This window comes from Oscillatoria salina IIICB1 (assembly GCF_020144665.1).
Taxonomy (GTDB): domain Bacteria; phylum Cyanobacteriota; class Cyanobacteriia; order Cyanobacteriales; family SIO1D9; genus IIICB1.
Genome location: NZ_JAAHBQ010000006.1, coordinates 1 through 57671, shown reverse-complemented (window position 1 = coordinate 57671; position 57671 = coordinate 1). Strand labels below are relative to the sequence as shown.

General features: G+C 40.8%; 53 protein-coding genes, 1 pseudogene and 1 riboswitch (1 of these 55 running past the window's edge). Of the genes and pseudogenes, 33 read left to right on the top strand and 21 right to left on the bottom strand.

What is annotated here, in order from left to right:
- From G3T18_RS02155 to G3T18_RS02140, 4 genes are all read left to right on the top strand, one after another.
- Positions 1–1146, top strand: the 3' portion of a protein-coding gene (locus G3T18_RS02155) for an L-lactate MFS transporter (protein ID WP_224408875.1). The gene continues 78 nt to the left of window position 1, outside the view; only the last 1146 of its 1224 coding nucleotides appear in the window; its start codon lies beyond the left edge, outside the window; its stop codon occupies positions 1144–1146.
- A gap of 321 nt (positions 1147–1467) precedes the next feature.
- The gene (locus G3T18_RS02150; protein ID WP_224408874.1) at positions 1468–1620 is read left to right on the top strand and encodes a hypothetical protein; all 153 of its coding nucleotides are present in this window, start codon (positions 1468–1470) and stop codon (positions 1618–1620) included.
- Between the two features lie 270 nt (positions 1621–1890).
- Positions 1891–2574, top strand: a complete 684-nt coding sequence (locus G3T18_RS02145; RefSeq protein WP_224408873.1) for a Crp/Fnr family transcriptional regulator — start codon at positions 1891–1893, stop codon at positions 2572–2574.
- A gap of 140 nt (positions 2575–2714) precedes the next feature.
- On the top strand, positions 2715–4490 hold the full coding sequence (locus G3T18_RS02140; protein WP_224408872.1) for a M61 family metallopeptidase: 1776 nt from the start codon (positions 2715–2717) through the stop codon (positions 4488–4490).
- 31 nt (positions 4491–4521) lie between these two features.
- Here the strand turns inward: G3T18_RS02140 and G3T18_RS02135 are convergent, their stop codons facing one another.
- Together G3T18_RS02135 and G3T18_RS02130 are read right to left on the bottom strand one after the other, a co-directional pair.
- Positions 4522–5208 (bottom strand): TIGR04283 family arsenosugar biosynthesis glycosyltransferase, encoded by a 687-nt coding sequence (locus G3T18_RS02135; RefSeq protein ID WP_224408871.1) that lies wholly within the window; start codon positions 5206–5208, stop codon positions 4522–4524.
- A gap of 45 nt (positions 5209–5253) precedes the next feature.
- Positions 5254–6465: a cation:proton antiporter gene (locus tag G3T18_RS02130; RefSeq protein ID WP_224408870.1), complete on the bottom strand. Its 1212-nt coding sequence runs from the start codon at positions 6463–6465 to the stop codon at positions 5254–5256.
- A 327-nt stretch (positions 6466–6792) separates the two neighbouring features.
- Here G3T18_RS02130 and G3T18_RS02125 point away from each other — a divergent pair, with 327 nt between their 5' ends.
- The 3 genes and pseudogenes from G3T18_RS02125 to G3T18_RS02115 all read left to right on the top strand — a co-directional run bounded on the left by G3T18_RS02125 (position 6793) and on the right by G3T18_RS02115 (position 10083).
- Positions 6793–7158: a late competence development ComFB family protein gene (locus G3T18_RS02125; protein WP_224408869.1), complete on the top strand. Its 366-nt coding sequence runs from the start codon at positions 6793–6795 to the stop codon at positions 7156–7158.
- A gap of 60 nt (positions 7159–7218) precedes the next feature.
- Positions 7219–8120 (top strand): annotated as a pseudogene (locus G3T18_RS02120) (glycosyltransferase family 2 protein).
- Positions 8121–8310: 190 nt separating this feature from the next.
- Positions 8311–10083, top strand: a complete 1773-nt coding sequence (locus tag G3T18_RS02115; RefSeq protein ID WP_224408868.1) for a CHAT domain-containing tetratricopeptide repeat protein — start codon at positions 8311–8313, stop codon at positions 10081–10083.
- Between the two features lie 16 nt (positions 10084–10099).
- Here the strand turns inward: G3T18_RS02115 and G3T18_RS02110 are convergent, their stop codons facing one another.
- Together G3T18_RS02110 and G3T18_RS02105 are read right to left on the bottom strand one after the other, a co-directional pair.
- Complete coding sequence (locus G3T18_RS02110; protein ID WP_224408867.1) at positions 10100–10267, bottom strand: hypothetical protein; 168 nt, start codon at positions 10265–10267, stop codon at positions 10100–10102.
- 224 nt (positions 10268–10491) lie between these two features.
- Positions 10492–10683, bottom strand: a complete 192-nt coding sequence (locus G3T18_RS02105) for a hypothetical protein (protein ID WP_224408866.1) — start codon at positions 10681–10683, stop codon at positions 10492–10494.
- A gap of 238 nt (positions 10684–10921) precedes the next feature.
- Between G3T18_RS02105 and G3T18_RS02100 the strand changes: the two genes are divergently transcribed.
- Complete coding sequence (locus G3T18_RS02100; protein ID WP_224408865.1) at positions 10922–11434, top strand: hypothetical protein; 513 nt, start codon at positions 10922–10924, stop codon at positions 11432–11434.
- A gap of 137 nt (positions 11435–11571) precedes the next feature.
- Positions 11572–12399 (top strand): intradiol ring-cleavage dioxygenase, encoded by an 828-nt coding sequence (locus G3T18_RS02095; protein WP_224408864.1) that lies wholly within the window; start codon positions 11572–11574, stop codon positions 12397–12399.
- A gap of 464 nt (positions 12400–12863) precedes the next feature.
- On the opposite strand, the gene G3T18_RS02090 is transcribed toward G3T18_RS02095, so the two are convergent.
- Together G3T18_RS02090 and G3T18_RS02085 are read right to left on the bottom strand one after the other, a co-directional pair.
- On the bottom strand, positions 12864–14174 hold the full coding sequence (locus tag G3T18_RS02090; RefSeq protein WP_224408863.1) for a hypothetical protein: 1311 nt from the start codon (positions 14172–14174) through the stop codon (positions 12864–12866).
- A gap of 99 nt (positions 14175–14273) precedes the next feature.
- Positions 14274–14675 (bottom strand): lysozyme inhibitor LprI family protein, encoded by a 402-nt coding sequence (locus tag G3T18_RS02085; RefSeq protein WP_224408862.1) that lies wholly within the window; start codon positions 14673–14675, stop codon positions 14274–14276.
- Between the two features lie 165 nt (positions 14676–14840).
- Between G3T18_RS02085 and G3T18_RS02080 the strand changes: the two genes are divergently transcribed.
- The 13 genes from G3T18_RS02080 (at position 14841) to G3T18_RS02020 (ending at position 28787) form a co-directional block, all read left to right on the top strand.
- The gene (locus G3T18_RS02080; RefSeq protein ID WP_224408894.1) at positions 14841–15785 is read left to right on the top strand and encodes a glycosyltransferase family 2 protein; all 945 of its coding nucleotides are present in this window, start codon (positions 14841–14843) and stop codon (positions 15783–15785) included.
- A 282-nt stretch (positions 15786–16067) separates the two neighbouring features.
- Positions 16068–16871 (top strand): 30S ribosomal protein S2, encoded by an 804-nt coding sequence (rpsB, locus tag G3T18_RS02075; RefSeq protein WP_224408861.1) that lies wholly within the window; start codon positions 16068–16070, stop codon positions 16869–16871.
- A complete protein-coding gene (locus tag G3T18_RS02070; protein ID WP_224408860.1) occupies positions 16852–16989 on the top strand; it encodes a hypothetical protein in 138 nt (45 codons plus the stop codon). The genes rpsB and G3T18_RS02070 overlap by 20 nt, the downstream gene beginning before the upstream one ends.
- A gap of 45 nt (positions 16990–17034) precedes the next feature.
- Complete coding sequence (gene tsf, locus G3T18_RS02065; protein ID WP_224408859.1) at positions 17035–17694, top strand: translation elongation factor Ts; 660 nt, start codon at positions 17035–17037, stop codon at positions 17692–17694.
- A 104-nt stretch (positions 17695–17798) separates the two neighbouring features.
- Complete coding sequence (locus G3T18_RS02060) at positions 17799–18659, top strand: hypothetical protein (RefSeq protein WP_224408858.1); 861 nt, start codon at positions 17799–17801, stop codon at positions 18657–18659.
- Between the two features lie 213 nt (positions 18660–18872).
- Positions 18873–21332, top strand: a complete 2460-nt coding sequence (gene recG / locus G3T18_RS02055) for an ATP-dependent DNA helicase RecG (protein ID WP_224408857.1) — start codon at positions 18873–18875, stop codon at positions 21330–21332.
- A 314-nt stretch (positions 21333–21646) separates the two neighbouring features.
- On the top strand, positions 21647–22549 hold the full coding sequence (locus tag G3T18_RS02050) for an EboA family metabolite traffic protein (RefSeq protein WP_224408856.1): 903 nt from the start codon (positions 21647–21649) through the stop codon (positions 22547–22549).
- Positions 22550–22583: 34 nt separating this feature from the next.
- Positions 22584–23507, top strand: a complete 924-nt coding sequence (locus G3T18_RS02045; protein WP_224408855.1) for a TatD family hydrolase — start codon at positions 22584–22586, stop codon at positions 23505–23507.
- 130 nt (positions 23508–23637) lie between these two features.
- Positions 23638–24570 carry a UbiA-like protein EboC gene (eboC, locus tag G3T18_RS02040; protein WP_224408854.1) on the top strand — a complete coding sequence of 311 codons (933 nt, stop codon included), beginning with the start codon at positions 23638–23640 and terminating at the stop codon, positions 24568–24570.
- A gap of 21 nt (positions 24571–24591) precedes the next feature.
- Entirely contained in the window at positions 24592–25806 is a 1215-nt protein-coding gene (locus G3T18_RS02035) for a 3-dehydroquinate synthase (RefSeq protein WP_224408853.1), read from the top strand.
- Between the two features lie 7 nt (positions 25807–25813).
- Positions 25814–27040, top strand: coding sequence for a metabolite traffic protein EboE (gene eboE, locus G3T18_RS02030; protein WP_224408852.1), 1227 nt, complete (start codon positions 25814–25816; stop codon positions 27038–27040).
- 16 nt (positions 27041–27056) lie between these two features.
- The gene (locus G3T18_RS02025; protein WP_224408851.1) at positions 27057–28448 is read left to right on the top strand and encodes an alkaline phosphatase family protein; all 1392 of its coding nucleotides are present in this window, start codon (positions 27057–27059) and stop codon (positions 28446–28448) included.
- 6 nt (positions 28449–28454) lie between these two features.
- Positions 28455–28787: a GxxExxY protein gene (locus tag G3T18_RS02020; RefSeq protein WP_224408850.1), complete on the top strand. Its 333-nt coding sequence runs from the start codon at positions 28455–28457 to the stop codon at positions 28785–28787.
- On the opposite strand, the gene G3T18_RS02015 is transcribed toward G3T18_RS02020, so the two are convergent.
- From G3T18_RS02015 to glgP, 3 genes are all read right to left on the bottom strand, one after another.
- Positions 28788–29483, bottom strand: a complete 696-nt coding sequence (locus G3T18_RS02015; RefSeq protein WP_224408849.1) for a 2,3-bisphosphoglycerate-dependent phosphoglycerate mutase — start codon at positions 29481–29483, stop codon at positions 28788–28790.
- A 149-nt stretch (positions 29484–29632) separates the two neighbouring features.
- Positions 29633–30631: a type I glyceraldehyde-3-phosphate dehydrogenase gene (gene gap / locus G3T18_RS02010; RefSeq protein ID WP_224408848.1), complete on the bottom strand. Its 999-nt coding sequence runs from the start codon at positions 30629–30631 to the stop codon at positions 29633–29635.
- A 104-nt stretch (positions 30632–30735) separates the two neighbouring features.
- Entirely contained in the window at positions 30736–32934 is a 2199-nt protein-coding gene (gene glgP / locus G3T18_RS02005) for an alpha-glucan family phosphorylase (protein ID WP_224408847.1), read from the bottom strand.
- A gap of 368 nt (positions 32935–33302) precedes the next feature.
- Here glgP and pstC point away from each other — a divergent pair, with 368 nt between their 5' ends.
- The 3 genes from pstC to pstB all read left to right on the top strand — a co-directional run bounded on the left by pstC (position 33303) and on the right by pstB (position 36223).
- Positions 33303–34253 (top strand): phosphate ABC transporter permease subunit PstC, encoded by a 951-nt coding sequence (gene pstC, locus G3T18_RS02000; protein WP_224408846.1) that lies wholly within the window; start codon positions 33303–33305, stop codon positions 34251–34253.
- 27 nt (positions 34254–34280) lie between these two features.
- Positions 34281–35165, top strand: a complete 885-nt coding sequence (pstA, locus tag G3T18_RS01995; protein WP_224408845.1) for a phosphate ABC transporter permease PstA — start codon at positions 34281–34283, stop codon at positions 35163–35165.
- A 167-nt stretch (positions 35166–35332) separates the two neighbouring features.
- Complete coding sequence (gene pstB / locus G3T18_RS01990; RefSeq protein ID WP_397333903.1) at positions 35333–36223, top strand: phosphate ABC transporter ATP-binding protein PstB; 891 nt, start codon at positions 35333–35335, stop codon at positions 36221–36223.
- A gap of 143 nt (positions 36224–36366) precedes the next feature.
- On the opposite strand, the gene G3T18_RS01985 is transcribed toward pstB, so the two are convergent.
- The 10 genes from G3T18_RS01985 to G3T18_RS01945 all read right to left on the bottom strand — a co-directional run bounded on the left by G3T18_RS01985 (position 36367) and on the right by G3T18_RS01945 (position 44607).
- Positions 36367–36609, bottom strand: coding sequence for a hypothetical protein (locus tag G3T18_RS01985; protein ID WP_224408843.1), 243 nt, complete (start codon positions 36607–36609; stop codon positions 36367–36369).
- Positions 36610–36724: 115 nt separating this feature from the next.
- Positions 36725–36859, bottom strand: a complete 135-nt coding sequence (locus tag G3T18_RS25410) for a hypothetical protein (protein WP_263480240.1) — start codon at positions 36857–36859, stop codon at positions 36725–36727.
- A 30-nt stretch (positions 36860–36889) separates the two neighbouring features.
- Positions 36890–37174, bottom strand: coding sequence for a hypothetical protein (locus tag G3T18_RS01980; RefSeq protein ID WP_224408842.1), 285 nt, complete (start codon positions 37172–37174; stop codon positions 36890–36892).
- Between the two features lie 33 nt (positions 37175–37207).
- A riboswitch (Glutamine riboswitch) is annotated at positions 37208–37276 on the bottom strand.
- Positions 37277–37343: 67 nt separating this feature from the next.
- Complete coding sequence (locus tag G3T18_RS01975; protein ID WP_224408841.1) at positions 37344–38711, bottom strand: 8-oxoguanine deaminase; 1368 nt, start codon at positions 38709–38711, stop codon at positions 37344–37346.
- 371 nt (positions 38712–39082) lie between these two features.
- Entirely contained in the window at positions 39083–39586 is a 504-nt protein-coding gene (gene uraD / locus G3T18_RS01970; protein WP_224408840.1) for a 2-oxo-4-hydroxy-4-carboxy-5-ureidoimidazoline decarboxylase, read from the bottom strand.
- Positions 39583–40602 carry an aromatic ring-hydroxylating dioxygenase subunit alpha gene (locus tag G3T18_RS01965; protein WP_224408839.1) on the bottom strand — a complete coding sequence of 340 codons (1020 nt, stop codon included), beginning with the start codon at positions 40600–40602 and terminating at the stop codon, positions 39583–39585. Before G3T18_RS01965 ends, uraD begins: the two co-directional genes overlap by 4 nt.
- Positions 40603–40767: 165 nt before the next feature.
- Positions 40768–41280, bottom strand: coding sequence for a DUF1993 domain-containing protein (locus G3T18_RS01960; RefSeq protein WP_224408838.1), 513 nt, complete (start codon positions 41278–41280; stop codon positions 40768–40770).
- A gap of 385 nt (positions 41281–41665) precedes the next feature.
- Positions 41666–42028, bottom strand: a complete 363-nt coding sequence (uraH, locus tag G3T18_RS01955) for a hydroxyisourate hydrolase (protein ID WP_224408837.1) — start codon at positions 42026–42028, stop codon at positions 41666–41668.
- Positions 42029–43192: an FAD-dependent urate hydroxylase HpxO gene (gene hpxO / locus G3T18_RS01950; protein WP_224408836.1), complete on the bottom strand. Its 1164-nt coding sequence runs from the start codon at positions 43190–43192 to the stop codon at positions 42029–42031.
- Positions 43193–43206: 14 nt separating this feature from the next.
- Positions 43207–44607: a uracil-xanthine permease family protein gene (locus G3T18_RS01945; RefSeq protein WP_224408835.1), complete on the bottom strand. Its 1401-nt coding sequence runs from the start codon at positions 44605–44607 to the stop codon at positions 43207–43209.
- A gap of 263 nt (positions 44608–44870) precedes the next feature.
- Here G3T18_RS01945 and G3T18_RS01940 point away from each other — a divergent pair, with 263 nt between their 5' ends.
- Positions 44871–46712 carry an iron uptake porin gene (locus G3T18_RS01940; RefSeq protein WP_224408834.1) on the top strand — a complete coding sequence of 614 codons (1842 nt, stop codon included), beginning with the start codon at positions 44871–44873 and terminating at the stop codon, positions 46710–46712.
- Positions 46713–46816: 104 nt separating this feature from the next.
- Here the strand turns inward: G3T18_RS01940 and ahcY are convergent, their stop codons facing one another.
- Positions 46817–48097, bottom strand: coding sequence for an adenosylhomocysteinase (gene ahcY / locus G3T18_RS01935; protein WP_224408833.1), 1281 nt, complete (start codon positions 48095–48097; stop codon positions 46817–46819).
- Between the two features lie 12 nt (positions 48098–48109).
- On the opposite strand from ahcY, the gene G3T18_RS01930 reads away from it, so the two are divergent.
- The 6 genes from G3T18_RS01930 to G3T18_RS01905 all read left to right on the top strand — a co-directional run bounded on the left by G3T18_RS01930 (position 48110) and on the right by G3T18_RS01905 (position 54746).
- On the top strand, positions 48110–48295 hold the full coding sequence (locus G3T18_RS01930; protein WP_224408832.1) for a hypothetical protein: 186 nt from the start codon (positions 48110–48112) through the stop codon (positions 48293–48295).
- Between the two features lie 108 nt (positions 48296–48403).
- On the top strand, positions 48404–50083 hold the full coding sequence (locus G3T18_RS01925; RefSeq protein ID WP_224408831.1) for a mechanosensitive ion channel family protein: 1680 nt from the start codon (positions 48404–48406) through the stop codon (positions 50081–50083).
- 30 nt (positions 50084–50113) lie between these two features.
- On the top strand, positions 50114–50395 hold the full coding sequence (locus tag G3T18_RS01920; RefSeq protein ID WP_224408830.1) for a hypothetical protein: 282 nt from the start codon (positions 50114–50116) through the stop codon (positions 50393–50395).
- 258 nt (positions 50396–50653) lie between these two features.
- The gene (modA, locus tag G3T18_RS01915; protein ID WP_224408829.1) at positions 50654–51466 is read left to right on the top strand and encodes a molybdate ABC transporter substrate-binding protein; all 813 of its coding nucleotides are present in this window, start codon (positions 50654–50656) and stop codon (positions 51464–51466) included.
- A 235-nt stretch (positions 51467–51701) separates the two neighbouring features.
- Positions 51702–53573, top strand: a complete 1872-nt coding sequence (modB, locus tag G3T18_RS01910; RefSeq protein WP_224408828.1) for a molybdate ABC transporter permease subunit — start codon at positions 51702–51704, stop codon at positions 53571–53573.
- A 39-nt stretch (positions 53574–53612) separates the two neighbouring features.
- Complete coding sequence (locus tag G3T18_RS01905; RefSeq protein ID WP_224408827.1) at positions 53613–54746, top strand: substrate-binding domain-containing protein; 1134 nt, start codon at positions 53613–53615, stop codon at positions 54744–54746.
- Between the two features lie 132 nt (positions 54747–54878).
- Here G3T18_RS01905 and G3T18_RS01900 read toward each other — a convergent pair whose 3' ends face one another.
- Positions 54879–56168 (bottom strand): aspartate aminotransferase family protein, encoded by a 1290-nt coding sequence (locus tag G3T18_RS01900; protein ID WP_397333902.1) that lies wholly within the window; start codon positions 56166–56168, stop codon positions 54879–54881.
- A 243-nt stretch (positions 56169–56411) separates the two neighbouring features.
- On the opposite strand from G3T18_RS01900, the gene G3T18_RS01895 reads away from it, so the two are divergent.
- The coding region (locus tag G3T18_RS01895; protein WP_224408826.1) for a hypothetical protein at positions 56412–57671 on the top strand (1260 nt) is incomplete at its 3' end.

Here is a 57671-nt window from a genome sequence, read left to right as displayed (position 1 = left end):
GTTGTCTTACTGTGTTTAGGAACAGTTTATTCTTGGAGTATTTTTCGCAAACCTCTAGAAGACTTATTTGGCATCAGTGCAACTCAAAGTTTGTTACCATTCACATTTTTGTTAGTCCTTTATGCCCTGTTGATGCCGATTACGGGATTTTATCTTAAGCGGATTGGTGTGGGCAAAATTACCGCGATTGGTGGGATAGTCACGGGAGTTGGCTATATTCTTTCCAGCTTAACTACAAATATCTTTTTTTTAACGATTACCTATGGAATCATTGCAGGTGCGGGAGTTGGGATTGCTTATGGTGTTCCTCTGGCAGTTTCAGCCCAATGGTTTCCCGATCGCCCTGGACTTGCTGTAGGATTAACTGCGGTGGGGTTTGGACTTTCTCCGTTGGTGACTGCACCTTTGGCGAGAGTTTTGATTGCTACTTATGGAGTTCTACCTACTTTTACGATTCTGGGGATTAGTTTAACGGCGATTATTCTGGTGATTTCTACTACTCTTAAATTACCTCCTCCCGGCTGGACTCCTCCGGGTTGGACTCCCAAAGTTAGTAATCAAAAATCCGGAAATCAGCAAAAACCAATCTGGGAATCTCCTTTGTTTTATGCTCTCTGGTTTTGCTACACTATCGGCACCTTTGTGGGGCTATCAGCGATCGGTATTTCTAGCCCCGTAGCTGAGGAAATTATCCAATTAGATGCTACCACCGCCGCGATAACAGTTTCGCTCTTTGCCGTATTTAATGGTATCGGTCGTCCTTTGTTTGGTTGGTTGACCGATCGCCTTCAGCCGAAGGGAGCAGCAACTATCTCCTATATCTTAATTCTCATTGCTTCGATTTTGATGCTCAATGCTACAGAGGGGCAAACTTTGACCTATTTAGTTGCCTTTTCTCTATTTTGGCTTTGTTTAGGGGGTTGGTTGGCGATCGCACCTACAGCCACTTTAAAACTTTTTGACCCACACGATTATGCGAAAAATTATGGCATTGTCTTCACCGCCTATGGTACAGGAGCTTTTTTAGGTACTATCGCTACCGGACAACTCCGAGATTTGTTTGGCAGCTATACAGTTGCTTTCTATCCCACCGCGATTTTCGCGATCGCTGGCATCATTATTGCCCAATTAAAGCTAAAATCTTAATTATCCCTCGATTTGATTGTTTAGCATTAAATTCACAGAACTACTGCTAACTGCTAACTGCTAACTGTTCACTGCTAACTGCTAACTGATAACTGCTAACTGTTAACTGAAAACCCCAACCCCCAACATTGAGAAACTTTAACTAATACCAAGAAATTATAAGTTGAACAAACTCTTGCAAACATCTTCAAAAATATATTGCAAAACCAGAAAAATAAATCTCTTCGATTTATTTTTAGAGATAATGAAAGTGTGCAGTTAATTTAAAGACAACTTTTAAATTGACTGCATTCAATATCTTAATCAACGGAGGTTAATTTTATGGGTATCTCCAAATTTTTCAACACAATCGGTAACTACATTTCCGAAGCAGTTGCTCGCATTTTTGGACCGAATGACGATCGCTATCCAGCGACGGGCGTTCAACCATTTTCTGGCGACCCAGTTCAGAAAAAGCAAGAGTCAGATTGGTAATTTTACTAAAATATTTCTTTTTTCGTCTAACCCTGGTCAGTTGATAAGATTTAAGTGGAGGAAGAGCTAGTCCTCCACTAATTTTTGTGGTCAGTTGCTTGGAGTTGTCAAGAATCCTGTGGTCTAATGGAAGCATGGGAACCTCTAACCCGCTAGCATATACTGGTGAACGTCTCAAAAGCTGTTCGAGTTGGTTTCAGAAGTTTCTGAGTGCTAACTAGGAGCAAGTGAGCGTCACTAACTTTGTATTTTCTCGCGATTTAACCTTTGATGGAGACTAAAGCTTTTAGCGAGCTTTTCCCGCTATTTAACACCGCCAACCCAGAAACCCTTGACTGGCTGCTTTCTGTGGCTGTAGAACATGAATACCCAGAAGACCGGGCTGTGGTAATGGAAGATTCTTGGGGCAACGCGGTGTATTTCATTATCTCTGGTTGGGTGAAAGTCCGACGCTTGTCTAAGGAAAAGCCTGTCACGCTGGCACTTATGGGTCGGGGTGATTTTTTTGGGGAAATGGCGATTCTCGATGAGTCGCCGCGATCGAATGATGTGGTAGCCCTCTCGGACGTGAAGCTACTCAGTGTTTCCGCCCAGCGCTTTATCCAAACTTTGTTTAAAGATCCTCAGCTACATCACCGAATGTTACAGTTAATGGTGCGGCGTCTGCGGCAAACTAATGCCCGTTTCCAACTGCGAAATCAACCGCCCGCCGTGAAGTTGGCTAATACCCTGGTTTACCTAGCAGAAAGCTATGGCGAAGCGACGGAAAAGGGGACGCAAATATTAAATATTCCCCATCAAGATTTAGCTGATGTTTCTGGGATTGGTGTTGAAGAAACGAAAAAAATTATGGAGAAACTACAAAGTAAAGGCTGGGTTGACATAGATCCTTCACGTCGAACTTTGTGTTTGATTAATCTCAAACAGTTAACTCATTTGGCTGGGCGAGTATAGTTAGGTTTTTACTCCTAACCAAAGGCAAAAAATAAGCCCTTTGGTTTCAAGTTTAATAGACAAGTTAATAGCAATTTTCAGTTGGTGCATCGGCGCTTTTGGGATTGTTAAAAGAATAGATAACTACGCTGAAACTGCAAATGACTAAAGCTACAGCTATTCACAAACCTTTGACCGTAAAAACTACTCCGATTATTCATTATGAAGTGGCGATGTCTGTGCCGGAATCGCATTTATTTGAGGTGACGTTACAGGTGACAAACTGGCAAGCAGCTGTATTGGATTTGAAAATGCCTGTTTGGACTCCGGGATCTTATTTGGTGCGCGAGTATGCGAAACAAATACAGGATTTTCGGGCGCAGACAAGTGATGAGAAGAAAATTTTATTTAGCCGAAAACTGAGCAAAAATCATTGGCAAATTGAGACGGAAAGTGTTGCGGAAATTAAGGTGAAATACCGGGTTTTTGCCAATGATTTGACGGTACGGACGAATCATTTGGATGCTACCCACGGCTATTTTAATGGGGCGGCTTTGTTCTTTTTTATTCCTGGTTGGGAGCAAGAATCGATAACTGTTCGGATTGTACCGCCAAAGTCTGATTGGCTAGTTAGCACGGCTTTACCGGAAATTAAGGATAAAGTCAATAGTTTTTGGGCAGAAGATTTTGATACTTTGGTTGATAGTCCTTTTGAGATTGGGACTCACCAAGTTTATGATTTTGAAGTGTTAGGTAAACCTCATCAATTAGCAATTTGGGGTAAGGGTAATGCAAATCCTACTAAAATAATTGCTGATACGAGGAAAATTATTGAAGCGGAAGCGAAGATTTATGGTGGTTTGCCTTATGAAAGTTATTTGTTTTTATTGCATTTATCGGGTAGTGGATTTGGTGGGTTAGAACATAAAAATTCGACTTCTTTGAATTATCCTCGTTTTGGTTTTCGGGCTAAGGATAAATATGACCGTTTTATGCAGTTGGTGGCACATGAGTTTTTTCACTTGTGGAATGTGAAAAGGATTCGCCCGAAGGCCTTGGAAAAGTTTGATTACGAAGGGGAAAATTATACGACTTCGTTGTGGTTTTGTGAGGGAACGACAAGTTATTACGATCTGTTGATTCCTTTGCGAGCAAAAGTTTACGATCCGGATGGTTTTTTAGAAGCATTGAGTAAAGATTTGACGAAGTATTTGACGACACCAGGGCGCAAAGTGCAGCCGTTAAGTGAGTCGAGTTTTGATGCTTGGATTAAGTTGTATCGGCGGGATGCAAATAGCGATAATTCGCAGATTTCTTATTATTTGAAAGGACAAATGGTGTCGTTGTTGTTGGATTTGCTGATTCGGAAACGGCATCAAAATCAGCGATCGCTGGATGATGTGATGAAGATTATGTGGCAGCGTTTTGGTAAGGATGAGGTGGGTTTTACTCCCGAAGAGTTACTAGAAGTGCTAGAATCAGTAGCCGAGACAGATTTAAGCTCCTTTAGCGATCGCTACATTGATGGTTTGGATGAGTTACCTTTTGATGAGTATCTGCAACCTTTTGGTTTGAAAATTAAACAGATTGAAGATAGCGAACCTGTACCATATTTTGGCGCCAAAGTTGTTACCAAAAATGGCAAGGATACGATCGAGTTTGTGGAAAATAATTCTCCGGCGGCTATTGCGGGAATTGATGCTGATGATGAGTTATTGGCGATCGCCCGAATGCGAGTAACTGCGGATCGACTTAATGAACGTTTGAAGGATTATCAAGCTGGGGATAAAATTTCGGTGACGGTTTTCCATCAGGATGAGTTGAAAACTTATCAGGTTAAGTTGGGCAAACCGCAACCAAGTAGTTATCAAGTTGTGAGGATTAAGTCGCCAAGTAAGGAGCAAGTAGATTTGTATTCTGGTTGGTTGAAAAAGTAAATATTTAGTAGAGACGTTGAAGATAATGTCTCTACAATTTGCGATACCAGTTTTTCAATTGGGTGGGTGGAATTTTTAAGTAGTAACCAATAATAATTAGTTGATTAATTAAGGTAGTTTTGAAGATTCCTAATTTTTGCCAGCGACGGGCAGAGGTTTGCACTGCTGCGGGCGCGATCGCGATTTTTCCTTGGCGTTTGAGACGCAGGATCAGTTCAAAGTCTTCCATAATTGGTAAATTGGGAAAGCCGCCCATGTCTTGAAATACGGTAGTTTTCACGAAGATCGCTTGATCTCCGTAAGGCATGGCAAAGAAATGCGATCGCCAGTTTACCATTTTTTCGATCGCCCGCAAGCCTAATCCTGGGGCATCAATTCCTAATTCAAATGCGCCAGCAATGATTCCTGGTTGAGATATGGTTTCTCGGACAAATTTTTCGTAACCAGCAGGTAAGTAAGTATCGGCGTGGAGAAATAGTAAAATCTCCCCAGAAGCAATTTTTGCACCAGCATTCATTTGATTGGCGCGACCAACATTCGGACGAGAAATAACTTTTACGGGGAAATTTTGCGCTAATTGGACTGTATCATCTTGACTACCACCATCAACAACAATTATCTCTCTATTTGGGGATTTTTGCAGTTTTAGTAAAGTATTTTCTATCGTGTTTGCTTCGTTTAAAACTGGAATTATAACCGAAATTGTTGCTAATGTCATTCGATTAAAATCTCTAAAAGATCGGGCAAGCTGGAAAAAGTCAGTCTAAAGAAGCTCAATTTTAGTAGCGATGCGCTTTCCAAAAATCTCGGCGGCGATCGGTCCTGCTAAACAAGTGACTAAAATGTAGATAATTACAGCATTAAAAATTCCTTCATTGAGTAAACCTGCATCTTTGCCGAATAAGGCAATTACTAAGACTAAAGCGGCGCGAGATACAGTTAGACTAAACATTATCATTATCTCATCAAAATGGTATTTAAACAATTGACCTGCTAGCCAGGCGGCAATAAATTTGGCAATTACTGCGCCAATTACGACAATAACAATAATACTGAGGTTTTCTCGGTTACTAAATAAAATGCTCGGATTAGAGAGAATTCCGACAGAAATTAAAAAGGCAGGGATAAATAAACTGTTGCCGACAAATTCTATTTGTTTCATTAAGGGACTACTTAAAGGAATTAAGGGGTTGAGTGCTAATCCGGCAATAAAAGCACCGACAATTGAATCAACTCCTAGTAATAAAGTGGCGCTAGCTGTAACAAATAAACAAGCGAGAACAAAGACAAAATGAGGTGTCAGAAATGTAGCAAAAGGGTCTAAAATTTGGCGTCCTAATAGGGGAATAATCCAGAAAGCAAATAAAGTTAATAAAGGAAGAAAAATTAATAGTTTAATCCCGAGCAAAATACCGACATTACCGCTCGCGATCGCCTGAACGATCGATAAGCCAATTAAGGTTAAAATTGAGGTAACAACGGTACTTCCCACCGCTACACCTACAGGTTCTTTTTGAGAGATACCCAAATTAGTCATAATCGGATAAGATAGCAACGTATGGGGAGAATAAATTATACCTAGTAAAATCGCAGCTAGGAGAGTATAACCAAGCAATTGACCTGAGATTACGCCAATTGTCAAAGGAACGCTAAATGTAAGTAAACCAAAAATTAGCGATCGCATACCGACTTTCTGCAAATTTCCTAAGTCCATTTGCATCCCTGCGGCAAGCATAATGTATAGTAAGCCGACTTTTTCTAATAAAATCAGTTGTGCGTCTCTCTCCAGGACTCCTAAAACATTTGTACCTAAAATCATCCCAAATAGAATTAATACTACCAAAGGAGGAAGACGCAAGCGATAAGCGATCGCTGGTGCAAGCCAAATTGCTAGTAGTATTATGCAGAAAATATAAACTGGATCTTTGACGGGTAAACTGCTGCTAACTTGGGCAAATTGTGTGGTAATAATCATCTGTTTCGGTAGTTTTGTCCGCAAGTCACAACTCAAATTGCGACCGTGACTTGATTAAATAACAATACTCGATCGATTCTGATGTTGTCTGTATCGTAAATCTCCTACTGTTGGGAGATCTGTGAAAGTCGCGAGCATTAACTACCGCAAAAGGTAAATTTTTGTAACAAAATCCGTAATTACGCATAAAAAACCTTGTTCTCTAGCGAGAGGTAATTAAAGGCTCAGTAAAATTACGTTCGAGCTTGAGAGTTACAGAGATCGCCAAAAAAAGGCGATCGCCAAATTAAATTCATCGTCAAAGAGATTAATTGAGGAATTTCGATCGTGCAACTACCACAACTTTCTACTTACACAAATGCAATGGAACCATTGGTAACAGAAGCAGTCGAACAGTTGCTTCAAACCCTACCTCTAAGTGTAGTGGAATCGATTAACCAAGCTGAGGCGATCGCCTATGCACTCAATCGTTTACCTCCTTTATATGCTACCACCGAAGAAGGATGGTATTGGCAACAAGCTCAAGCCAAAGAAACCCTACTCCCACAAATTTTCAAAGCCGCTCATTGGGGAATCAAAGCCGCTCAAAAAAAACATACTCGCTTCCCCAATCCTCTGAGTTTATCTACCCACAGTGAATATTTTGCCGCTTTCCAACGAGTAAGAAACATGGCACAAAAAACGTATAATTAAGCGATCGCTAGACATAATTCGTAGTGTAATCAGACTAAACATTTTCCCTATCTCAGAAAGATGATCTCAATTATTATCCTTACCCACAACGAAGAACAAGACATCGGCGCTTGTATCAAATCCGCACTCTTATCCGACGATGTCATCATCGTAGACTCATTCAGTAGCGATCGCACCATCGACATCGCCAGTCTTTGTCCCGTAACCATCGTACAGCATACCTTTGAATCCCACGGCAAACAACGTACCTGGATGTTAAAAAATGTTCCCACCAAACACAAATGGGTTTACATCCTCGAAGCCGACGAACGCATGACCCCAGCATTATATAACGAATGTTTGCAAGCAATTCAAAACCCCCAATACGTCGGTTACTATGTCGCCGAACGAGTCATCTTTATGAATAAATGGATACGTCGCAGTACCCAATATCCTCGCTACCAACTGCGCTTATTACACAAAGACAAAGTTTACTTTACCGACTACGGTCATGCAGAAAGAGAAGTTTGCAATGGTGCAACTAATTTCCTCACCCAAACCTATCCTCACTATACCTGTAGTAAAGGCTTTAGTCGCTGGATCGAAAAACACAACCGTTATTCTACAGACGAAGCCGTAGAAACCCTTTATCAACTTCAACATCAAACAATTAACTGGCGTAACTTATTTTCGGGACGCACCGAAATCGAAAGACGACGCGCTTTAAAAGATTTATCTTTACGCTTACCATTTCGACCTTTTCTGCGCTGGTTTTATATGTACATTCTCGCGGAATTTTCGATGGACAAGCTGGTTTTGTTTGGTGTACCCTCCAAGCTTTTTACGAATATTTGATTTTACTCAAACTTTGGGAATTAAAACAAAATCATTTACTTTTATCTCAACCAAACAAACAATCTTTTGCTCTTGCTCCCGAACTTGATTATCCTCATTCCCCAATACCACCAAAAATAACTGTTTAACAACCCTTCCTTTTTAGTACAAAATTACTTGTAAATTGTCAATAAGTTAAAGTAGTCAGTTTCTAGCAAGCTGATTGTAACCAAATTAACCATTCCTCCAAACCCTCTCTGAAAAAGAGAGGGTCTCCTTTTGAAACAGATCCGTCTCAATCAGTTAAAATAATCATAGCTCATCTCATCAATCTTAATTATGAGTAAGTTAGTTGTCCTCAAGCTAGATGGTGATTTAACCCAGACATTGCGAGTAACTTTGCAGATTCAAGCAGAAAATTCGCACCCCGAAACCGAAATTGCTGGTTATTTACCCGCCAACCAAGAATTAGCTACCGAAATTGTCCATCATTGGCAAGAAAAATATCGCACATTAGGATCGCCCACTCGCATTAAACCGAAAAAAATCAAATACAATGGCAGTATCAACAAACGCATTCGCGAATGTCGTGAATCAGCGAAAAAAATTGCAAAAGAGTTAAATAACTGGCTACTTTCCCCAGATTTTCGCGAAATCAATACTCGTTTGCGAGAAGAACTAAGCCGGGACGAAGAAATTCGCGTCTTAATTCGTACTGAAGACAATAATCTTCAGAAGCTTCCTTGGCATTTATGGGACTTTTTTGAACGCTATAATAAAGCAGAAGTAGCAATTGGTTCTACCAACTTTGAACGCTCGTTAACCTTAGCTACTATCCCAACTAAAAATAAAGTAAAAATCTTAGCAATTATCGGTAACAGTCAAGGAATTGATACAGAAAAAGATCGAGAAATTTTGTTAAATCTAACCAATATAGAAACCGTTTTTTTAATTGAGAAAACACGGCAAGAAATCAACGACCAATTATGGGAACAACCTTGGGATATTATCTTTTTTGCCGGACATAGCGAAACCGAAGGAGAAACAGGTCGAATTTATATTAACCCTCATGATAGTTTAACTATCGACGAACTTTGGTACGGCTTAAGAAAAGCAGTTAACAATGGTTTGAAACTCGCAATTTTTAACTCTTGCGATGGTTTAGGTTTAGCCAAACAACTCGATGACTTAAACATTCCGCAAATGATTGTCATGCGTGAATTAGTACCAGATCGAGTTGCCCAAGAATTTTTATTGCATTTTCTTCAAGCTTTTGCTAAAGGTAAACCTTTTTATCAAGCAGTGCGAGAAGCAAGAGAAAGATTACAAGGATTAGAAGACGAATTTCCTTGTGCAAGTTGGCTACCAACAATCTGCCAAAATCCTGGCACAGCAACTTTTAATTGGGAATTACAGCCGAGAAAAACTCAGTTCTTGCCGACAATTAATTTACCGACAATAAAGTTAATTTGGGCAGCCTTGTTATTAGTAACTATTGGTTTACCTTCATGGTATTTTGTTTCGCCCCAGTTAGCTAAATTTATTAACAATAAAGGTTTAGAAGATTATACTCAAGGGGAATTAGCTAAAGGGTTAGAAAAATTTAATCTTGCTACAAGAATTAACCCAAACAATCGCGCCGTTCTTTACAATCAAGCATGGCATTGTCAAAAGCGCCAAGACTTTGATTGTGCAATGGAAAAATATTGGCGATCGGCAGAATTAGGTTTACCTGCTGCTTATAGCCAATTAGGTCGTTTGTACATCATTCACAAACAAGATTACACTAAAGCTGTCGAGTTACTACTCGATGGTTTAGATTTAGCCGAACAAGATCCAGTTAAGTATGCGTTGTGGAAAAACTTAGGTTGGGCAAGACTGTTACAAGGTCGCCATCAAGAAGCTTTAGAAAACTTAGAAAAAGCAATAGAAATAGATAGTCAACGCGCTGACGCTCTTTGTCTCCTCGCCCAGGTAAAAGAAGCTCAAGGTGTAGTAGCATTAGATATTTGGCATAGTTGCTTAGAGGCAGCCAACCCAGAAGATGAGGATGAAGATATCTGGATTGGGATGGCACAGAAACGACTGAAATCTATAGCCAGGGAACAGTAAATTCCCTTGTTGCTGTTTATTGAGGACAGATAAGATTGCCATCCTTATCCTCACATCTTGGCTCAGATTCCTGATTATTAATTTGTGGTGGTAGTGAGGCTGAATTTGCTACTACCGACATAGCAAAGCTAGGCTCCGCAACGAACAAAATCAGGAGCGAAAAAATTAAAGTTATTGCTTTCATGAACTCGTTTCTCCGATTGACAAATGAAGGAAAAGCGAGTTGGTACCAACTACTGCTTGCAAGAGGAAGTCTGAAAAAGATAGCTAAGAGTTAATAAGCTGTTCAGTGTTGTACTGATGCAGTTTTCATCGGACTTCCTATATTTATCTTTGGTCGAGAAAAGAAAAATTATGCGTTTTCCAGGGGCAGCCACAGGGCGTTTGCCCCTACGTTTTCCGTTTTTGCTACTCAAGTTCGCCGATTTGACATTCTGGCTGAACAACCTCAATTTTCGGTGCAAAGAAGCGCGGGACAAAATCCGACAGCGTAACCCAAGCAGCCAAAGCTTGTGGAGTTTCCACGATTAAAAATAAGGCGATAGTGAAGCAAAAGCCACGCTTGCATTGTCGAGAATCCGGGGAATTTTTACTTTCCATAAGTCTTCTCCTGGGTGTAAACTGAATTTTGTCTATAACCCAGTTTTATTACGGTTGTCCTCACGTTGGTGTCGAAGATCGACACGAAGATCGACAACTTTCCTTAAAAAATTAGGTAATTTCCGCAAGCCTTGTCAGCAAAGGATTTTAGGTTGATATAGTAGAATAAATTCTTAGTGTTGATTATCGACAAACGTACTGTGTCGATAATCAAGGGTATTTCTAATACGGCTTGTTAATGGGTAATAATCGGTATTGCTTAACTGATGAAGGTTGGAAAGCTTTGTCTGATGCTCTCAATAAATTGTATCCAAATGGATATGAGATTACGCAGTTGACCACTATTACTGGACTAGATCGTGGTGCAACAATTCCAAAAATATTACAGCGACCACCAGAATATGCAGTATTCCGCAGCAAAATAGTCTGTCTATTTGAAAAAATTGATGAGGAATTAAAAGAAAGAAAATTAGGAAATTTACAGCTAAAAAATAGTTATTTTGAAGAAGCTCGATTTCCACCTCGCCCCAAGTCTAAGACACACACTAAGTCTACACCATCTCCGGGTTCTCCCGATCGCGTAATCACTGATTTACTCTGGACGTTAAATTGTCGTCAACAGGAAGCACACTTTGGTGACTCCCTACAATATCTTCAACCCGCAGGTACTTTTCTCGGGGGAAAACACGAAAGTCACGTCATCCTGAGCGAAGCGAAGGATCTCCGAGATCCTTCGCTTCGCTCAGGATGACATTCTCTGCCCCCTGGAGGCGGAGCCTCCATTCCTCCAATTATCTTAGCATCGAGGCAGGAGCCTCGAAACCACGTTCCCCGGCTCCAGCCAGGGAACCAGAGACAATAAATGCCATAGCCAGGGAACCAGAGACAATGAATGCTACACCAAAACCAGTGAACTACACTAGGTGTAAAAGTAGAGAAAGGAAACTAGACATCGTGAAGAAAATGCTCAAACGACGAGAAATAATCAGCTTCATGGCTGCAACCACAGCCACATCAATTTTAGGGTGTTTCCGTCAACAATCTACTTCCACCGAGTTGACCACTCCAACACCAAAAGCCACCCCAAACCCAGAAACCCTAACCTCCCAGACAACTACTCTCACTCAAGCCCCTAGATGTATCGTAACTCCACGCCAGACCCCAGGACCTTACTTTCTCGATGAGCGACTCAACCGTTCCGATGTCATTTCCACCCAAGCCGGAGTACCCCTAATCTTGACACTGCGCGTCTTTGATGTCAACGGCAGCCAATGCGTACCCGTCTCAGACGCAGTTGTCGATATTTGGCATTGTAATGCTTTAGGCGTTTATTCGGGCGTACAAGATAGCTACCAAAACTTGAATACCTCCGCAGAAAATTTCTTGCGCGGCTATCAATTAACAGACGAGAATGGAACCGTCCAGTTTAGAACGATTTATCCTGGTTGCTATCCAGGTCGAGCCGTACATATTCATTTCCAGGTTCGCACGTCGCCCACATCAAATCAAGGACGGGAATTTTCCTCACAGTTGTATTTTGATGATTCTTTGACAGAACAAGTATTTAACCGTCAGCCCTACGCTAGCAAGCGAAGTCAATTAGTTAAAAATCCTCAAGATGGGCTTTATCGCAGTTCTGGAAAGCAACTTACACTGGAATTATCCCAGGCTGAGTCAGGTTTTGTTTCTACATTCGATGTTGGGTTACGGGGATGAGACTTGGGAGAGGGGGTTTTCAGTGAGCAGTTATCAGTTATCAGTAGATATTGCCGACAAGAAGCAATTAGCGAATAAACTGCTAACTGTTCACTGTTCACTGCTAACTGTTCACTGAACCCAGTCCCCAACACCGTGACAAAATTGTCATCTAGTTGTCAAATCTGCGTCACATCGACTGATTATGCTGTATAGTAACGCAAACAAGAATTACGTTGTTTGCTCCTCACACCATACCAACCATTTCAACTAAGCTCTCTCTCCTAGTCTTGGGAGGGAGCGTTTTTTTTAGGAAAATTAAGCCTTAATAATCAAGAATTGTCTAACCTAACCCCCCAACCCCCTTCCCTACAACCGAAGGGGGAGTAGTTAACATTTTGAGTCGGTAATTCTGCTCCCCTCTCCTTGTAGGAGAGGGGTTGGGGGAGAGGTTTTTAGTTGCATGAAATGTCTCTACAGAATATCTATTGAAAACCTTTACTTTTTTTCTTTTTACCCTTTGATTTTGACTTGGACTTATTAAGTTGCGCGACGGCTTCTTGAAATAAATTGTGTAAATGGACGGGGACGCTAGCTGATTCTGGCAGTTCTGGTTCTAAGGGTTTATCATATTCTTTGAGTAAACCTGGTAAATCTTGCTTTAAATTAAAATTCGGGCGCTCTAAAATTGCTTGCAAAAGTTGCTCTAATTGCGTCGGATATTTTTCGGCTAATTGTTGCCAAACAAAGTAATTAATTTTCGGGTTTTGTAAATATTGTCTTACTAAGGAAGCAGCTTGAGGATTATTTTTCCAGTCGGAATCAGTAAGAATTTGGGTAAATTCTGTATAAGTTGGGATAAACATTTGTCCCCAATGCGGATGAGAAAATGCTGTTACTTCGTTTGCTCTTTTAATCTCTTCGGGTAATTCTACTTTGGGTAGCACCATTTTACTACCACTTTTGAACATTTTCGCAACTTCTTTGGTGTCTGCGCCAGATTCGGCTGCGGCTGCGGTAATTTCTGCTTCGGAAATTCCTGCTTCTGCGGCTAATTCTCCTAAAGATGTTGATTCGTCAATTCCCGCCGCTTTTAAGCGATCTTTGACCATTTTATCTTGGATTTCTGCCAATTTTTTGTTTAATTCATGACCGGAAATTGTGATTTTTTCTGCATCAAAAAAGTTGAGAAATTCTTGATGATAACGAGCAACTGATTCCCAAGCTTCTTCTAACAATTCTGGTGCATCACCATAGAGATTACTTTTATAATTTTCTTTGAAATTACCAATTGCAACTGCTAATTTAGGTTTTCCTAATTTACCCATTGCGACATAGGGGCTAAAGAAAAACCATTCTTTTTCGTTAAGTGGTGCAATGCGAGTAAGCAAGATTTCTCCTGGCTTAAAACGCTCCATTTCTTTTAGTTTTTGCTTGTCTGGTTGCTTAACGATGTATTTTTTGGCAGTTAGCCAATTCATTAATTCAAAACCATCAGGTAAGCTTTTAATGATCTCAAATAAACCAGCGAAACTGCGTTGCCAATTATTAACTAAATTTTGTTCTTCTGGGGATAATTCTGACTCAGAGATGAATAAATCAATTGGTGTTTTGTCGCCAACTTTTCCTTCACAAGTAAAAGCATCAATTGTCATTTGACGCTGGGCTAAAGGATTAGCTGAAGTTTTCGCTGCATTAGCCGCAGCATAAGATTCTAATGCAACAGCTAAATCTCCTTCTGCATCGAGGACAAAATTGACTAAATCTTCTTTAAGTTGTAGCGCTTTTTCTAACATTCCAGTCCTAATAATTAGCCATAATTAAAAGCGAGCATTTTGCTCGCACTACAATATTAAACCATTTCACGGAATAGGGGCGAAAATATTATTGAATTCTTATCTTTGGGTATTTTGCAAATATTCTTCTAATTCTTGGGTGCGTCTTTCAGTTAAGTCTGCTAAACAACCATTGTAAATCGCAGGTGCGATCGTTCCACCTTGAAATTCGCTTCTCTCGAATTCGCAACTTGCGTCTCGGAAGGTTATCCAAGCGCGTTGGGCTTGGATTAATTTTTGTTTACGGGAGCTTGACAAACGCGGCACTAATTGTTGATAAACTTGATTAAGGCGCCGATCGCTGTTTCGATAGGCGATCGCTGCACATTGATTAATTTCGCTTTGGGTTTGAGGGTTGTTACAGTTGGGGGCTTGAGCGACTGAGATGCCTTCTGCTACAGTAACGGTAGTGCTAATGGCGAGAGTTGAGAGCGTGGCGATCGCTAAAAATAATTTGGACATAAAGCTGGTTTTTGTTGACTGAAATGTATTAGTTATCTGACGTTAGCAGGAATTATAATGTTCCCTCTCGCAAAGGCGCATTCGGCGTTAGCCGTTCTCGCTTCGAGTAGGCGCAAAGAAAGATAAGGGTTACAATTATTTGTTAGTTAAATTGTCGAGGTGTCTTTGTTTTTTAGTGTTGTTATTCCTACTTATAATCGTCTCCCAATTCTCGAAAAGTGTTTGCGATCTTTGGAGAATCAACAACTAAAATCTGATAGTGTTGTTGAGGGTTATGAAGTTGTGGTGGTTGATGATGGTTCAACTGATGGGACTTTAGATTGGTTGGCTAAATATTCAGTTGAGTTTCCTCATGTTACTACTTATTTGCAAAGTCATCAAGGTGCGGCTGCGGCACGAAATTTAGGCGTAGAAAAGGCACAGGGTGAGACAATTATTTTTATTGATAGCGACTTAGTTGTCACGGAAAAGTTTTTACAAGCACACGCGGACGCTTTAGTCAAGGGGTATGAAGAAACAGATCGAGTTTTTACTTATGGTTGGGTGATTAACACTTGTAACTTTGAGAATCCTACCTCAGAACCGTATAAGATCACTGATTTTTCTGCCGCTTATTTTGCTACTGGGAATGTGGCGATCGCGCGAAAATGGCTACTCGAAGCAGGACTTTTCGACACTCAATTTCAACTCTACGGTTGGGAAGATTTAGAATTAGGCGTGAGGCTCAAAAAATTAGGACTAAAACTGATTAAATGTCCCGAAGCAGTAGGATATCATTGGCATCCCGCTTTTAGTTTAGCTGACATTCCCCAACTAATTGATAAAGAAATCCAACGGGGACGGATGGGTGTAATTTTCTATCGAAAACATCCTACCTGGGAAGTAAGAATGATGATTCAAATGACTGTTTTGCATCGCTTACTGTGGGGAATTCTTTCTTTTGGTGGCAGATTGAATGAAAAAACAATGGCTCCTTTCTTGCAATGGTTAATAGCTCAAGGAAAGCCACAATTAGCCTTAGAAATTGCCCGGATTTTTCTGAATTGGTATAACGTCCAAGGTGTTTACGCTGCTTACGCAGAGATCCAGCAACAAATCAGCGAAAAGTGAACAGTTATCAGTTAGCACGTAGCCGCATTTAACAGTTATCAGGTATCAGTTACCGTTACCAATTCTTCCTTGTCCCCCTTGTCTTCCTTGTCTCCCTTGTCTTCCTTGTCCCCAGTCCCCAGTCCCCAGTCCCCAGTCCCCAATCCCCAATCCCCAATCCCCAATCCCCACTCCCCTTGTGCTACTGTATAAAAGTTGTCTAAAATCGCACATCCAGGATTTCGGGTGTTTCTTTGGGAAATCCACCTGGATGGAGGCTAAACCCGAAAGGAGAAAAAAAATATGCCAGTTGTATCTTTAGCAGAATTGTTAGAGTCAGGGGTTCACTTCGGTCATCAAACTCGCCGTTGGAATCCGCGAATGTCTCAGTATATCTATACTTCCCGTAATGGCGTTCACATCATCGATTTGGTGCAAACAGCCCAATTGATGGAAGATGCTTACACCTATATGCGTACAGCATCGGAACAGGGTAAGAAGTTTCTGTTTGTAGGAACAAAACGCCAAGCTGCGGGTATTATCGCGCAAGAAGCTGCTCGTTGTGGTTCTTACTATATCAACCAACGTTGGTTGGGCGGAATGTTGACTAACTGGGAGACAATTAAAACCAGGGTCGAACGTCTCAAAGAATTGGAACGTTTAGAAGAAAATGGCAGTATCGACAGACGACCCAAAAAAGAAGCTGCGGTTTTGCGTCGCGAATTAGCTAAACTTCAGAAATATTTGGGCGGAATTAAAATGATGCGCCGCGTTCCCGATGTGGTAATAATTGTAGACCAACGACGGGAGTATAACGCGATTCTCGAATGCCAAAAACTTGGTATTGCGATTGTCTCCATGTTAGATACTAACTGCGATCCTGATGTGGTAGATATTCCAATTCCAGCTAACGATGACGCTATTCGCTCGATTAAGCTAATAGTTGGGAAATTAGCTGATGCAGTCTATGAAGGTCGTCATGGTCAACTAGATACAGAGGACTATGAAGAATTTGACGAAGCTGTAGATGAGATGGATTACGAAGACGAAGACGAAGAAAATTCCTCTGGGGATTTCCAAGATTCGGATGATGATGACGAAGAATAGTCATCGTTTTCGCGATCGCCAGACTGGGCGCTGGGCTTTGCCCAATCGCCGCTTGCGGCGCTGGCGTTTGAGCGCGCCAATCGCACCTAACTCACGAGATGTTACTTATGAGTTGTAAATTGTTCTTGTTATCTTAAAGATAAGTGTAGGGAAAAAAGACAAGATGGCAGAAATCTCGGCGAAACTCGTCAAAGAACTGCGCGAAAAAACAGGCGCAGGCATGATGGACTGTAAAAAAGCGCTGCAAGAAAGCGGTGGCGACATGACCAAAGCAGCAGAATGGTTGCGTAAGAAGGGCATCGCCTCGGCTGAGAAAAAAGCAGGTCGCGTAGCAGCAGAAGGTTTGGTAGATAGTTATATCCACACCGGGGGACGGATTGGCGTTCTGGTGGAAGTTAATTGCGAAACAGATTTTGTTGCCCGCAACGAGGCGTTTCAAACTCTGGTACGCGATATTGCGATGCAAATTGCTGCCTGCCCGAATGTGGAATACGTTAATGTGGATGAGATCCCTACCGCGATGGTGGAAAAAGAAAAAGAAATCGAAATGGGTAGGGATGACTTGAGCAAAAAACCTGACAATATTAAGGAAAAAATCGTTCAGGGTCGCATTGAGAAGCGTCTGAAGGAAATTTCCTTGATGGATCAGCCTTATATTAAAGACCAAAGCATTACGATTGAAGAGTTGGTTAAGAATAAGGTGGCTGAGTTGGGTGAAAATATCCAAGTGCGTCGCTTTAGCCGTTTTGTCTTGGGCGAAGGTATTGAGAAAGAAGAAAAGAACTTTGCTGATGAAGTGGCAGAACAGACTGGAAAAAAGTAAGCTAACAGTCTGAAGGGTAAGTTTCAATTTTGGTGGAGACGCGATCGCGATCGCGTCTTTGCTATTTTGGGCTTAATTATTTGGTGTAAGTATTTCAAGCAGTTATGACACGACCAATTAAGCAAATTGAAGCAGATTTGGCAATGCTTTCGGCAACTGTAGCTACGGTTGCTGAGGAAATTAGTAGCGCTTATGGTAAGTATTTTCAGCTTTTGGGGGAGTCGGTACAACGTCAGATTGCTCTGGCTAGTTACCAGATTTGCACTCAAGCTTATCCGGACTCGTTTTTGGGTTTATCTTTTAATCAGCGACAAAAGCTTCAGCAAAGCTTACGAGAGGTAGGAAAGCAAGTTAAAGCACAGTTAGAACTTGTTCTGGAAACTAGCAAAAAAGTTAATCCAGCGATCGCTGAACTTGATGAGGCTTCCTCAGAAGCAGAAACTAATAGCGAGGAAACTCAAGAAACTCAAGAAACTGAGGAAAAATCACCTTCCTCAGCCTCGGAAACTGAGGATCTCACTCCCGAAAATTTAATTCAATGGATTACCCGACTCGAAGCTGCGATCGCGGAAATTCTCCAAGCTGCTTCTAGCGAAGCTAACCGTTTACTTCAAGAAACTGGTATTCTTTCCAATAAGTTACCTAACAAACTTTTAGAAGCGGCGGTACAAGCAGAAGAATCTACTGAGGCGATCGGTGGCGGACAACCAAATCTCTTAAAATTAGTCGTGGAAACCGAAGCACCTGACTCAGCCAAGGATGCTCAAATCACCCAACTCATGGCGGTTTGTTTGCGGCTAGCAGAAATTGAATTCGCCGCTCCCGCTTTAAGCGCTCAACGCAACCAAATTCGCGAATTACAAGCGAAAGTCGCTAAACTGCAAAAACAGTATTCCCAAAAGCATCGAGAGCGCTCTGTTGCCCAAGCTGAGGCGGCTTGGCGCTCTTGTTGGTACGAGGATTAGGGATTATCAGTTATCAGTTATCAGTTACCAGTTACCAGTTACCAGTTACAGTTACCAGGGATCAGTTAAAAGTTTATCCCCTTATCTCCCTTGTCTCCAATCTCTACTGATAAACGATCGCCAATCCCAATCCCTAATCATTTACTATGTACGAATGTACTAACCAAAACTAAAGCTAACATAAAAACGCATAAGGGGAAGACGAACAGAAAAATGACTAATTCACCAGATTGGGCGCGATTGCACAAAGCCCTGGCAGTCGAAGCAGAAAGGGGCTTTACTGACTTACAAGGGAATCAGTATCGCTTTAGCGAGTTTTTTGAGTTAAACTTCCAACAACCGCCTCCAGAAGGAACGTCAAGCCAAAAACAACGCTGGCGGAATTTTGCCATTCACTTTGCTAATTATCCGCAAATGACTACCCAACAACGGCAAAATCTGCTTTTGCAAGTACGTGATTTCCTCAAAGAGTTTCAGCAATCTCTAGAAACACCGTCTCTATTTTCTCAACCTCAACAAGCGGTTACTACTTCAATTGTGGCGGAAGTTAAGAGTGAAGATGAAGTTATCAAACTTGACCAACTTGTCAGCGAAATTAAAAATATTGGCAGAACAAAAAGTCTACTTTTGCAACGTTTAGGTTTAGCAACGGTGCGAGATGTTTTGTTTTACTATCCTCGCCAACATATTGATTATTCCCGTCAAGTTAATATTAGTGAATTGGAAGCAGGGGAAACGGTAACGATTGTGGGGATGGTAAAGCGCTGTGAGTGTTTTACTAGCCCGAAGAATAAGAAGTTAACAATTTTTGGACTGCATATTAAAGATAAAACTGGACAAATTAAGCTTAATCGTTTTTTTAATGGTACTTATTTCAGTAATCGCGGTTGGCAAGAAACTCATAAGCGTCGTTATCCGGTTGGCGCGATCGTTGCGGCTTCTGGGTTAGTAAAAAAGAATAAATATGGTTTAACCTTAGACAAGCCAGAAATTGAGGTTTTAGAGAGTCCTGGGGCAAGTATAGATTCTCTTAAAATTGGGCGGGTATTGCCTGTTTATCCTTTGACTGAAGGTGTGGATGCGGATGTGGTGAGAAAAGCAGTAATTGCTGCACTTCCGGCTATTAAACAGCTTCAAGATCCGCTACCAAAGGGTTTAAGAAGTCAGTATGGGTTAATTGGCTTGCAAGACGCGATCGCGAATATTCATTTCCCCGATAATCCGGAAATTCTCGCCCATGCACGACGACGTTTAGTTTTCGATGAATTCTTCTTTCTCCAGTTAGGATTTCTCCAACGTCGTCAAGAGCAAAAACAAACTCAACAAAGTGCTATTTTGGCTCCTACAGGTAAACTTATTGACCAATTTAAAAAAGTTTTGCCTTTTGCCTTGACAAATGCTCAAAAGCGTGTTGTTTCTGATATTTTACAAGACTTAGAATCAACTACACCGATGAATCGTCTTGTCCAAGGAGATGTCGGTTCCGGGAAAACTGTTGTCGCCGTTTTTGCTATTTTAGCAGCGATTCAATCTGGTTATCAAGCTGCTTTAATGGCTCCAACTGAAGTATTAGCCGAACAACATTATCGGAAGTTAGTTGGTTGGTTTAATTTACTCCATTTACCAGTAGAATTACTCACAGGTTCGACAAAAGTTTCTAAACGTCGCGAAATTCATAATCAATTAGAAACTGGCGAACTACCTTTATTAGTAGGAACTCATGCTTTAATTCAAGATCCAGTTAACTTTCAACAACTTGGTTTAGTTGTTATTGACGAACAACATCGTTTTGGCGTCCAACAACGAGCGCGTTTGCTAGCAAAAGGACAATCTCCTCATGTTTTAACCATGACTGCAACTCCTATCCCTCGGACATTAGCGTTAACCGTCCACGGCGATTTGGATGTTTCCCAAATTGACGAATTACCACCAGGAAGACAGCCAATTACTACCTCAGTTTTAACGGGCAAACAACGCAATAATGCTTATGAATTAATTCGGCGAGAAGTAGCCCAAGGAAGACAAGCTTATATTGTTTTTCCCATGATTGAAGAGTCAGAAAAATTAGACGTTCGGGCGGCTGTAGAAGAACAAAAACGATTGCAAAAAAGTATTTTTCCTAACTTTGAAGTGGGTTTACTACATGGCAAAATGAGTTCGGCAGAAAAAGACGAATCACTGAATAAATTTCGCGATAATCAAATGCAAATTATTGTGTCAACAACGGTAATTGAAGTCGGAGTTGATGTACCAAATGCCACAGTCATGATGATTGAAAATGCCGAACGTTTTGGATTGTCACAATTGCATCAATTGCGCGGTCGAGTTGGGCGCGGTTCTCATAACTCTTATTGTTTGTTAATGAGTAGTAGTAAAAATCCCGATGCGCGTCAGCGTTTAACAGTTTTGGAACAATCCCAAGATGGCTTTTTTATCTCAGAAATGGATATGCGTTTCCGAGGTCCGGGAGAAGTGTTAGGTAGTCGTCAGTCAGGGTTGCCAGATTTTGCTTTAGCAAGTTTAGTTGAAGACCAAGAAGTGTTAGTCTTAGCGAGAGATGCGGCGGAAAAAATTATGCTTGCGGATAAAAATTTACCAGGGATGTCTTCGTTGAAAAAAGAGTTAGAGTTGCGCTATCAAAGAATGATGGCAGGTAGGGAAATTTTAACTTAAATTGGGGACCCTTGGATGGGGAATTTGGTAATTAACCACGTAATCGGGCAGAAAATGCTTCATCGTAACTTAATAAAACCACGCAAATGATTGAAGATTTGGTGAAGTAGAGCGATTTTAGTTGACTATGTAAGCTCAGGGAAATAACTTAAATATTGTCCCTGTGGCTTATTCCCTCAATACTTCAAGATTGGGAGAATTTAATTATTCTCCTAGTTTGCAGAACTTTACATAAGTATTTGTACTGAGGGAGAAAGAAATTACCGGGGAAGGAAATGTAAAATGAGGTCTGTTGTTGTCCAAACTGGGTGAAAATGTCTACTGTAACTCAGGTCGAGATCGAAAGTGTTACTCAACTATTGCTAGACTGGTTAGAATTTCGCGCTAGTCAAGAAGGTTTACAATGGTTGGAACAAAAGCGGCAAAAAATTGCTGAAGGTGCGCCGGAAAGGGTATTTTTCACTTCTTTTAGTGCAGTACCTCGCTATTTGGGCAAAGCAGATTTAAACTTAACTGAGGAAGATTTACAAGCAGCAAATAAGTTACGATCGGGTTGGTTTCCGGGTAATTGGCGGGTGGATGAAGTTGGTCGTACTTTGCTGATTTTAGCTTTACCTAGTAATAGCCCGGAGAAATATTTGCTAACTCTCCGTAAAGTTTTTACTACTGCTGATGAAGGTGAGTTGGTGGCGCTTTATCAAAGTTTACCTTTATTACCTCATCCCGAATTGCACAAAGGACAGGCTTCTGAAGGTGTGCGTAGTAATATGACGACAGTATTTAATGCTGTAGCGCAATGCAATCCTTATCCAGCAGATTATTTCGATAAGATTGCCTGGAATCAAATGGTGTTAAAGGCTTTATTTGTCGGTAGTCCTTTGTACTTAATTTACGGACTTGACGATCGCGCGAATCCAGAGTTAGCGAAGATGTTGTCTGATTACGCTCACGAACGTTGGGCGGCTGGACGTACCGTATCGCCGGAGTTATGGCGATCTGTGGGGCTTTTTATTGATGAAAGATTAGCGCAGGATCTTGAAAAAGTAATTAGCGATCGCGATCCAGTTCAACAAGAAGCCGCCGCTTTAGCTTGTTCTCAGTCTAATTCGCCCGCAGCCCAAGCAATTTTAGCTCGTCATCCGCAATTAAAAGCGGCGATCGCTGCTGGATCTCTCACTTGGGAAAGTTTTAGCCAAAAGCATCTCACCGCTAGCTAGCAAGTAAATGTTGTTCAACCAGGAAACCTAAATCATGGCAAACGATAACCTAATTTTTATCGATCCCCATATTCACATGACTTCTCGCACTACTTATGATTACTTAATCATGCGAGAATATGGCATTGTGGCGGTCATTGAACCTTCTTTCTGGTTAGGACAACCGCGCACTACTTTAGGTAGTTTCAAGGATTACTTTAGCACTTTGGTTGGTTGGGAACGCTTTCGGGCGAGTCAGTTTGGCATCAAACATTATTGCACAATCGGCTTGAACCCCAAAGAAGCTAACAATGCTGAATTAGCCGAACAAGTCATGGAACTGCTGCCGCTTTATGCTTGTAAAGAAGGAGTAGTGGCGATCGGTGAAATTGGTTACGATGACATGACGGAAACTGAAGATAAATATTTTCGTCAGCAACTCGAACTCGCCAAAGAATTAGATACTTTAGTCTTAATTCATACACCCCATCGCAACAAAAAAGCTGGCGCGAGTCGCAGTATGGATCGCTGTTTAGAACATGGTTTAGATCCCTCCCAAGTTATTATCGACCACAACAACGAAGAAACTGTTGAAGAAGTTTTAAATCGGGGTTTTTGGGCAGCTTTTACTATTTATCCCATGACCAAAATGGGCAACGCCCGAATGGTTGAAGTTGTACGGAAATACGGCAAAAATCGCATCATTGTTGATAGTAGTGCCGACTGGGGAGTAAGCGATCCTTTAGCTGTCCCGAAAACCGCCAAATTAATGTTAGAAAAAGGCATTCCCGAAGACCAAGTTCGCGCTGTTTGCTATGAAAATGCCCTCGCTGCATACAGTCAAACCGGACAAATGCAAGCATCAGATTGGAGTGAAGCAGCGAAAGCCGATCAATCTCAATTATACGATGGTAATTCGGTTTTACGCGGACAAAAACCTGGTATCGAATCAGTTAACGACTTTTTAGTTATTGAATAGAAATAAATAAATCGATTTTTATTAGCAAGTACCCGCATTTACCAGTTATCAATTTTTCCTTCTTGTTTCCTAATCCCCAATCCCCAGTCCCCAGTCCCCAGTCCCTAATCCCCAATCCAGAGGCTAACAAATGAAAGCAGCAAGTTTAACAACTAATCGTTGGTGGGCATATTTACAATTAATGCGCCCTGCTAATATTGTGACTGCTTGGGCAGATATTTTAGTTGGTTTTGCTGCTTCGGGATCGGCAATTATTTTTCCTCAAATTATTAACCAAGAAACCACAATTGCTAGTTTGTTACCTCTGGGTTGGTTACTGTTAGCAACTACGGGATTATATGGCGGCGGTGTGGTATTTAACGATGTTTTTGATGCCGAACTCGACGCAAAAGAACGTCCCGAAAGACCAATTCCTAGCGATCGCGCTTCTCTCACCGGTGCAATTATTTTGGGTAGTCTACTTTTAGTGATGGGAATTGTGGCTGCGGTGCAAGTTTCTTTAATTAGCGCAGGTTTAGCAGCTTTCATCGCTTTGGCTGCTTTATTTTACGATGCAGTTGCTAAACATCATGTTTTTTTCGGACCTTTAAATATGGGTTTGTGTCGCGGCGCTAATTTACTACTTGGTGTTAGTGTTGTCAATACAATGCTAACCGAAAGATGGTATTTAGCTTTCATTCCCATTGTCTATATTGCCGCAATTACTGCGATTAGTCAAGGAGAAGTAACAGGCGGAAAAAAAATTACCGGATATGTCGCTTTAGGCTTAATTTTTTGGGTAATTAGTAGTATTCTCTTATTAGGATTATTACCCAACTATCAGTCACTCGTCGCCCTGCCTTTTGCTGCATTTCTAGCAGGGCGAATTATACCTCCTTTTTTCCAAGCTGCCCGCGAACCAATCCCCGAAAAAATTCGCACCGCAGTGATGGCTGGAGTCTTATCTCTGATTGTGTTAGATGCCGCAGTTGCCGCCGGATTTACTAATTCTTTTTACGGTTTAGCAGTATTAATTTTATTACCGATTTCGCTCGGATTAGCAAAGCTTTTTTCAGTAACTTAAGATACTTTTTTAGGAAAAATTATGACACTTGCCATCGCTAAGAAAAAACAATTTCAGATTCAGCCAATTCAGCAACAAGTTCGCGTTACTTTTAACTACGGCGTACATTTCACCAACGGCTTATTTGAGTTAGATAATTCCTTATTAGCCCAAGTAATTACCGATGATGGAGAGAGAGGACCAAAACGCGCGATCGCCGTTATCGACTCTGGCGTATTTGCCAATCATCCTAACTTACCAGAGCAAATTTTTGCCTACGCCAAAAGGTATAAAAATATTCTCAAATTATCAACCGAACCAATTATAGTTCCCGGTGGCGAAGCCTCGAAAAACGACCCCAAACTAATCGAAAAACTGCATTCCGTAATTAACGAAGTCGGCTTATGTCGTCATTCTTACTTATTAGCGATCGGCGGTGGTGCAGTATTAGATATGGCAGGATATGCAGCCGCAACCGCCCACCGAGGTGTCAGATTGATTCGCATCCCCACCACAGTTTTATCGCAGAATGATTCCGCAGTCGGCGTAAAAAACGGGATTAATGCCTTTGGAAAAAAGAACTTCCTCGGTAGTTTTGCGCCCCCCTACGCCGTGTTAAACGACTTCGACTTTCTCAAAACCCTCGACGAGAGAGACTGGCGATCGGGCATAGCAGAAGCTGTTAAAGTTGCCTTAATTAAAGACAAGAATTTCTTTGATTTTATCAGCAGCAACGCCACAGCTTTAGCGCAGCGAGACATGGAAACAATGGAACAATTAATTTATCGTTGCGCTCAGTTACACTTAGATCATATTGCTAACAGTGGCGATCCTTTTGAAATGGGTTCCTCTCGTCCCCTCGACTTCGGACATTGGGCAGCCCATCGTCTAGAATATTTAACCAACTATGAATTGCGTCACGGCGAGGCAGTAGCGATCGGAATTGCTTTAGATAGTACCTATTCTTATTTGCTTGGTTGGCTTTCTTTAGCTGAGTGGCAGCAAATTATCAAGACACTAACTGAGATTGGATTTGACTTATTTGTCCCCGAATTAGTCGAACAAATTGAACGTCCCGAACATCCCCGTTCCGTCTTCAAAGGTTTGAGCGAATTTCAAGAACATTTAGGAGGAGAATTAACTATCACCCTGCTATCAAAATTGGGACGAGGAAAAGAAGTGAGCGAAGTTGATTTAGATTTATACCAACAAGCAATTTCGTTTCTACAACAAATCGAATACAAACTAGCAAGTTAATTAATTAATGAAAATTGACGAAAACTTTCATTTAACTTATTGTACGAACATTCACCCAGGCGAAACTTGGTCAGAAGTTTTGACTAACCTCAAGCAATACATTCCTGTCCTTAAAAATCGACTTTCGCCAACACAACCATTTGGGATTGGTTTGCGGTTAGCAGATGCAGCCACACGAGAATTATTAGCAGGAAATAATCTCGCTGCATTTCAGTCGTGGCTGAGTGGACAAAACTTGTATGTTTTTACGTTAAATGGCTTTCCTTATGGCGGATTTCATCAACAAGTTGTTAAGGACAAAGTTTATGCGCCAGATTGGTCAAAACCAGAACGTTTAGACTATACTATTCGCTTAGTAAAAATTCTCGCTAGTCTCTTACCAGCAGGAATAGATGGCGGTATTTCTACTGTCCCTTTGTCTTATAAACCTTGGTGGCAAAAAGAAAAATATTTAGGCGAAATTGTCTTAAAAGAAAGCAGTTTAAATCTGGCAAGATTAACTGCGGAAATGGTACGCATCCGTCAAGAAACGGGAAAATTATTACATCTCGATTTGGAACCCGAACCCGATGGACAAATCGAAAATACGGCGGAAGTAATTGATTATTTTCAAAAGAATCTTTTGCCGATTGGAGGCTCATTTTTAGCTGAAAAATTAGCAATTTCCCCAGAATTAGCTGAACAACATTTACGGGAACACATTCGTATTTGCTACGATACTTGTCATTTTGCCGTAGAATACGAAGATCCCAACCGAGTTTTTCAGCGTTTAGAAGCTGCGGGAATTAAAATTGGTAAAATTCAAATTAGTGCGGCAATTAAAGTAAGTTTACCAGCAGAAGCTGAAGGAAGAAAAAGAATACAGCAACGGTTATCTCCTTTTGCCGAATCTACTTATTTGCATCAAGTAATCGAACGTTTACCTGATAGAGAATTTTACCACTATCAGGATTTAGTAACAGCCTTACCTTATCTGGAAAATACGTCAGCAAAAGAATGGCGGACTCATTTTCATGTGCCAATTTTTATTGCTGATTATCATCTTTTGCAATCTACCCAAGATGACATTGTAACTGTTTTGAATTTACTGCAAGATAATCCAGTTTGCAATCATTTGGAAATTGAAACTTATACTTGGGATGTTTTACCAGCAGAAATTAAAATAGATTTACTTGCATCAATTGAGAGAGAATATGAGTGGGTATTAGGAGTCATAAATTCGCAAAAAAATTAGTTAATGGTAGCTATTTATGCAGAAAACAGTTGTTATTAATGTTGTTGGTTTAACTCCGAGTTTATTGGGTAAATATACACCGCGATTGTCTCGGTGGATTGAACAAGGAAAAATGGCTGCGATTAAGCCAGTTTTACCTGCGGTAACTTGTGCAGCCCAAGCGACGTATTTAACTGGAAAAATGCCCAATGAACATGGTATTGTTGGGAATGGGTGGTATTTCCGCGACGAGTGTGAAGTCAAGTTTTGGCGACAGTCGAATAAGTTAGTTCAAAGTGAGAAAATTTGGTCAATGGCGAAAGCAATTGACCCTAATTTTACTTGTGCTAATGTGTTTTGGTGGTACAATATGTATTCATCAGTGGATTATGCAATTACACCTCGACCAATGTATCCGGCTGATGGGAGAAAATTGCCGGATATTTACACGCAACCAGCAGATATTCGCCCTAAAATTCAGGCTGAGTTAGGTCAATTTCCCTTATTTAATTTTTGGGGTCCGAATACTTCAATTGTGTCGAGTCAATGGATTGCTAATTCGGCAAAATGGATCGAAGAAAGATATAATCCTACTTTAACTTTAATTTATTTACCTCATTTAGATTATTGTTTGCAGAAAATTGGTACTGATGCGGAAAAAATAGGAAAAGATTTACGAGAAATTGATGAAGTTTGTGGCGATTTAATTGATTTTTATGCAGCGAAAAATGCTCAAGTAATTTTACTTTCGGAATATGGGATTAGTCCGGTGTCGAAACCAGTACATTTGAACCGTATGCTGCGGGAAAACGGTTTGCTAGCGGTACGAGAAGAATTAGGAAGAGAATTGCTGGATGCAGGTGCGAGTGTAGCTTTTGCAGTCGCAGATCATCAGTTAGCCCATGTTTATGTGAATGATTCTGAGTATATCCCGAAAGTGCGATCGCTACTCGAAGCCACTGACGGAATTGCAGAAGTTTTAGACAGGGAAGGGAAACAAAAGTATCATTTAGATCATCCCAGATCTGGGGAATTAGTCGCGATCGCGGACTCAAATGCGTGGTTTACTTATTATTATTGGTTAGATGATAATTCTGCACCAGATTTTGCGAGAACTGTCGATATTCACCGTAAACCAGGTTACGATCCCGTCGAGTTATTTCTCGATCCCCAACTCAAGCTACCAAAAGTAAAAATTGCTAGTAAATTACTGCAAAAACAGCTTGGTTTTCGCTATTTAATGGATGTTATCCCTCTCGATGCTAATTTAGTCCAAGGTTCCCACGGTTGCGTGACAAATTCCCCAGGAGAAAGCCCTTTATTTGTGACTCAAAAGCCAGATTTATTAGCAAGTGATGTAATTGAAGCTAAGGATGTTTGCGGTTTATTGTTGCAATGTTTAAAAGGAACCACAGATGAACACAGATAAACGCAGATGGGATGTGGATTTTTGGAGAAAGTTTATGAAAATGCTTTAGCACATGAATTACGCAAAACAGGTTTATTCGTTCAGCAACAACAGGAAATTGAAGTTTTATATGATGGTGTTGTTGTTGGCAAATACCAAGCTGATTTATTGATTGAAAAAGTAGTTTTGATCGAATTAAAAGCAGTCAAGTCACTAGATAATATTCATTTTGCCCAATGTTTAAACTACTTAAAAGCAACTAATTTAACTATTTGTTTGTTGCTTAATTTTGGTAATCCAAGAGTGCAATATAAACGCATTTTACACACACCTTCAAATAATATTGACAACAAAAATTAGTTATTCTAAAGTCATTTTATCAGTAATTTCTCCTTCGCTGTCAATGTCGTAAACGAGGGGAACTCCAGTCGCGAGTTCGAGGTTGGGTACTTCTGCTTCGGAGAGTTTATCCAAATACATAATAATCGATCGCAGGGAGTTCCCGTGAGCGGATACTAACACACAATCTCCTTCTTTGAGGTGGGGTAAAATGCGATTTTGGAAAAAGGGAATCGTCCTCGCGGCAGTGTCTTCGAGGCTTTCACCACCGGGAGGTCTGGTAGAATACGATCGCCGCCACTGATGCACTGTTTCTTTACCTACCTTTTGAGCCATTTTTGCTTTGTTGTATCCCTGCAATTCTCCATAGTAACGTTCGTCTAAAGCTTGTGAAAGAAAGATCGGTATTTCTTCTTCTTTATTCCCTTCATATTTATCCCAACCATGCCACTTGGGATCGTCTGCATCGTGTTTAAAAACGGGACTTTTATCTCGACAAGAACCTTCGCCTTCGGTCAAACAAATGGCTGTAGTTTCTAATGCTCTCACTAGCAAACTTGTAAAACAAATATCGATTTGATAAGGACTAACTTTTTTCGCTGCTTCCATTGCTTCTTGGCGACCTTGATGATTAAGAGGAACGTCCACCCAGCCACTAAAACGGTTAGCTGCATTCCACGTACTTTGACCGTGACGCACTAAAATTAGCTTTGCCATTTTTATTTATTACTAATAATTACTTACTCAAAAACTCAGCCACAATTTTTATCTTTAAAACTAATTATCCGCGTTTATCTGTGTCCATCTGTGGTTACTTTTTCCCTTATTTCTCAAAAAAAGGAGCGCAAATAGCGCCCCAAAAAAATCTACATTGCTTTACTAATATGCAAGGCTTCTCGCACCATTTGATTTGCGTAACCCCATTCGTTATCGTACCAACTCATAACTTTAACCAAGTCACCATCGACAACTTGCGTCATGGTGAGATCGACGATTGAGGCACGGGGATCGCCGATAATATCAGCAGAAACGATAGGTTCGGTGGAAACGCCAATAATATCTCGATAGCGATCGCTGTTGGCTTCTTCAGTGAAAATGTTATTAATTTCTGTAACGTTAGTGGCTTTTTCAGTTACTAATATGATATCGCTAATCGAACCAACGGGAATGGGTCCGCGCACTGCTACGCCGTCGAATTTACCTTGGAATTGTGTTAATACTTTAGTAGTGGCGATCGCCGCACCGGTGGATGTGGGGACAAAATTAGCGGCTGCGGCACGTCCCCGACGATATTTACTACTAGGACCATCGACAATTGCTTGGGTCGAAGTATAAGCGTGAATTGTGGTCATAATTGCTTTTTTCACCCCAATCCGACGACCCATAATTTCTACTACTGGCGTGATGCAATTGGTGGTACAACTAGCACAAGAAAAGTATTCTGCTGATTCGGGTGCGTGATTTACACCGTGGACAATTGTTTCGACTCCATCACTTTTTGCTGGTGCAGAAAGAATGACTTTTTTGGCACCTCCTTGCAGATGTTTTTCTAAACCTTCTTTCTTAGTAAAAACTCCCGTACATTCAAACACTAAATCAATGCCGAGATTTCCCCAAGGTAGTTGACTAGGGTCTTTTTCAGAAAATACTTTATACTCTTTGCCATCAATTTTTAAGCTGTTTTCGCTACTTTCAACTTGTTTATCGTAGCGACCATAAACTGTATCATATTTGAGCAAATAAGCTAGATTATCTGGTGGTACTAAATCGTTAACAGCGACTAATTCTAATGCTGGGTTATTAACAACAATTTTTAAGACTGCTCTGCCAATTCTTCCTAAGCCATTAATTGCGACTTTTGCCATTTTATTCGCTCTCCTTTTATGCTACAATTAACTTTTTTTGCAAATGAAAAGTTGCTCGATTAACCATTTCGCAGTTGTTACTAAATTATTAATTAGTAGCGAATTTAGTTACTAAATGCTAACTCCTTTTCTGCTTGCGTTTGAGAAACCTGCGGCTGAGGCAAATACATCTGGTTGACATACTCTTTCACCATGCGATCGCTATTAAAATACGGGGCAATAGTTTTAATTGAGGCTTTCATCTTTTCTATCCAGCTTTGGGGCAACCCGTCGTCATCCCGATCGTAGTAACAAGGAATAATTTCTTCCTCTAACAAATGGTAGAGAGATTCGGCATCTTGTTGAGTTTCTAGCTGGGAAACTTCTGCTTGACAACCATCACCGATCGCCCAACCATCGATCCCGCGATCTTCAGAATTGCTTCGATAACCCTCGCACCACCAACCGTCCAAGATACTGCAATTGATCCCGCCATTGAAAGCAACTTTTTGACCGCTAGTTCCCGAAGCTTCTTGCGATCGCCGAGGATTATTTAACCACAAATCTACACCTTGAATTAATTTTTCGGCGAGGTTAATGTTATAGTTTTCTAACAAAACCACGCGATCGCCAAATTCTGGTTGGCGACTCCAAGCAAATAATCTTTGCATAATCCGCTTACTTTCTTCATCAGCCGGGTGCGCTTTCCCCGCAAAAACTATTTGTACTGGTCTTTCTTGGTTAGTAAAAATGTGTTTTACTCGTTCTAAGTCCCGAATAATTAAATCTCCTCGTTTGTAGGTACTAAAACGACGAGCAAAACCAATTGTTAAAGCATTGGAATCGAAAATATTAGCGGCGGCGGTAATTAAATCTTCCGACTCACCTCGTCTAATTCTTGCTTGCTGAACTTGAAGGCGAATGTAAGCAATTAATCTTTCTTTTAACCGTTGATGACGCCACCAAATTTCTGAATTAGGAATTTTATTAATCTTTGCCCACATTTGCTCATCAGTCACCCGATCTGCCCAATCTTCACCTAAATATTGCTTGTATAAATCAGCTATTAAAGGAGCAGTCCAAGTGCGATGGTGAACGCCGTTAGTAATGTAACCAATGGGAACATTTTCGCTCTGGCGATCGGGATATAAATCCGACCACATTCGCCGACAAACTGCGCCATTAAGTTTACTAACTCCGTTGGCTGCTTTAGTCGCTCTTAAGGCTAGCACGGTCATATTAAATGGCTCAAACGGATCTCCAGGTTTTCTGCTTCCGAGAGCAAAAAATTCCTCTTTATTTAGTCCTAATTCTAACCAATAGTGATAAAAATAATGTTCGATCTGTTCGCGAGAAAAAGTATCGTGACCTGCGGGAACTGGCGTATGAGTAGTAAAAATACCTCGATTTTTTATTACCTCTTTTAGTTCAGCAAAACTTTTACCTGTGCGTTCGCTTTCCTGACGAGCAACTTCAAGCATAGCAAAAGCAGCATGACCTTCATTAAGGTGGTAAATTTGGGGTTTAATTGCCAATTTTTCCAAAGCTTTAACTCCGCCAATACCCAACAAAAATTCTTGAGCAAGGCGAGTGTCTTGGTTGCCACCATAAAGACGAGCAGTTAAGCCGCGATCGCGAGTTTCGTTATCGTCTCGGTTGCTATCTAACAAGTAAACTGATAAACGTCCCACGCACAGTTGCCAAATTTGCAAATTTACTTGGCGATCGTCAATTTCCAGTTGAATTGTCAGGGTTTGATTATTTTCGTCTTGGCACAATTCGAGGGGTAATTCTGCAAATTTAGTTTCGGGATAATCTTCTTCTTGCCAACCTTTGCTGTTGAGGCGTTGCTGACAGTAACCTTGATGATAAAGCAAACCAATTCCTACTACTGGTAAGCCTAAATCTGAAGCAGATTTGAAGTAATCCGCCGCCAGAATTCCTAAGCCTCCTGCATAAAGAGGAATGCAAGAATGAAAGCCGTATTCAATTGAAAAATAAGCAATTGGCTTTTCGTGACTAAACTGCGGTGCTTCCCGACTTGCCCAAGTATCTTTTGCTGCTAAATATTGCTGAAATTCGCTTGCAAGCTTGTTAACTCGCTGAATGTAATCAGGATCGGTAGCTAGTTGAGCTAGTCTTTTTTCAGAAATCGATCCTAGCAATTTCACTGGGTTATAGTTGTATTCTTCCCAGCGATCGCTATTGATGCTGTGAAAAATTGACAGTCGCTCTGGCGACCAACTCCACCAAAAATTAAAGGCAATTTCTGCTAGGGGCTGAAGCGGATCTGGTAGTTTGGTTTTTAGTTCGCTTTTCGTCATTGTCTTGTTCTCAATTGTCAAGAATATTTAATATTTTTTCTACTTTCCAATTCAAGTTTTTACGATTTTAGGTTAATTAAAATTAAACAAAAAATTAAGTTTAGTTTAAGTAAATAAATATCGTTCTTAAGTAAGAGAAAAAAATCAAAAAAATTCGCAGAAATACTTCTTAAGAGATAAACAGTAGTTGGCAAACAGATTTAAATTTTTGGAGAGAGCTTGTGGCAACGACCAAAATTAACAAAAAGCTAGATGTTAGTTAAGAAGTTGAAAATAGCTATTGTTACCAGTTGATTGCTAACATATCCGGAAATCTATCTAATTTTATGATAATTGCGAATCGGAAACAATTAAATAATTAAACTACCATGACGACAGCAACCAATAACACCCAAACCGAAAACAAACATCGTTCGGGATCGGAAAAATCCATTGACAAAGGCTTTTTTTGGCTAACACTCATTTTTGCCTTTGCGATCGCCGCTATTTTACTTTGGATCGCTGTAGAAGTAGGAATTCAGGCATTTCCCGCCATCCGCGAGTTTGGTTGGTCATTTTTGTCTACCAGCGCTTGGAATCCCGTAGAAGACAACTACGGAGTGCTACCGACGATCTACGGAACCATTGTCAGTTCGTTAATTGCACTTTTAATCGCCTTTCCGATTGGTTTAGCGATCGCGATCGTCCTCAGCGAGAATTTTTTACCTAAATCGATTCGTACCGTATTTGTCTTTATGGTCGAATTATTAGCCGCAATTCCTAGTGTTGTTTACGGTTTATGGGGCATTTACGTTTTAATTCCCTTTCTCAAACCAATTGGCTCATTTCTTCATAATAATTTCGCTTGGATACCTTTATTTTCTACACCCTACAGAGGTCCGGGAATGCTACCCGCCGGAGTGATTTTGTCAATTATGATTTTGCCAATTTTTACTACTATTTCTCGCGACTCTTTAGCTTCCTTACCAGGAGACTTGCGTTCGGGTTCTTATGCAGTTGGTTCGAGTCGTTGGCAAACAATTTTTAGCGTCCTAATTCCCGCCGCTTTTTCAGGAATTATCGGCGGTTTAATGTTAGCACTAGGTCGCGCTTTAGGAGAAACAATGGCCGTCACTCTAGTAATTGGGAATAGCAACGATTTAGACTTTTCCCTACTTGCACCAGCCAACACCATTGCTTCCCTAATGGCAAATCAATTTCCCGAATCAAGCGGTTTACAAAAAGACGCTTTAATGTATGCCGGACTGATTTTATTTGCCATCACTTTGCTAGTCAACATTCTTGCTGAATCGATAATTCGTAAAGTCAAAAAATACTAATTAATTATTGTCATTTTAGCCGAAATTATGACCGATCGAAATCAAGAACATAACTTCAAAAATCATAGCATGGAGTATAATAATTCACGTCCCCGAACGTGGATAGGAAAGTTACTTACCGCCATCGCTTTTACCCTTTTAGGTATTGCCTTACTGCCCCTAGGATTAGTCATTACCTACGTAATTTATAAAGGAGCTAGTCGCTTTAATCTCGCCTTATTTACTGAATTACCACCAGCAGCTTTACAAGAAGGAGGAGGGATTGCTAATGCGATCGTCGGGACGCTAGTTTTAGTCGGAATTGCTGCTTTAATTGCGATTCCTATTGGCGTTCTCGCAGGCATTTATTTGTCTGAATTTAGCTCGCGCAAAGTCTATGGCTTTATTAGCTTTATGAACAATGTTTTAAGCGGCGTTCCCTCAATTATTATGGGCGTATTTGCTTATGGGGTAATTGTCTTAACAACTAATACTTATTCAGCTTATGCAGGGGGTTTTGCCTTAGCAATTTTGATGTTACCAATTGTGGTAAGAACTACTTACGAAGCGTTACAAATTGTACCGCAAGAAGTACGTTGGGCATCAGCAGGAGTAGGTGCTTCTAACTTTCATACTGTTTTGAAAATTGTTTTACCTGCTGCTTTACCAGCAATTCTCACTGGAACAACTTTAGCAGTTGCCCGCGCTGCTGGAGAGACTGCACCTTTACTTTTTACAGTATTATTTACGCAGTTTTGGCCCCAAGATTTAATTGGACCTTATCCATCTTTATCGGTTTTAATTTATCGCTATGCCACTGTTCCTTATCAAGCTCAAAATGAACTTGCTTGGGCAGCTTCTTTGATTTTGGTGTTACTAATTCTACTTACTAGCATCATTTCTCGTTGGGCAACCCGGAAGAGTATTTATTAATTTGACGGAATCAAGCAAAAAAAATAGTCAATTTACTGTTAATTAATCAAGGAGTAATTATGTCAGCTAGAGATAAAAATTTAAATTACAATCTTCCCCAAGAAATCGATCGCGAAAAGCTCCCCAATAATTCTGACACAAATTTGAGACAAGAGCGATCGCGAAAAATGATGTCTGACGAGAATGAGGAAACTCGATCTCACAATTCACTAAGTTCCCAGCGAGATCGAAATGAGAATCATCAACCTAAAAATCGCCAACCCACTAACCAACAGAAGAACACCGAAACCATTTTGCACACCGAAAAATTAAAAGTCTACTACGGCGATTTTATGGCGCTGCGAGATGTTTATATGGATATTCCCCAACATCAAGTTACCGCTTTTGTCGGTCCTTCTGGTTGCGGGAAAAGTACCTTATTACGCTGTTTTAATCGTCTCAACGATTTGATCGATAGTTGTCGAGTTGAAGGAAAAGTAATCTACGATGATAAAGACCTTTACTCGAAAAAAATTGACCCGGTTGAAGTGCGCCGACGCATTGGAATGGTCTTTCAAAAACCCAATCCTTTTCCTAAATCTATTTATGAAAATATCGCCTACGGAGCGAGAATTAATGGCTACAAAGGCGATATGGACGAGTTAGTTGAAACCTCGCTCAAACAAGCAGCATTGTGGAATGAAGTTAAAGATAAACTAAAAGAAAATGGTTTATCTCTCTCTGGCGGACAACAACAACGTTTGTGTATTGCACGTGCAGTTGCACTTAAACCAGATGTTGTTTTAATGGATGAACCTTGTTCTTCTCTCGATCCGGTTTCTACGAACAAAGTAGAAGATTTAATTCACGAACTCAAGCAAAATTATACAATTGTCATTGTTACTCACAATATGCAACAAGCACAACGAGTAGCTGATTTGACTGCTTTTTTCAACGCTGAAGAAGCCGAAAGTGGCAACCGTTTCGGTTACTTAGTTGAATACGATCGCACGGAGAAAGTCTTTCAAAATCCCCAAGAAAAAGCGACACAAGAATACGTTAGCGGTCGTTTTGGATAAATAGTTATCGGGACTGGGGATTTGGGATTGGGTTTTTGAGTTATCAGTGAACAGTGAGTAGTTAATGGGAGAGATTCAAAAAGGTAGAATTAGAATAACTGAGGATTATTGGGTAAACTGCTAACTGTTTACTGCTAACTGTCTTAAGCCCAATAATCCATTTCTAACTCACCAGAATCAATTTTATCTAAGATTAACTTTCTGTATAATTTCAGTTCGGCAAGAGAAATATTTTTATGAGCCCACATAGCAATGCGAATATATTCCAACTCATCTTTAGAAATTTTGCCATTAGCAGTAGCATTTTTCATTAAAATTTTGAGCTTTTCAAGTTGTACTTTTTCTTCTGGTGAAAGATCTTTTTGATTAAATCTTTCAATTTTCACTGCGATCTCCTGTTGACAACTAATGTACCCGGTAAGTTACGCAAGTGTTTCGGTAAATGATAGCGATCGCCTAACACTTCTAGGAAAGAACTGCGAACGTCAAACTTGACAATACTCAGGTGAAGCAACCAAAGCGGTAAGGCGATCGCGCCCTAAGCCAATTTCTAACAAATTGCATCAAATAAGGAGCATCGTCGCCTGATGAGAAACTACGAGGATATTTTTCCTCAATTTCTGCCATAACAAGCATAGCGAATCTCTTTTAAGCTGTTTGAGTAAGTTACTTGATCAGCGTCCACAGTTTTTGCAGTGTCTGAGAATTAGTTGAGTTATTTTCCTCGAAATCAAACGCCCAACACCGCTCTAAATATTCTACTTGTTGGTCTTGGTAAATCAGTTCTTTAGTTAAGGCGATGATTAACAGCCGCCAGACTAAATCTAGTCCCAAGGCAAATTTGGCTGTTTTGGCTTGAGGATTCTCCACTGAATTAGGAAGTAATTCTAATTGCTGATAAGTTTGCCATTGCAATTGGTTGGCGACGTTGTGAATTAACGATTTCTTCATGGGTGACTTACCTCTATTTGTGTAGTGGTTTGAGGTGCGTTCCTTGGGACTATTTTCCTACTTCCGTCTCTTTTTCTAGGGGTCGAAAAAGAGATGAACGATTAAACTTGTGTCTGTATTCAATTATACTCTTTTTTACTAATTCGAGTGTAAATCACCGGAAATCGAGTCACATACGAGATCCACTCCTCATTTTCTGAGACATTTGGTTAGTTTTCTCCACCAATTGACCTAAGTCAACTGTAGTTAATTGACCGCGATCGACTACTTTTTTACCATTAATAAAGCTATAATCGACTCGCTCGGCTTGACAAAAGACTAAAGCTGCGATCCGATCTTGAGCTCCGGCAAATTGGGGGCGATCGCTATTAATTGCTATAAAATCTGCTGACATTCCCGGTGCGAGATAGCCAATATCGTCTCTTCCGAGAACTTTTGCACCCCCTAGGGTTGCCAATTCTAAAACGTCGCGGGCTGTCATCGCACTAGCTTCGCAGCTACCGACACGAGCTAAAAGCATTGCCATTTTGGCTTCATAAAGCAAATTTGTGCCATCGTTAGAAGCAGCACCATCGACTCCTAAACCCACTGGTACATTACGATCGAGCATTTTGCGAATCGGGGCGATCCCGCTAGCTAGACGCATATTGCTACAGGGACAATGAGCAACTCCTGTACCAGTTTTGCCAAATTTGGCGATCGCGCGATCGCTCAATTTTACACAATGAGCGTGCCAAACATCCTCTCCCAACCAACCTACAGATTCCGCATAATCGCCGGGAATTAAACCAAATTTTTCTAAACTATACTTGACATCTGTCTCATTTTCTGCTAAATGAGTATGTAACCTCACTCCCGGATAATTACGAGCCATTGCTGCTGATTCTCGCATCAAATCTTGGGAAACCGAAAATGGGGAGCAAGGAGCTAAAGTAATGCGTAACATTGAATGACGAGAATTATCGTGATATTGCTCGATAATTCGCTGCGAATCTTGCAAAATTGCCGTTTCTTTTTCTACTATAGAATCAGGAGGTAGCCCACCTAAACTTTCACCCACACTCATGCTTCCTCGACTAGCATGAAACCTAATTCCTATTTCTTGAGCGGCACGAATTTCATCATCCAGGGTACAATTATTCGGGTAAAGGTAGAGATGATCGCTAGCAGTTGTACAGCCAGAAAGAATTAACTCTGCCACTGCCATTTTCGTGCTAATATACACTCCTTCAGGAGTAAGATTTGCCCAAATTGGATATAAATTTTTTAGCCAGTGAAACAAATCGCAATTTTGTGCAGCCGGAACTGTCCGTGTTAATGTTTGAAAGAAGTGATGATGAGTATTAACAAATCCGGGAAGTACGACATATTTTCCTTCCAAGTCTAACATTTCCTCGGCTGTTTGAGGAAGTTCCGAAGTTGTTCCCACTTGTTCGATTACATTATCGCGAATGAATAAAGCACCGTCACGAATTTCTCGTCGCGCTGCATCCATTGTTACTAAAGTGTGAATGTTTTTTACTAGCAGAGTTGTCATCTTAGTTATCAGTTACCAGTTATTATTTGTCGAATTAGCTTTCTTGATTTATATTTCTTGTTTTTTTCGTTTGTTTATTTACTTTCAAAGATAGTTAGCTTACCTTGGTAGTGCGAGCGTCTCGCTAATCATCCTCCCTTATTTATTCGTGCACTTGCTGGTGTTTTCCTCAATTTGTAAAGACGTTGTCTGCAACGTTTCTAGAAAATATCTGTAGCATTTTTTATTTTATATTAGATTAAATTACCTTTGTCAACCCTAATTCAGAATAATAACCCTAATTTAGAAGCATAGGGAGCTACCAGAGCAAGCTTGCACTAATTCCCCAAAATTAAAACGCTTTTTCATAAACAAAGTATTCCAATAATATTTTATTCTCTAATCATTGCTTTCAAGCGAAACCAAGCGATCGTAAATATTTCCTTTAGTGCTTGCTGTTTTTCGGCTAATAAACTGTTTCCTAAACGACGCTCGAACTCTTCTAGAATACTATCCTTGTCGCGATCTTTTACCGCAAGAATAAAAGGAAAACCAAACTTATTTTTATAAGCTTGATTGAGTAACTGAAAGCGATCGTATTCAGCCAAATCCAATCGATCTAAACCGACTCCAGCTTGCTCATTTACCGAAGCAGGAGCCATTTTAGCTTTACTACCAAGATCCGGATGCGCTCGAATTAATTTTAGCTGTCGATCTGGGCTAAAATTTTCAACTATGTTTACCATTTTTTGATGCAATTGGCTAAGATCGGTAAACGGTTTTTGCTCCCAAACTTTCTGCGCGATCGCGGGAGTATCTTCAAATACTTCACCCAACGCATCCACAAATTCTTCTCGATTCATTTGATTAAGTTCAGTCAAAGAATATTTACTCATAAAAATCTTATTCTAGTTTGTTCAACCTCACCATATTTTTTCAAAAGCGCTGCTATTTTCCGTCGGATAATAATTCCTGGTTTATCAGTAATCATGTGTTGTTCTTGACTAACATCGAGGGGTACATCATAATCAGTTGATTCTAAAATACGCTTATCCTCCAAAGTCACCGCGCGATCGAAAGCAATAACTTCACTACTTTTTACTTCAGCTTCTGTATCATTACGCAAGCAAAATTGTACCATTTGCGAAGCCGAATCATTAATCGGTGTCATCGTATTAACGATGATATGTACTTTACCATTTGGGTAAGCTATGCGTAGTTTAACAGTAAACGGCACAAACCAAGTTCCGTCAATAGTACGCAGTGTTTTCGTTTCTTCAAGGTTTAAGTTTTGCTGTTGTTGTTGAGGATTTTCGACACCGAGAACGCTATGATAATATAATTCCCATTCGGTTTCTTGGAACTCCATAACATCGGGAATCGGATGCTCTTCACTACCAAAAGTTGTAGTATGAACAAATGTAGGATGAGCCATATCTAATTCATTTTCCATCACTCGCAAACCCGCACAATTCCAGCGTTCGTAAAATTCAGGAATTAAGCGATATTCAGAATCTTCAGCTTCAGGAATGTCAGGAATATTTATCAATGGTTCGTCTAAACATACCCAAACATAGCCATATTTTTCGACACAACGATAAGCTGGGACTTTATAACTAGGAGAAATTGAATTATGCTTGTTTTGAGGAACGCAAACGCAAATTCCTGACGAATTGAATGTCCAACCGTGATAAGGACAACAAATATTACCCTCAACAACTTTCCCTAAAGAAAGTTTTGCACTACGATGACAGCAGCGATCGCGTACAGCCGCAGGTTTACCTTCTCTATCTAACCAAAGTACCAAAGGTTCACCTAACAACTCAAAAGCTTGCGGTTGTTCGGATAATTCACTTAGAGGAATAACTGGATACCAGAATTTACGGAAAAGAGGTTGTTTTGTAACTAACATAATTGGTGATTAGGGATTGGTGATTAGGAATTGGGGGTTAGGAGAATAAACTGGATTTTTCAACTTTTGTTATGTACTTAGTCTCGAAACTTTCAAAGGATGATGAAGAAGGAGTTTGCTCGAAAAGAACTCAACAACTACTGTGAATTAATTAAAAATATATCTTCATTTTTTTCTGACTAAAGGCATCAAGTGTATCATATAATCTTTTTTGCCAATTGGTACACCAGCCATACGCAGAATATCGTAAGCAGTGATAAGATGAAAGTAGAAGTTGGGAATTAAAAATTCGTTGACATAGACGCTACCCGTCAACTCCATATAAAGTCCCTCTCCCAATTCAAGACGGATTTCCTCAGTTAGCTTTTCATCTTCAACTTTAATGTTTGAAAGAAGCTTTTTTGTGTTTGCTATGTGTTCGTATCCCTGCGCGAGAGAGACAACTTCTGGGTTTAGGTTATGCAAAGGTTTTCCCTCGCACCACAGAGAAAAGTTGTATGGTTGATTGCAGGTGAAAGCAATCTGAGTACCAAAGGGAAACATATCAGGTGCAATACGCTTTTGCAGCAAAGATTCATCATCAGAGAAATAAGTCTGTCCTGTCTTGAAAAGATGCTCAAGAGTTTCTAAGCGGCTTTGGAATAAGGTTTGAATTGAATCTATCTTTTGCCTTGACATTCGATCTTTCCTTAAGAGTTAACTTCTCTAGTGAAAGTTATATCAAATCCGAATAATCGACCATTGTTTATTAGTTTAGGGAGCGAGACGCTCCCACTCCGAGCGTAAAAATTGCTTCGTAGTACGTTCGCGAAGCGTAGGCGAATGCCTAAACATCTTGCTCGTTGTCTGATTAATCAAACGGATTTGATATTATTTAGAGATTTGTTAGAGTTTTCCGTTTAACTTGATTATTTTACGAAAACTTCAATTTGTCTATTTTATTTCAACTCATGCCATAGCTTCAATTTTTTGACATTTTGTTCTTAGATTTCCAGCAAAAGAACGGATTTTGTCTTGTACTTAGTAAACTGGTAACTGATAACTGTTTACTGTTTACTGATAATTAGCTACCTCGATAGGTACTGTAAGACCAAGGTGAAACCAACAAGGGAACGTGATAGTGAACGGTGGGATCGGCAATTCCAAATTGAATCGGAACGCGGTCTAAAAAGGGCAGCGCTGCCTCAGTTTCCGCAAATTGACCAAAATACTCTCCCACGGCAAAAACTAACTCGTATACGCCCTTCTTGAATTGCTCATCGGCTAACAAAGGGACATCAGTGCGTCCGTCATAATTAGTTTTGGTCGTTTTCAGTAAATTTCTTTCTTGTGAGTCAGCCGCAACAACCCAGAGTTCAATTTCGATTCCTGCGGCTGGACAACCGTGGGCTGTATCTAAAACATGAGTAGTCAACTTACCTATCATTTAGCGTAACGGACCTCCCAAAATAATTTTGGCGATCGCGTCGGTTACGTCTTTTTCTTCTTCTGCTTTCAGTTGTTCGTACCATTCCTGGGTAATTTCAGCATTTTTGCCATAAATTGTATCTGTGCGTTTGCGTGCTTTCAAGACCAAATTTGCAGTTCGTTCTTTGCGTTCCCCTTGATAACGTAGTAAAGCATCTGCCACACTCAGATTAGTTGTCACCAAAAAGCGAGACAAAACTTCCGCATCTTCCATCGCTTGACAGCCTCCTTGTCCTAAAGTTGGCGTAGTTGCATGAGCGGAATCTCCCAATAAAGCAATTCTACCTTTAACCAAATTCGGTAGCGGATCGAGGTCACAAATCTCTAAACGATTAAGTTGGTAAGGATCGAGTTTCTCAATTAAATTTTGTACGGGTTGCGCCCAACCTGCAAAGATTTCCTTTAATTCTGCCCGCCGATTTTCTGGCTCAACACTCGTCCCTTCAGACATCGGACAACCAAAGAAAAAGTAAAAACGGTTTCCCCCCACAGGCATCATTGAAGCACGTTTACCTTCTCCAACATAGATAACCCAAACATCATTATCTGCCAAATCTGGGCTAGCTGGGACTAAACCGTTCCAATTCACGTAACCTGCATAACGAGGCTGAGTTTCTTTCCCGGTGACATAACTTCGCACCACCGAATGAATCCCATCTGCACCGATAATGATATCTCCTGTGGCGGTACTACCATCTTCAAAAATAGCTGTAGCACTATCTTCGTCTTCTTTAACGCTAACGCAGCGCATCCCCAGACGCACATCTGACTCGCCAAATGCAGTTAACATCATTTGTTGTAAGTCAGTACGCGCTACGGGATAAGGTTTTTCACCGACTTTTGCGACTAAGGCTGCTAAATCAACGTGATTGAGAAGTTCGTCGGTATGGCTGCGATATTCCATCCGATTCATTTGTCCGCCAATTGCGGCAATTTCCTTTCCCAGTCCGAGTTTATTTAATATTTTAATGCCATTCGACCACAGAGAAATACCAGCCCCTGCCGGACGTAGTTTGCTCGTTTTTTCATAGATTTCTACCTGATATCCAGCTTGACGCAGGGCAATACCTGCGGTCAAGCCGCCCATTCCGGCACCAATAACGATCGCTTTTAGTCCGTACATGATGATTATTCTCCCTACTCTTTCCCTGGCAAAATGAGGTTTAAAACTAAAGCTGTCAGCCCTCCTGTGGAAATTCCGGAGGAGAAGATACTTTTGATTAGATTTGGTAAACTATCGAGAATTGTTGGTTCAAACGTGACACCCAAACCTAATCCTAACGCGATCGCCAAAATAATCGAATTCCGTTTGCTTAAGTCAACGCAGGAAATAATTTTAATTCCCGCAACGGCAACTGTGGCAAACATTACTAATGTTGCACCACCTAACACTGGTTGAGGTAACGCCTGAAAAACACCTGCAACAATCGGAAACAAGCCCAGAATTACAAAAATTACCGAAATAAAGTAGCCCACATAACGACTACCAACTCCTGTTAGTTGAATCACTCCATTATTTTGACTAAAAGTAGTATTCGGAAAGGTATTAAAACAAGCTGCGATAATCGAGTTTATCCCATCACCTAAAACTCCTCCTTTTAGTCGCCGAAAATATTTTGCTCCTTCAATGGGTTCGCCAGAAATAGCTGAAGTTGCAGTCAAATCGCCAATCGATTCAATCGCAGTAATCATATATAAAAAAGCGAAGGGAATAAAAGCACCAAAATCAAACCCCAAACCATAACGAAATGGTATCGGAATCGTAATTAAGGGTAAGCCACTCAAATTACTAAAACTCACCAATCCTAGAGGAATTGAAACCAAATATCCCACTGCTAAACCAATCACCACAGATGACATTCGCAAATAGTTATTATTCAAGCTATTAAGCGCTACAATCACAATCAAAACTAAAGCCGCAATACCTAAATAAACCGGACTCCCAAAAGTTTCATTTCTTTGAGCAACCACACCGCCACCAATGCTAGTAATTCCTACTTTAATTAAAGTTAAACCAATTAAAGTTACGACAACTCCTGTTACCAACGGTGTAATAATTTTGTTAGCTAAATGCAGAAAGCGGCTAATTAAAATTTCGACGAAAGCACCAAATAAACATAAGCCGAAAATCAAACTTAATGCTTCAGTTGGGCTTCCTCCTGCTTCTTTTACGGCTAACCCGGCGGCAATAATTGGACCTAAAAAAGCAAAACTTGTTCCTTGAACGCTTAGCAATCCCGAACCTACTGGTCCAAATCTCTTCGCTTGAATAAAAGTAGCAATTCCCGAAACAAACAAAGACATACTGAGGATAAAAGTTGTGTCTGTTGGCTCTACTTCTAAAGCTCCACAAATAATTAAACCAGGTGTAATAATGCCGACAAAACAAGCAAAAACGTGCTGCAAAGCGACAAATACTGATTCTACAAATGGTGGACGAGCTTCTAAACCATAGATTAAATCCGATCTTATAGTTGATGTCTGGACGGTTTCTAAGGTTTCTGTTTCTTGAGTTATTGTTTGATTTTGTTGGATCATTTTCTGCTCTACTTTGCTTTAATTTAAAGGCTTATTTTTCTAGGAATTTTAAACTTTAATTTAGACAGATTAACTTCATTTTTACATCGGATTATTATCCAAAATCTGACCAGGATTAACTGATTTTATCTCTACTTCTGATTTGAGTTTGTATTAATGAATACAGAATACAGTATACAGAAAAGTTATTCTCAAGAGCGATCGCTATGTTCGGCGTGCAGCAAGCAGCTTTAGTTAGCTAGCAAGCAAAGGTGTGAGGATTGATGACTAGAAATATACTTGCAACAGTACCAGTATTTCTGGTAGCTATTTTACTTTTTCCCTTTCACGGAAGAGCTAGGGAAAATCAACCATTGGAAGAGTTACAAGCTGTTACAGCCAGGGAAGAGGAGACAGAATTAATTAGCAGCGAAAACTGGGAAAATTTCGACTCAAACCCTACTTTAGATTTCTCAGTTACAGAAATAGACACAAGCGAGCTTGTCGAGGAAAATCTAGCTAATGAGACAATGATGCAAGTTCCTTCAGTGATTCAACTTCGAGACGTTCGACCCACTGACTGGGCATTTCAAGCGCTACAAAATTTAGTTGAAGAGTATGCTTGTCTTGTGGGTTATCCTGATGGAACTTATCGAGGAAATCGAGCAATAACTCGCTATGAATTTGCGGCGGGTTTGAATGCTTGTCTGAATCAAATTGAGGTATTGCTAAGAGAAAATGTCACCAATGAAGGTAATCCCGGTATCCCAACCGAAGACTTAGAAATCTTGAGAAGGTTAACCCAAGAATTTGAAGCAGAATTAGCTACTTTAGGAACCAGAGTAGATAATCTCGAAACGCAGGTTGTTTTCCTGGAAGAAAATCAGTTTTCCACAACGACAAAATTGAGAGGTCAAGTATTTCTTAATTTAACTGGGGCATTTGCTAACGGCGATATCCGTGCCGAAGGATTAAATGCGTTTATCGCCCAACGGGATGTTACCGGAGAAAATGTAGAAAGAGTCATTACCGACGATCCAGAAATTACTCTTAGCGACTACATCTTTTTAACTTTGAATACCTCTTTTTCCGGCAGAGATAATTTAGTCGTGCAACTCGCTGCGGGGAATGGTAACTCTCCAGCAAATCAATTTGTTTCGGCGGGACTTTTTAATACTTTTGGAACTCCTTTTACCGACCAAAGAGGCGCTCCCGCCGTAAATAATGATATAATTTTGCGAGAAATATTTTATGATTTTCCGGTGGGCGATCGCTTACGGTTTGTAGTTGGAGCGCGAGTAAACTGGTATCGCTATTTTGATAATAATGCTTTTACGTTTTTTCTGACTGGTGCTAGTAGTTTCAACTCCAGTGGTAGCACTCAATTGAATTCTATTGACCGAGGTGCAGGTGCAGTAGCGATTTGGAATGTGACTGATAACTTGACGCTAAGAGTCGGTTATTTAGGTGAAAATACCGAATTTTTGCCTAGTCCTCCGTTTAACACTGCTAGCGATCCAACTCAAGGTTTGTTTGGCGGGACGAATACGACTACAGTTCAATTAGACTACGAACCGAGTGACAATGCTACTTTACGGTTTATCTACAATCGCTCGAATATTGAAGCAAGTAACGGTTTAATTGGAGGAGCGATCGCCGAACCAATTTATGGTTTTGCTGACGACAGTTTTGGCGGTCCGGTTGGAGATGCAACTGCCGACACTTTTGCTTTTAACTTCGACTGGCGCCTTACTAGGCGTTTCGGCATCTTTGGACGCTACAGTTACGGTAGTACGAATATTTTTCCGCTCACATCGGGACGAGATGACGGCGAAATTAATGCCCAATCATTTCAATTTGGGCTTGCTTTTCCCGATTTAGTCAAGGAAGGTGCGTTAGGAACTCTCTCGTTTGTCATTCCCTTCGATGTCGTTGACGGACGCAAGTTTCTGATTTCTGGTGGTGGTGATGGTGCTACTCAGTTTGAGGTGGAAGCAACTTACTTCTACCCAGTTACCAATAATCTCGCCCTAGTCCCCGCCTTCTACATTATTGGTAATCCTAACAACTTTGGCGATAACGGGACAATTTATGTCGGCAACCTTCGCGCCCAATTTAGCTTTTAACTTTAAAGATTGGGGATTGGTAATTGGGGGAAGAGGAGATTAACACCAACTACCTACTACCAACTACCCACTGATAACTGGTAATCCCCAATCCTCAATTGCCTTTACTCAGTACCCATTGTCCAAGAATTGATATATTTTTCTTGTTCGGCTGTTAAAGAATCGATTTTAATGCCCATTGCGTGTAACTTCAAGCGGGCAATTTCTTTGTCTACTTCTTCGGGAATAGAATGAATCCCAGGTTCGAGTTTGCCTTGGTTTTTAACTAAATATTCGCAAGCCATTGCTTGGTTAGCAAAACTCATGTCCATTACTGCGCTAGGATGTCCTTCCGCAGCCGCCAGATTTATTAAACGTCCTTCGCCTAAAACAATTACTGATTTGCCAGTTTCTAAACGGTATTGTTGAGTAAAGTTGCGTACTTGACGAACTTCTTTCGTTTTTGCTTTCAGTGCTTTGAGGTCAATTTCGATATCGAAGTGACCGGAGTTTGCTACCATTGCACCGTCTTTCATCACCGCAAAATGTTCCTCACGAATAACGTGCTTGTTACCAGTGACAGTGACAAATAAATCTCCTAAAGGTGCAGCTTCGCTCATGGGCATGACGCGGAAGCCGTCCATAACTGCTTCAATAGCTTTGGTGGGGTCAATTTCCGTGACAATTACGTTTGCACCTAAACCCCGCGCGCGCATAGCTACGCCTTTACCGCACCAACCGTAACCAGCAACGACAACATTTTTACCTGCTAAGAGGACGTTGGTAGCGCGAATAATGCCATCTAAGGTAGACTGACCTGTACCATAGCGATTATCGAAGAAGTGTTTCGTATCGGCATCGTTGACATTCATTGCGGGGAAGGTTAATACTCCGTCATTGAACATTGCGCGGAGACGAATAATCCCGGTGGTTGTTTCTTCGGTAGTACCGATAATGTCGCTAATTTGATTTTGGCGTTCTTTGATTAAGGTTGCAGTCACATCGCCACCATCGTCGATAATAATGTTGGGTTTGTGGTCGAGGGCGATTTGGACGTGACGGTGGTAAGTTGGGTTGTCTTCTCCCTTCCAAGCAAAGACAGGGATGCCGTAGTCAGCAACGAGACTTGCAGCAACGTCATCTTGAGTCGAAAGAGGGTTACTGGCGATTAATAAAGCATCAGCACCGCCATTTTTCAGCGCGATCGCTAAATGGGCTGTTTCTGTGGTAACGTGGCAGCAAGCAACTAAACGAATTCCGGCTAAAGGCTTTTCTTTGCTGAAGCGTTCCTGAATTAAGCGCAAAACGGGCATTTCTCGTCCAGCCCATTCAATTCGCTGTTTTCCTTGGCTAGCCAGGGAAATATCTTTTACTTCATGTTTAGGTGTTGTCGCAGTTGCAGTCATGTACTTTATCTGTTGAGTTATTTTTATGTCATCTTCCCTAGGGTAATCGATCTTTCTCTCCAGAGTCAGTATTTCGATCGCCCAGATTTTTCCCTGTTGTCGTTCAATTTCTTTACCATATATTTGAATATTTGGCAAGTCATGTCAACAATTATTGAGAAAATAGCGATCGCCAAACATGGCATTAATCTTAAGTAAGATATACTCTTGCTAGAAATCTCTTTCGAGCGCACGATTAATCAACGCTACATATTTTTGAGCATATATACTCAGTAAACGAGCAGTGAATCTCAAAGACAAAGCAATATGTTGAAATTTCGCGCCTTAGCTTTTGGTATCTTAACTAATTCGGTTTTCATAACTGGAGCAGTCATATCCCCCGTGAAAGCTCAGTTGCCGATTGTCCCCAACTTCAATCTACCTACTCCCGGCTTATCCTCCGAGTCCTCAACTCAGGAACTAGATGCCGAGTGTATTTGGCTTGACGGTCGCTGTTTGTTTAGAATTGCGACTCAGGAGTCAGATTTACCTGGACGAGTTGCGGATATTCAAGATCGTTTGGATGCGATTACTCGCAGTTATCTCAGAAATCAGGCTGAAGAGTTAGAAATTACGACTGAGCGAGAGTCAGATGAAGCGATCCCGGATATTTACGTGCAAGTTGGCGATCGCGAACCGATTCGTTTAATGAGCGTTACCGATCTCGATGCAAGGCTAACGGGAGTTAACGTTGACACCAGAGCAGATCAAATTACCGAAGAGTTAAGACAAGGGCTAATCCAAGCCAAGCAAGAGCGACAACCGAGATACTTGATGCGCCACGGCGCGATCGCTGCGGGGACTGGTGCCGCTATGCTCTTAGTTACTTTGGCGGTAACTCGTTGGGAAAGAAGATCGAAACAGTCAAAAGAGGAGATCGAATCTACAAATGCAGAAACGAACGAATCGATCTCCACTCAGCTAACTCTCAGACAGCAGTTTAACCTCAAAGAAGTTCAGCATCGCTTACTACAGTTAGGCGAAGGAAGTGTTTTAGCTGGCGGAAGTCTCTACATTTTGGGGCTATTTCCCTATACCAGGGTGGTACAAACTTTAGTCATCACCGCTTTGCAAGTTCCCATGCGTCTCGGCGTTATTGGATTAGGAACTTATGTCATCATTCGACTCAGTTTTGCTTTAATAGACAAGTTTACTTCTGCCCTCGCTGACAATCACTTGTTGACACCAGAAGCAGATCGGCGCGTGCAGTTGCGGGTATCGACAATTTCTGGCGTGGCTAAAAGTGTCGTCGCAATTAGCTGGGTAACGGTAGCATCTTTAGTTGCACTAGCAGCGATCGGAGTCGATATCGGTCCTTTGTTGGCTGGTGCGGGACTCGTTGGCGTCGCCGTGTCTTTTGCTTCGCAAAACTTGATTAAAGATGCACTCAACGGCTTTTTTATCATCCTCGAAGATCAGTATGCTGTTGGTGACGTGATTGGTGTAGGCGATTATGGTGGTTTGGTCGAAAATCTCAATCTTCGCATTACTCAGTTACGCGATGCAGAAGGCAGATTAATCACGATTCCCAATAGTGAAGTCAAAATTGTGGCTAATCTTTCTAATGGTTGGTCGCGAGCAGATTTGAATATTCCCGTTCCTTATCATGCTGATATCGATCGCTGTATTGCAATTGTTCGTTCCACTGCCGAAAAAATGGCTCAGGAAGAAGATTGGAAAAAGCAAATTTTAGATCCGCCACAAGTTTTGGGTGTGGATAATTTTTCCGATCGCGGCGCGATCGTTCGCGTTTGGATTATGACTGTACCTCTCAAACAGTGGGATGTGTCGCGTGAGTTCCGCCGTCGCATTAAGATTGCTTTTGATGAGGCTGGGATTCCTCTTTCTCTCCCTCAAACAGAAATTTGGTTTAACGATTCCTTAAGTAAACATTTGTCCCCAAATCAAGATAGTAATGGTAATAATAATACAATTGTACTAAAATAAAAGTCAGAATATCGATCGGCAAACTTACCCATGATTAAGCATTACGTCCTCAGTATTAATCCCCATGCCGAATATGAGTGGGATCGCCAGAGCTTGCGCGATCCCATCACCGGACAACGCCCAGATTTGGCGACTCTCATTGCTGATGAGGTAGACAAGATCCCCGGCTCTTATTTGGTATCGGTTAATCTCGAAGTCAAAGTTTTGGAACAAGCTCCAACTTCCCCCTCTCCAACCCTCAACCAGAATCTTACTTTACCCGCACAACCCTCTGAGCAGAAAGTTAAACAAGTCGAAAAAGTCGCAGTGTAATTTTTTCTCAGTTGCCAAAATGCTCCCCTTTTGGCAACTGAGAAGATTATATTAGTTAGGCGATCGCCGATAGGAAGCCTCATACCATAAGGGCTGAGTTAGTTCACTAATCTGACATCGAATTGGGCAAGTTTGCAGTCTAGCTATCCCAAACAGTATAGTTTGCTACTGTTTGCCATGATTTTTGCATTATGCTAGTATTCTGGCAAAAGCGTTTCAGCCTTCCTCGTAGATGTCGAACAGGAGCGAGAAAATTTCATGAACAGAAGAAGGGTACTTAGCTTGCTGACTTGTTTTATCCTGACCTTTTTAATCGCAGTCGGTTGTAACCAAATCAGCCCAGACGCTATCTCCGAGACTTCAAATGCACAATTAGAACCATCAGAACTGACAGTTTCAGCAGCAGCTAGTATGCAAGATGCCATGAAAGCAGTAGGAGAAATGTATCAACAGGAACATCCCAATACGATAATTAATTACAACTTTGGTAGTTCTGGTTCCTTACAACAACAAATCGAACAAGGAGCGCCTGTAGATGTCTTTATTTCGGCGGCAGAAAAGCAAATGAATGCTTTAGAAGCTAAAGGTTTATTACTAGAAGGAACTCGTCAAAATCTCCTCAAAAACGAAGTGGTTTTAATTGTTGCTCTTAACAATTCGCTAGATATTACTGATTTTCAAGATTTATCTAGTAGTAAAGTAGAGCGATTTTCTTTAGGAGAACCCGAAAGCGTCCCCGCCGGACAATATGGTAAAGAAGTTTTAACTTCGCTGAATATTTACGACGAAATTCAAAGCAAAACTGTGTTTGCTAAAGACGTGCGTCAAGTTCTTTCTTATGTCGAAACAGGTAACGTTGATGCGGGAATTGTTTATGGAACAGATGCGAAAGTTTCAGACAAAGTTAAGGTAATTGCTACTGCATCCGCAGATACTCACAAACCAATTATTTATCCAGTAGCGGTAATTAAAAATACTCAAAATACAGAAGCAGCTAAGGAATTTGTCGCCTTTCTTTTGAGCGAAAAAGCCCAAGCTAAATTTGAGGAGTACGGGTTTAAAAGGAATTAGTAATTTTGGTTTTTAGTTACCAGTTAATTATCAGTTACCAGTAGAGATTGGAGACAAGGAATACTTGGAAAAAGTGAGTAGTAAACTGATAACTGATAACTGATAACTGATAACTATTCCCTGATAACTGTTCCCTGATAACTGTTCCCTGATAACTGTTCCCTGATAACTGTTCCCTGATAACTGTTCCCTGATAACTGATAACTGTTCCCTGATAACTGATAACTGATAACTGATGACAGAAATAGATTTATCTCCTTTATGGATTTCCCTAAAAACTTCGTTAGTAGCGACAATTTTTGCCTTTTTTTTAGGGATTACTGCCGCAAGATGGATGGTAAACTATCAAGGAAAAGGAAAAGAAATTATTGATGGAATTTTCACCTTACCTTTAGTGTTGCCACCAACAGTAATAGGGTTTTTTCTGCTGTTATTATTAGGGAGAAATAGTCCGGTAGGAAAACTTTTGCAGCAACAAGGAATTAATATTATTTTTACTTGGTCAGCCGCAGTAATTGCGGCGACTGTAGTTGCTTTTCCTTTGATGTATAAAACGGTGCGAGGTGCTTTTGAACAAGTTGATGATGATTTAATTAATTGCGCTCGTACTTTGGGAGTTTCTGAATGGAAACTGTTTTGGTTAATTTTACTACCTTTAGCTGGGTCAGGAGTAGTTGCTGGGACTATTTTAGCCTTTGCGAGAGCATTAGGTGAATTTGGGGCAACCTTAATGGTAGCAGGTAGTATTCCTGGCAAAACTCAGACTATACCGATCGCTATTTTTTTTGCCGCAGAAGCAGGGAAAATGGGTCAAGCTTTCAATTGGGTACTAGTAATGGTAGCAATTTCCTTAAGTGCGATCGCGGCAATTAATTATTGGTCCGAGCGTCAAGATACTAAGCAGACTACTCAGCTTAAATCAAGTACCTTTAGCAAAAGTTTACTCAATTTGCTAATTTTCGGTCAGTTTCAAGATTTTCAGATATCGAACCAAAATCAGATTAGCAAATTCGCGCGATCGCCCCTTCCCCAAAAACCAGCAGAACTCTTAGTCAATCTCCAAAAAAACATACCTAACTTTCAACTCAATGTTAGCTTTACTAGCGCTCAAAAACCTTTAGGACTTTTAGGTGCATCCGGTTCTGGAAAAAGCATGACCTTACGTTGTTTAGCTGGTTTGGAAACTCCAAATCAAGGTCGAATTGTTTTAAATGGACGAATTTTATTTGATTCCCAACGAAAAATCAATCTTCCCAGTCGTAAGCGTAGAATTGGTTTTGTTTTCCAGAATTACGCCCTTTTTCCCCATCTTACTATCGCCCAAAATATCGCCTTCGGTTTACAAAATTTACCGCCACGAGAACGCAGCCAAAGAGTTAATAAATACCTGAAAATGATGCAATTACAGGGTTTAGAACAACGCTACCCACAGCAAATTTCAGGCGGACAACAACAGCGAGTAGCCTTAGCGAGGGCTTTAGCAATCGAACCAGAAGCATTACTTTTAGATGAACCTCTTTCCGCATTAGATACTTATCTTCGCAGTCAAATCGAACAACTACTAAATGAAACTCTGGCTAATTATCCAGGAGTCACCTTATTTATCACCCACAAACTCGAAGAAGCTTATCGTCTTTGCCATAACTTATTAATTCTTGACCAAGGAAAAGTAATTGCGACTGGATCGAAACAAGAAATCTTTGAACGACCGCCAACATTTAAAGTTGCCCAGGTGACAGAATGTAAAAACTTTTCCCACGCTCAAAAAATCGACTCTCAACGAATCAAAGCACTTGATTGGGGCTGTAACTTGCGCGTTGTCGAACCCATTCCCGAACAACTAAGTTGTGTAGGAATTCGCGCTCATCATTTGACTTTTAGTTTAGAATCAAGCCAAGAAAATGTTTTTCCTTGCTGGCTTGTTTTTACCAGCGAAACTCAGCACCGAGTTACTTTATTTCTGAAACTACATCAACCACCCTACGACTCTCAGGAATATCATCTGCAAGCCGAAGTATATAAAGAAAAATGGACGGAAATCAAAGCTCGACCTTTTCCTTGGTATATTCAATTAGAGCCACTGCGGTTAATTATGATGGAAAAGTAGATAATCCTTCTAGTTTGACGAAGAAAGCGCCAATTTTCCATGAAGAATGAGAGTGAATTACGCAATAATATCAAACAAATCCGCAGTCGCTTAGGCTTGAGTCAACAAGATTTAGCGCAAATTGCTGGCGTTTCTCGTCAAGCAATTAGCGGTGTGGAGTCGGGACAATATGCTCCCTCAGCTACAGTTGCTTTGCGTTTAGCGAAAGCATTAGGATGTCGAGTGGAAGATTTATTTTGGTTAGAAAATGAAAATCTTAGCTTGGAAGCGCTACCCAATCAAGCAGTTCCGGTTGCTTACCCTTTCCGACTTGCTTTAGTGGAAGTAGGGGGAAAACTGATTGCTCATCCACTTTTAGGAGAGGACGCATTTCGCACCGAGATGATTCCCGCCGATGGTGAAGGTTGGTGTGAAAGCGAAGATTCTCCAATTCAGGTTAAACTTTGGACAGCACCAGAAAACTTAAATCGGACAGTAGCGATCGCTGGTTGCACTCCAGTGCTTTCACTTTGGGCAAAAGTTGCCGAACATTGGTATCCTGACTTACGGGTGTATTGGAGTTTTGCTAACAGTATGGAAGCCTTACACCGTTTGCGTCGGGGAGAAGTACATATTGCCGGCGTGCATTTATACGATCCCGAAACTGATTCTTATAATACCAGTTTTGTCAAAGAAGTATTAGGCGATCGCCCTACAGTTCTGATTAATTTAGGTATTTGGGAGGAAGGTTTACTAGTTAAACCAGGAAATCCGCAAAATTTGACTACTATCGCTCAGTTATCTGACCCAGATATTACTATTGTTAATCGCGAAATTGGCTCTGGTAGTCGTCAACTTTTAGAATATTTATTGAATAAAGCAAAAATCCCCTTCGATGCTATACAAGGTTTCTCTCATATTGTTCGCAGTCATCGAGAAGTTGCTCATGCAGTAAAAAATGAAAATATTGATGCGGGAGTGAGTACCAAAGCTTTAGCCACAGCTTTTGGCTTAGATTTTGTTCCCTTAAAAAAGTCGCGATACGATTTAGCAATTTTGCAAGATTATTTGCCAGAAAAACCAGTCCAGCAGTTACTCAATATTTTAGGACACCGACGCTTACATTCTCAGTTAATTGCTCTCGGTGGTTATGATACCAGCGAAACTGGAGAAGTTGTCGCTAGTATTAATTAATCCGGGTAACAGTAGCTAAAAAGGCGATCGCTGCGAGTACAATTAGGACGATAATCTCTCCCAAAACTGTAAAAATAGCGAGCATTCTCCAACAAAAACTCAAAGAATGCTCGCCTTATTGAGTGCGTAAAGCTAAACTAGTGCTTGAATCACCTTGGACAAAGTTTCAGAAGCTTGTTCTACTTCGTCACTTGAGACAATTAAAGGTGGTACAAAGCGTAAGACTTTAGGTCCAGCAGGAGCGATTAACAAACCTTCTTCCATTGCGGCTTTAACAATATCGATCGAAGTAAGTTCGACATCACGATTAAGTTCCATACCATCGATTAAACCCCAACCGCGTACATCAACGAAAAGATCGGGATAGTTAAGAGCGATCGCGCGGAGATTTTTACGCAACTGTTCGCCTTTTTCGACGACATTATGCAGTAGATTCTCTTTTTCGAGAGTTTCAGCAACAGCGATCGCCGCAGCACAAGCGAAGGGATTACCGCCAAATGTGCTAGCATGGTTCCCAGGCTCGAAGACATCGCAGAATTTCTTACACATCATTGCGCCAATGGGAATTCCGCCGCCTAAACCTTTCGCAGAAGTAAAAATATCTGCTTCTACACCCAGGTTTTCGTGTCCCCAATACTTCCCAGTACGACCCATACCTGTTTGTACTTCGTCGAAAATCAGCAGAATACCCGTTTCATCGCAAACTTTCCGCAAACGCAGGAAATATTCTAAATCTCCAGGACGTACACCACCTTCACCTTGTAAAGGTTCGATTAAAATCGCCGCTACCCGACGATTACCTTCATCCAAATCCCCGATCGCGTCTTCTGCTGCGGTGATATCGTTATAAGGAATATACTCGAATCCGTCTACCAAAGGCTCAAAACCCTTTTGATATTTCGGCTGTCCGGTAGCAGTAATCGTCGCTAAAGTCCGTCCATGAAAGCTAGACTTAGCCGTTAAAATCACAGGTTCAGCAATATCTAACACCGTATGAGCGTACTTACGAGCTAATTTAATCGCCGCTTCATTCGCTTCCGCACCAGAATTGCAGAAAAACACGCGATCGCAACCAGAATGTTCTACCAACCATTTTGCCAGTTGACCTTGTTTGGGGATGTAATAAAGATTAGAAACGTGATGTACCTTCTTAATTTGCTCAGTCACCGCTTCAATTAAAGCAGGATGCGCGTGACCGAGAGTACAAGTAGCAATTCCCGCAACAAAATCAAGATACTCTTTTCCATCTGTATCCCAGACGCGACAACCTTCCCCTCGCGCGATCGCGATCGGAAAACGTCCGTAGGTGTGCATCACGTTAGCATCAAACTGTTCGCGATCGAAATCAGTTGTAGCTGCTTCGGTTTCTGTGTTAGAGATGTTTTCGGCAACGTTATCTTGAACCAGAGTTTCTGGACTCACTATTTTTCCAACTCCTAATTCTGCACTTATTTCTTTCAAATGTTAATCGCTATTGCCGAAAATTTCTGTTTTACTCAATGCAGCAGAGTGGTATCTACTGTGGCACTCTGGTAGAGGAGATACTGAAAAATGCGGGTAGGCGATCGCTGATAAGTTGTGTATCAAAGAAAGTTTTAAAGTTATTCGTGTTAAACTATTACTCATCAAAGTTACATAAAAAAGCACATAAAGGATGAGTGACAGATGAGTGATACAGTTAAGCCCTCAGAAGCCTGGAAAGACGGTAGTTACAACATTCCACACCTAGTGACCGAAGCTAACGAGCGCATTAAAAAAGCGGGTGAGTATGGTAGCACAGCCGCTATCTGCATCAAGAAAGGTAGCCTAGAGATTCAGTTTAGTCACCCTACCCTGCTAGGCAGTAACGGTAAAGCTAAACGCCAATCTGTCCGGAATAACTGGGGAGGTGCTAATACCCCAATCAACACGCGCCATCTGGTAGAAGCTGAGACAGTAGCAACTAAGATTACCCAAGCCTTAACCAGTGGCACATACACCGATGAATGGAAAGACGAGTTAATCGGACGTAAACCGAAGCAGCGTCAACAATCTCCAGCAGTACAGTCGGTAAAAGACAAAGTGACATTTCATGACGCCTGGGAAGTAATTAACAACGACTGGGAAGGACGTAAAAAGAAAAATAAAAATCCAGGTGCGGTTTATTACCAGAATTTTTCTCGCTTTGAAAGTTGGCAAAATAATGGCAATGAATTCACTCTTAAAGCCTTGTCTCAGTGGCTATCAGACAGCAAACTTCAGGGAGGGATAAAATTAAGACATCTGCTAGCAATAAAGCGAAATTCAGCTATCTTGGAACTACCAAATAAATACTTAGCGTGGATAGAAAAAGAGTCTGAAAGTATTGTTACTCAAAAACGCAATAGTTATCTGCCAGATGATAAAGAGATTGAGAATGTCTGGAAAGAAGCAAAGCAAAAATGTGTAATTGAAGCTTACAGGAAAATCAACGCAATACGAAACATGAAGTCGCTCCGTCTTTATGGAATACTCGCCATTTACGGATTAAGAGTACACGAGGCATTCTTTATCATGAATTGGGATAATCCAGTTGTTATCAAAAACGGTGAATTTATCGTGATAGATGATGACGGAGAAAATGACCCAAAAGAGGCTATTGAGTATCAAGGTAACGACAAAATCATTCCTGCTATTAACGACCCGAACAACACCGAGAAAATCCTAGTAATTGAGAAAGGTAAAACAGGTAAACGTTTAGCACTACCATTCATGCCTAAAGGTAAAAATTGGTTTGAGACTTTCGACTTAGTTAACCAACCGCTTACTGAGGTTTTACCAGACTACAAAAATCCACAAGAAAGAACTAGAGCAGGATACAGAACCGGAAATATGTACGCTGGGTGGATGAGAGAGAATATTAAACTTTTCACTGCTCACAAGCTACGTCATGCTTGTAATATCCGT

Excerpts from the sequence above, each read along its gene's own strand:
- G3T18_RS01960 (WP_224408838.1), bottom strand. The coding sequence starts at position 41,280 with ATGTCAAGGCAAAAGATAGATTCAATTCAAACCTTATTCCAAAGCCGC.
- G3T18_RS25410 (WP_263480240.1), bottom strand. The coding sequence starts at position 36,859 with ATGCTTGTTATGGCAGAAATTGAGGAAAAATATCCTCGTAGTTTCTCA.
- G3T18_RS02130 (WP_224408870.1), bottom strand. The coding sequence starts at position 6,465 with ATGATTATTACCACACAATTTGCCCAAGTTAGCAGCAGTTTACCCGTC.
- G3T18_RS02060 (WP_224408858.1), top strand. The coding sequence starts at position 17,799 with ATGACACGACCAATTAAGCAAATTGAAGCAGATTTGGCAATGCTTTCG.
- modA (WP_224408829.1), top strand. The coding sequence starts at position 50,654 with ATGAACAGAAGAAGGGTACTTAGCTTGCTGACTTGTTTTATCCTGACC.
- G3T18_RS02110 (WP_224408867.1), bottom strand. The coding sequence starts at position 10,267 with ATGAAAGCAATAACTTTAATTTTTTCGCTCCTGATTTTGTTCGTTGCG.
- G3T18_RS02045 (WP_224408855.1), top strand. The coding sequence starts at position 22,584 with ATGGCAAACGATAACCTAATTTTTATCGATCCCCATATTCACATGACT.
- G3T18_RS02135 (WP_224408871.1), bottom strand. The coding sequence starts at position 5,208 with ATGACATTAGCAACAATTTCGGTTATAATTCCAGTTTTAAACGAAGCA.
- glgP (WP_224408847.1), bottom strand. The coding sequence starts at position 32,934 with ATGACGAAAAGCGAACTAAAAACCAAACTACCAGATCCGCTTCAGCCC.
- G3T18_RS01940 (WP_224408834.1), top strand. The coding sequence starts at position 44,871 with ATGACTAGAAATATACTTGCAACAGTACCAGTATTTCTGGTAGCTATT.
- hpxO (WP_224408836.1), bottom strand. The coding sequence starts at position 43,192 with ATGTACGGACTAAAAGCGATCGTTATTGGTGCCGGAATGGGCGGCTTG.
- recG (WP_224408857.1), top strand. The coding sequence starts at position 18,873 with ATGACTAATTCACCAGATTGGGCGCGATTGCACAAAGCCCTGGCAGTC.
- G3T18_RS01905 (WP_224408827.1), top strand. The coding sequence starts at position 53,613 with ATGAAGAATGAGAGTGAATTACGCAATAATATCAAACAAATCCGCAGT.
- tsf (WP_224408859.1), top strand. The coding sequence starts at position 17,035 with ATGGCAGAAATCTCGGCGAAACTCGTCAAAGAACTGCGCGAAAAAACA.
- modB (WP_224408828.1), top strand. The coding sequence starts at position 51,702 with ATGACAGAAATAGATTTATCTCCTTTATGGATTTCCCTAAAAACTTCG.
- G3T18_RS01965 (WP_224408839.1), bottom strand. The coding sequence starts at position 40,602 with ATGTTAGTTACAAAACAACCTCTTTTCCGTAAATTCTGGTATCCAGTT.
- rpsB (WP_224408861.1), top strand. The coding sequence starts at position 16,068 with ATGCCAGTTGTATCTTTAGCAGAATTGTTAGAGTCAGGGGTTCACTTC.
- pstC (WP_224408846.1), top strand. The coding sequence starts at position 33,303 with ATGACGACAGCAACCAATAACACCCAAACCGAAAACAAACATCGTTCG.
- G3T18_RS02150 (WP_224408874.1), top strand. The coding sequence starts at position 1,468 with ATGGGTATCTCCAAATTTTTCAACACAATCGGTAACTACATTTCCGAA.
- G3T18_RS02090 (WP_224408863.1), bottom strand. The coding sequence starts at position 14,174 with ATGTTAGAAAAAGCGCTACAACTTAAAGAAGATTTAGTCAATTTTGTC.
- G3T18_RS01980 (WP_224408842.1), bottom strand. The coding sequence starts at position 37,174 with ATGAAGAAATCGTTAATTCACAACGTCGCCAACCAATTGCAATGGCAA.
- G3T18_RS02025 (WP_224408851.1), top strand. The coding sequence starts at position 27,057 with ATGCAGAAAACAGTTGTTATTAATGTTGTTGGTTTAACTCCGAGTTTA.
- uraD (WP_224408840.1), bottom strand. The coding sequence starts at position 39,586 with ATGAGTAAATATTCTTTGACTGAACTTAATCAAATGAATCGAGAAGAA.
- G3T18_RS02085 (WP_224408862.1), bottom strand. The coding sequence starts at position 14,675 with ATGTCCAAATTATTTTTAGCGATCGCCACGCTCTCAACTCTCGCCATT.
- G3T18_RS02145 (WP_224408873.1), top strand. The coding sequence starts at position 1,891 with ATGGAGACTAAAGCTTTTAGCGAGCTTTTCCCGCTATTTAACACCGCC.
- G3T18_RS02015 (WP_224408849.1), bottom strand. The coding sequence starts at position 29,483 with ATGGCAAAGCTAATTTTAGTGCGTCACGGTCAAAGTACGTGGAATGCA.
- G3T18_RS02105 (WP_224408866.1), bottom strand. The coding sequence starts at position 10,683 with ATGGAAAGTAAAAATTCCCCGGATTCTCGACAATGCAAGCGTGGCTTT.
- G3T18_RS02035 (WP_224408853.1), top strand. The coding sequence starts at position 24,592 with ATGACACTTGCCATCGCTAAGAAAAAACAATTTCAGATTCAGCCAATT.
- G3T18_RS01920 (WP_224408830.1), top strand. The coding sequence starts at position 50,114 with ATGATTAAGCATTACGTCCTCAGTATTAATCCCCATGCCGAATATGAG.
- G3T18_RS02020 (WP_224408850.1), top strand. The coding sequence starts at position 28,455 with ATGGGATGTGGATTTTTGGAGAAAGTTTATGAAAATGCTTTAGCACAT.
- ahcY (WP_224408833.1), bottom strand. The coding sequence starts at position 48,097 with ATGACTGCAACTGCGACAACACCTAAACATGAAGTAAAAGATATTTCC.
- pstA (WP_224408845.1), top strand. The coding sequence starts at position 34,281 with ATGACCGATCGAAATCAAGAACATAACTTCAAAAATCATAGCATGGAG.
- eboC (WP_224408854.1), top strand. The coding sequence starts at position 23,638 with ATGAAAGCAGCAAGTTTAACAACTAATCGTTGGTGGGCATATTTACAA.
- G3T18_RS01945 (WP_224408835.1), bottom strand. The coding sequence starts at position 44,607 with ATGATCCAACAAAATCAAACAATAACTCAAGAAACAGAAACCTTAGAA.
- pstB (WP_397333903.1), top strand. The coding sequence starts at position 35,333 with ATGATGTCTGACGAGAATGAGGAAACTCGATCTCACAATTCACTAAGT.
- G3T18_RS02140 (WP_224408872.1), top strand. The coding sequence starts at position 2,715 with ATGACTAAAGCTACAGCTATTCACAAACCTTTGACCGTAAAAACTACT.
- G3T18_RS01925 (WP_224408831.1), top strand. The coding sequence starts at position 48,404 with ATGTTGAAATTTCGCGCCTTAGCTTTTGGTATCTTAACTAATTCGGTT.
- G3T18_RS01975 (WP_224408841.1), bottom strand. The coding sequence starts at position 38,711 with ATGACAACTCTGCTAGTAAAAAACATTCACACTTTAGTAACAATGGAT.
- G3T18_RS02070 (WP_224408860.1), top strand. The coding sequence starts at position 16,852 with ATGATGATGACGAAGAATAGTCATCGTTTTCGCGATCGCCAGACTGGG.
- G3T18_RS02095 (WP_224408864.1), top strand. The coding sequence starts at position 11,572 with ATGAATGCTACACCAAAACCAGTGAACTACACTAGGTGTAAAAGTAGA.
- eboE (WP_224408852.1), top strand. The coding sequence starts at position 25,814 with ATGAAAATTGACGAAAACTTTCATTTAACTTATTGTACGAACATTCAC.
- uraH (WP_224408837.1), bottom strand. The coding sequence starts at position 42,028 with ATGATAGGTAAGTTGACTACTCATGTTTTAGATACAGCCCACGGTTGT.
- G3T18_RS02115 (WP_224408868.1), top strand. The coding sequence starts at position 8,311 with ATGAGTAAGTTAGTTGTCCTCAAGCTAGATGGTGATTTAACCCAGACA.
- G3T18_RS02050 (WP_224408856.1), top strand. The coding sequence starts at position 21,647 with ATGTCTACTGTAACTCAGGTCGAGATCGAAAGTGTTACTCAACTATTG.
- G3T18_RS02100 (WP_224408865.1), top strand. The coding sequence starts at position 10,922 with ATGGGTAATAATCGGTATTGCTTAACTGATGAAGGTTGGAAAGCTTTG.
- gap (WP_224408848.1), bottom strand. The coding sequence starts at position 30,631 with ATGGCAAAAGTCGCAATTAATGGCTTAGGAAGAATTGGCAGAGCAGTC.